The organism is Bradyrhizobium sp. UBA2491, assembly GCF_002341725.1.
Lineage (GTDB): Bacteria > Pseudomonadota > Alphaproteobacteria > Rhizobiales > Xanthobacteraceae > Bradyrhizobium.
This window is the reverse complement of the sequence record NZ_DDOP01000039.1, coordinates 1-56,514: the sequence shown is the minus strand read 5'-3', so window position 1 is coordinate 56,514 and position 56,514 is coordinate 1. Positions and strand designations below refer to the sequence as shown.

Sequence of the window (56,514 nt, the reverse complement as noted above, 5' to 3'; positions counted from 1 at the left end):
CGATTGTGACAGCGCGGCGATTGTGACAGTGAGCGGCGGCCCACTGTTTGTGACAATGGGGGGCCGCCAAACCCCGGTCTCGTCATTCCGGGATGCGCGAAGCGCAGGCCCGGAATCCATCATGCCGCCGTGTCGCTGTTGAATGGATTCCGGGCTCGCGCTCCGCGCGCCCCGGAATGACGAAGGGGCTTTGGCCCTCCAGCCTTCGCGATCGTGATCGAATGTGACGGCCGCGCCGGTAGGCAGGCCCGGCCCGATCCATTACAGAACGGCTTCCTTTTTCAGGCCGAACCCGCACGGGCTGGCTTCACGCGAAGGCGACCTGTGACGACGGATATGACGGCCAGCTACGACCCGCTGCTGCGCAGGATTCACTGGGCGACGGCAGTGCTGTTCATCGCGGCGATGCTGATCGGGCTCTATTGCGGGTTGCAGCCGGCGGGGACGTCGCCGCGGCGCGAACTGCTCGAGGTGCACAAGTCGCTCGGCGTCACCCTGTTCTTCCTGGCGATCCTGCGGCTGATGGTGCGCGCTGTCACCACGGTTCCGCCGGAGCCGGGCTCGTTTTCGCCGCTGGTCAGGATCGCGGCGAGGCTCAATCACTGGGCGCTCTATGCCATCCTGTTCGCGATGCCGGTGACGGGATACATGTTCTCATCGGCCGGCGGCTACTCGCTGCGCTACTTCTGGACCTTCAGCTGGCCGCGCCTGTTCGCCGACAACAAGGCGGTGGCGGAGGCCGGCGAGTTGGCCCACGGCGCGCTGGCTTATTTCGTCTATGCGGTGGTTGCGCTGCATATCGCCGCGACGCTCTGGCATGTTCTCGTCAAGAAGGACGAGACGCTGGCGCGGATGTGGCCGCGCGCGAGCCGCAATCCATCCTGAGTGCTAACCGCGCAACGCGGTCTCGGGAATGGTGCGGCGAACCACCTCGCGCATCGCGAAGCTGGAATGGATGCGGGCGACGCCCGGCATTCGCGACAGATGCTGCTTGTGGATACGCTCGAAGTCGGCGATGTCGCGGGCGATCACCTGTAGATGATAATCATCGCTGCCCGACATCAGATGGCAGGACACGACGTCTGGACAACGCGCGATCGCGGCCTCGAACGCCGCGAGATAATCCTCGCTCTGCTTCTCCAGCGTGATGGTGACGACGACCGTGGTCACCAGTCCGAGCGCTGATGGTTCGAGGTCGGCGCGGTAGCCGCGGATCACGCCGATCTCTTCGAGATGACGAATGCGCCGCGCGCAGGCGGTCGGCGACAGTCCGACCTTTTCGGCCAGCTCGATCTGGCTGGCGCGGGCGTCAGAGACCAACTCGGCGAGGATTCTGAGGTCAATGCGATCGAGACCGTCCACGCAGTTTTCCTTCAAGGATTGAGCTGGACGTGAAAGATATGAGCGTATTTGGCTGTGAGCAAGCCGGAATTCGCTGAGAAACGCCGTGTGGCGGAGCATAGCCTTCTGGTTGGCGGAAACCAATCTAGCAAGGAGCGGACCATGCGCATCGGCGTGCCCAAGGAGATCAAGGTCGAGGAATATCGGGTCGGGCTGACACCCGCCTCAGTGCGGGAATATGTGGCGCACGGGCACGAGGTCGTGGTGCAGCGCGGCGCGGGTGACGGCATCGGCGCCGGTGATGACGTCTACACCCAGGCCGGCGCACGGATCGCCGACACCGCCGAAGAGGTGTTCTCCGTCGCCGAGATGATCGTGAAGGTGAAGGAGCCGCAGCCGTCCGAATGGATCAGGCTGCGCGAGGGACAGATCCTCTTCACCTATCTGCATCTCGCGCCCGACGTTCCGCAAACCACGGGGCTGATTGCGTCCGGCTGCACCGCGGTCGCCTATGAGACCGTGACCGACGCGCATGGCGGGCTGCCGCTGCTGGCGCCCATGAGCGAAGTCGCAGGCCGGCTGGCGATCGAAGCCGCGGGCGCTGCGCTGCGCAAATCCGCCGACGGCATGGGCAAGCTGCTCGGCGGCGTGCCCGGCGTTCCGCCGGCGCGCGTGGCGATCATCGGCGGTGGCGTGGTCGGCACTCATGCAGCGCGGATGGCCGCAGGCCTCGGCAGCGACGTCACCATCCTCGACCGCTCGGTGCCGCGGCTCCGCGCGCTCGACGATCTGTTCCTCGGCCGGGTCCGCACTCGCTATGCGACGCTGGAGGCGATCGAGCAGGAGATCATCGCCGCCGATGTCGTGATCGGAGCGGTGCTGGTGCCTGGCGCCAGCGCACCGAAACTGGTCTCGCGCGCGCAACTCGCCAGCATGAAGCGCCGCGCGGTGCTGGTCGACGTCGCGATCGACCAGGGCGGCTGCTTCGAGACCTCGAAGGCGACCACGCATCAGGCGCCGACCTATCTGGTCGACGATATCGTGCATTATTGCGTCGCCAACATGCCGGGCGCCGTACCCGTCACCTCAAGCCACGCGCTCAATCATGCGACCTTGCCGTTCGGTCTGGCGCTGGCGTCGAAAGGGCTGCGCGCGCTGGTCGAGGATCCGCATCTGCGCGCCGGCCTCAACGTCCATCGCGGCCGCATCACCAACCGCGCCGTGGCCGAGAGCCAGCATCTGTCGGCCGTGATGCCAGAGGAAGCACTGGCGTCGTAACATTTGCGAGCCTTCGCAGCCTTTCCCGTCGTCCCGGCTCCCGTGCGCAACTGCGCACCAGGCCGGGACGACATAGGATCTCTTGTGCAGTCGCGTAGTCATCCGCACCACGCGCCAAGAGGTCATTTCTCGACGAACCTCGACCCGGCTTTATCCGTCAATTCCTTCAGCCGGCTTTGCATCACTGCAATGATGTGCTCGCGCTTTGCCGCGATCCGTTCGATCGGGCCGCCGATGCCGATAGCCAGCGGAGCGCGTCGCTTTGGCAGCGGAACAAGCATGCCTATCGTGTTTGCGCCCGGCGTCGTGCGGCCGCCCGACTCGGAAAAGCCGCGGCGGCGAATGCGCTCGATTTCTTCGAGGAACGCCGTTTCGCGAACGCGCGCCGACTGACTCGGCTCATCGGCATTGTTGCGACGGATGATGCCGCGAATCTTGGTGTTTGGCATTTGGCTCAGCAGTACGTGTCCGAGCGCGGTACGAACCATCGGTCGTATTTGACCAGCATGTGTGATGAACTGAAGTTGATAGCCGCTCGGCACGACGTGTAGATAGCGCATCCCGGCGGCGCCGGTCTGTTGTCCAAGCAGGATGGTTTCGCCGCCAGTCGCGCTCCAGAGTTCCTCCATCAGATCGGTGAGCTGTGTGTCACGGAACGGAGACCGACGGATCCAATCACCGAGCAGACCGACCCGGTAGCTGGGGATGAAGCGCCGGGTCTTTCGGTCGTATTCGAGGTAGTTCAACTCGACGAGACTGCTAAGCAGCACCGACGTGCTCGATTGGGGCATCTGCAACGCCGACGATATTTCAGTCACCGAAGCGGCCCGCTTCGTTTCCCGGAAGAACTCCAGAACCGCAAACGTCCGCATGGCCGATTTGACGATGGCCGTCTTGTTCGAGCTCGGCATGGCTGTCTCCGCGGCGCGGGGCAATGAGCGCCTCCATCACATATGTGATGTTAGGCCGAAACGGCTTCACTTGACGACAACTTTGGCACAGATTGGCGCCAATGAGATCAAACGCATGGAAACGCAGAGAGCAGGGGAAGGCGGATGCCCGGCCGAAGTTTGCTCGAGAAGATCTGGGATCAGCATGTCATTGCCCGCTTGAGCGAGGACACTGATCTCCTTCATATCGACCGTCATCTGCTGCACGATCTCGGCGGCTCGCGCGGCCTGCTCGATCTCAAGAGCCGTGGCCTCAAGGTCCACAATCCCGAGCTGACGTTTGCGACACCCGATCACGCGCTGTCGACGGCGCCCGGTCGTGCCGGGACCAGCAAGATCGGCATGGAATTGCTGGCCGCGTTGCGGGCCGAGACCGCGGCGAGCGGTATCACGCTGTTCGATGTCGATCAGCCTGGCCAGGGCATCGTCCATGTCATCGGGCCCGAACTCGGCTTGAGCCTGCCGGGCGCGACGATCGTCTGCGGCGACAGTCACACCTGCACCCATGGCGGCCTCGGCGCACTCGCCTTCGGCATCGGATCGAGCGAGCTCACCCATGTGCTGGCGACGCAGGCGCTGATCCAGAAGCGTCCGAAGACACTGCGTGCGCGCTTCGAGGGCAAGCTCCCGCTCGGCGTCACCGCCAAGGACATGATTCTGGCGCTGATCGGGCATATCGGCGCCGCCGGCGGCACCGGTTATGCGGTCGAATATGCCGGGAGTGCGATCCGCGCGCTGCCGATCGAGGGTCGGCTCACGATCTGCAACCTCTCGATCGAGCTCGGCGCCAAGATGGGGATGGTGGCGCCGGATGAGACAACCTTCGAATTCCTGCGCGGCCGTCCCTACGCGCCGCAAGGCGAGATGTGGGATCTCGCCGTGAAAGCGTGGCGCGAATTGCCGAGCGATCCCGACGCGGTGTTCGACCGCGAGGTCGTGATCGATGTCGAAAAGATCATCCCGCAGGTCACCTGGGGCATCAGCCCCGAGCATGTCGTCGGCGTCGACGGCGTCATTCCCGATCCGAAGGCGGTCGACGATCCGTTGCGGCGTGCGGCGATCGAAACCGCACTGGAGTATATGGGTCTGCAAGGCGGCGCACCGATCGCCGGCACGCCGGTCGATTGGGTGTTCATCGGTTCCTGCACCAACAGCCGCTTAAGCGATCTGCGTGCTGCGGCCGAGGTCGCGCGCGGCCGCAAGGTCGCGGCCGGGGTCCGCGCCTGGGTGGTACCGGGCTCGGAGAACGTCAAGCGCGAGGCGGTCGCCGAAGGGCTCGACAAGATTTTCATCGAGGCCGGCTTCGAATGGCGCGAGCCGGGCTGCTCGATGTGCCTGGCTGCCAATGGCGAGGTGGTGGCGCCGGGGCAGCGTTCGGTCTCGACCTCGAACCGCAACTTTGTCGGCCGGCAGGGGCCGCGCGCGCGGACGCATCTGGCGAGCCCCGCAAGCGCAGCCGCATCCGCCATCGCCGGTGCGATCGCCGACGTCAGGATGATGGGGCGCTAGACGATGCCGAAACCGTTCGACAGACTCACCGCGACTGCTGCGCCGATCATGCGCAGCAATATCGATACCGACGTGATCATCCGCATCGAGCGTCTGGTCGGCAACGGAATCCGCGGCACGCTCGGCAAATGGGCGTTCGGCTCACTGCGCTATCTTCCTGATGGCTCGGAGAATCCGGACTTCATCCTGAATCGCGAGCCGTACCGGGACGCGGAGATCCTGGTGACCGGGCCGAATTTCGGCTGCGGCTCGTCGCGCGAGGGTGCGGTGTGGTCGCTCCAGGAGCGCGGCATCCGCGCCATCATCGGCTCCGGTTTCGGCGATATTTTCTTCGCCAACTGCTTCCAGAACGGCATCCTGCCCGTCGTGGTCGACAAGGCGCTGGTCGATCAACTCGCCGCCGATATCGAGGCGACGCAGGGCGCCGGCAAGGTCTCGATCGACCTCGAGGCGCAGACCATCGTCTCGCCGTCGGGCGCCCGGCATACCTTCGAGATCGACCCCCGGCGGCGCGAAGGCCTCTTGAAAGGGCTCGACGAGGTGGCGCTGACGTTGCAGCGCGATAGCGAGATTCACGCCTTCCAGGCTTCCGACCGCACCGCACGGCCCTGGATTCATTCGACAAGGATATCTGCATGAGCACGCCATCCAACATGGTCAAGGTCGCCGTGGTCGGCGGCGAGGGCATCGGTCCCGAGGTCACCACGCAGTCGCGCCGCGTGCTCGACTGGTTTGCGGCCAAGCGTGGCGCGCCGATGACCTTGCGCGAGGCGCAGTACGGCCTGATCCCGTATCTGGCGACCGGCAAGGTGCTGCCGGAGGACACCGCCGAAGCAATGGACGAGGCCGACGCCATCCTGTGGGGCGCGACCGGCGGTCCGGAGACGACCGAGGTACCCGCGGCCGCGCGCAAGGCCGGCAGTCTTCTGGGGCTGCGCAGCAAATACGATCTCTACGCCAACCTGAGACCGATCATGGCGAGCCCGGCGCTGTCGGCGTCGGCGCCACTGAAGCCCGAGGTGCTTGACGGCGTCGACTTCGTCATCATCCGCGAATTGACCAGCGGCATCTATTTCGGCGAGCCGCGCGGCATCGAGACCTTGCCGGACGGCCAGCGCCGCGGCTTCAACACCGAGCAATACACGACGAACCAGATCCGCCGCGTGGCGCGCTCGGCGTTCGAGCTGGCGCGTACGAGGCGCAACAAGGTTTGCTCAGTCGACAAGGCCAATGTGCTGGAGACCAGCGTGGTGTGGCGTGAGGAGGTGATCAGGCTGCACAAGGAGGAATTCTCCGACGTCGAGCTGACCCATCTCTATGTCGACAACGCCGCGATGCAGATCGTGCGCGAGCCGCGGCAGTTCGACGTCATGGTGACCGGCAATATCTTCGGCGACATCCTGTCGGATTGTGCGGCGATGGCCTCGGGCTCGCTTGGCATGCTGCCGTCGGCCTCGCTCGGTCCGGTCGATCGCTTCGGCCGGCGCAAGGCACTGTACGAACCGGTGCATGGCAGCGCGCCCGACATCGCGGGCAAAGGCATCGCCAATCCGCTCGGCTCGATCCTCAGCGTGGCGATGCTGCTGCGGTTGACACTGAACCGGCCCGAGGATGCGGATTTGCTGGAGCAGGCGGTGCAGGCCGCGCTCGCGTCCGGTGCCCGAACGGCGGATATTGCTGAAGCCGGCGCGAAGAAGCTGTCGACCGTCCAGATGGGCGATGCGGTGCTCGGCGCGCTGGACAAGATATCGGCCAGGGAGCACGCGTGATGACGCGCCTGGCGATACCCTCCATTTCGCGGCGTTCGGCCCTGACGGTGATCGCCGCCGGCGGTGCGGCGCTGGCGAGCGGGCGGACATGGGCGCAGGCTATTCCGGGTCGTGCGATCTATCCGGTCGCGGTGCCGGTTTACCAGACGCAATTCGTCGCTGATCGTATCGGCTACTTCAAGGAGGCCGGGCTCGACTGCAAGCTGGTGCAGGGCGGCAGCGGCGTGAAGACCCGCGAGATCATCGCCTCATCGCAGGGCGATATCGGCATCGGCGACGTCACCCATCCGATGCAGCTCACCAACCACGGCCGAGCCGCGCGCGTGCTGCTGCCGGTCGACACAAGGTCGAACTCGGTGATGTTCATCTTGCGCAAAGACCTGAAGGACCAGGGCATCAACTCGCTGGAGGCCTTCACGCAATGGAAGCGGCCCGACGGCCGCAGGCCGATCGTCTCGGTGTCTTCGCTGGGCGGCACCAACCATGTCTGGGCGTCCTACTACATGGAAACCATGGGGCTCGACGACAAGGTGACCTGGATCGGCACCGGCAATGTCGACACCATGCTGGGCTCGCTGAAGTCGAAGCAGGTCGATATCCTCGTCAGCTCGCTGTCGCTGTTGAACGAGGCGAAGCAGCAGGGCTGGGGCGAATTGCTGTTCGACGGCACCGATGAGGCGATCTGGAACAAGCATATCGGCGGCAAGGTGCCGGTGACGGCGCATTTCACGTTGCAGGCGACCATCGACAAGGATCCGGCCAAGATGCAGGCCTACGTCACCGCGCTGTGGCGCGCGTCGCAATGGATCAAGGCGCACAAGCCGGTCGAGGTCTACGAGGCCATCGAGCCTTATGTCGGCAGCACCTCGCGCGACGCCAATTTGCTGGAGATCACGGCGATCCAGAAGGTCGCGGACTATGAAGGGTCGATCGACGCGGCGAGCTTCGCGCGCGGCGAGAAGGTCTGGTTCCGCGAGATGACCGGCATCAAGCCGCTCAAGATCGCCGACGTGGTCAACTCGAACCTCATCGACGCGGCGCGAAAGGCCTATCCGGGTTGAGCGCGCTGGAGACACGCGCAACCTTGTTGCCGCGCGCGTCGGCCGAGCGCCGCGTCGAGGTCAAGGGCCTGAGCAAGTCGTTCCAGCTCGCCAGGACCACGATCGAGGCCGTGCGCGACGTCACCTTCGACGTCCGCCGCGGCGAGTTCGTCGCGCTGCTGGGGCCGTCGGGCTCCGGCAAGAGCACGGTGCTCAACATGATCGCCTCGCTGATCCGTCCCACCGGCGGCGAGATCCTGATCGACGGCAAACGCGTCGTTGCCGGCAAGGCAACGCCCAATGTCGGTTACGTCTTCCAGCGCGACACGTTGTTTCCGTGGCGGACGGTCGGCGACAATATCGGCTATGGGCTGGAGCTATCGGGCGTGCCCGCGTCGGAACGGAAAGAGCGGATCGCGGAATGCGTCGCGCAGGCCGGGCTCAAGGGATTCGAGAATGCCTATCCGTCGGCGCTGTCGGGCGGCATGCGGCAGCGCGCGGCGCTGATGCGCACCCTGATCGTCGAGCCGCAAATCCTGTTGATGGACGAACCGTTCGGCGCGCTCGACACCCACACCAAAATCGACATGCATGAGGTGCTGCTGCGGATCTGGGAGCGCGAGCAGCAGACCGTGCTGTTCGTGACCCATGATCTCGGCGAGGCGCTGACCTTGGCCGACCGCATCATCCTGTTCTCGGCGCGGCCGGGCCGCATCAAGGACATGTTCGAGGTCGACTTCGCGCGCCCGCGCGATGCGGTGAAGGTGCGCGAGACTCCGCATTATGCCGAGCTGTTCCAGCACATCTGGCATTCGCTCGGCGAGGAGTTCGTCAAGGGCCGCAGCACATGAAGAGGTACAGGACGCTTGGCACGATCGGCTGGCAGGTCCTGATCTGCGCCGTCGTGCTGTCGGTCTGGCAATGGGGCTACGACCTGCGCGGAAAACTGCCGTGGCTGGTGCCCGATCTGCTCGATCCCTATTTCATCTCGAAGCCGTCGATGATCTTCGACAACTTCCTGATCCAGAGCTGCCTGACCTCCAAGCTCGGCGCCTTCAACGGCTGGTTCAATGGCGAGTTCGGCAAGTGCCTGGCGCGCAACGAGAACAATCTCTGGGCGGCGACGGCGATCACCCTGAAGAACACCTTCTTCGGCTTCGTCACCGGCGTGGTCTCTGGCTTCGTCGCCGGGCTGATCCTCGGGCGATCGGACCGGCTCAGCGCGATCTTTCAGCCCTTCATCACCGCGGTGAATTCGATCCCGCGGATCGCGCTGGCGCCGATCATCGTGCTGGCGTTCGGGATCGGCGACATGTCCAAGATCGTGACGTCCTGGATCGTCGTCGTGTTCCTCGTGTTCTTCAACACCTTCGAGGGCGCGCGCTCGATCGACGAGGGCTTCACCAACGCCGCGCGGCTGCTCGGCGCCAGCGAATGGCAGATCACCCGCACCGTGGTGATCCCCTCGACGATGGCCTGGGTGTTCGCCTCGCTGACGCCTGCGATCTCGTTTGCGCTGATCGGCGTCATCGTCGGTGAATTCATCGGCGCCGAGCGCGGCATCGGCCGCCTCATCATCGAATCGGAGGCACGCGGCGAGGCTTCGGGCATGATGGTCGCAGTGGTGGTGCTGATGCTGGTTGGCGTCGTGCTCTCGGCGATCATCTGGCGGCTACAGGCCTATTTGCTGCGCTGGCAGCGGCAGCGCAGCGCCGAATAGGCGAGGGCCGTGGCGGCGTCATTCCGGCCGCCACGGCCCCTTGGCTCATGCCGCGGTTTCCGACGGCGAGGTCTCGCCGTCGAGCCAATCCTGCTCCTTTGCCAGCGCGCGCCAGGCCGCTTCCATGCGCTTGAAGCGATTGTAGGCCGGCTCGTCGCCGGCGCGCTCGGCAAGCTGGGCGCAGTTCTCCGCATTGTCGAGAAAGTGCTGGGATTGCTTCATGGAACGTCCTCCTGTTGATGAGGACATGGTCCATCAAATCAGGCTATTCAACGCATGGAACATGAGCATTTCGCCACACTGGTGAATGTGTGTTCAGCGGAGTTCCTTGTGCAAGATTTCGCGCTTATGCGTGAGTGGATCTGCATGATGCTCTAGGTCGCGGCAAGGCAGGCCGGCCGCCGGAGCGTCGCGGCGTTCGGTCGCGATCCGGCTGCGGCATTCCGCGGCGAATGCGCGCAACCGTTCCACCGTCAGTGGATCCATGCCGGTGCGCGCCAGACGCTCGGCGCGGTCGGCTTCATCCTTGAGATGATCAATTGTCCGGCTCATGATTGCCTCCATGCCCAGACAATTTGAATCGAATTGCGACGTTCCCTCGCGCTTGGAGGCGTGGCTAACCGGCGGTTAATCGGCCGTCAGAGGGGTGCCTCAGGTCACCGGCGCAGGGTTGAACAGCGTCAGGTCGTTGTGGATGCCCCACTTGTCCGACCAAGGCTTGGTGCGGCCGCTGGCGACGTCGAGGATCAGGCGGAACAGGTCCCAGCCGGTTTCCTCGATCGTCTTCTCCCCGGTTGCGATGCAGCCGGCGTCGAAATCGATCAGGTCCTTCCAGCGCCGCGCCAACTCGCTGCGGGTCGCGACCTTGATGACGGGCGCGGCGGCAAGGCCATAGGGCGTGCCGCGGCCGGTGGTGAACACCTGCAAGGTCATGCCGGAGGCGAGCTGCAAGGTGCCGCAGATGAAGTCGCTGGCCGGTGTCGCGGCGAACAGCATGCCCTTCTGCCGCGCCTTCTCGCCCGGCGACAGCACGCCCGCGATCGGGCCGGAGCCCGACTTGACGATCGAGCCCAACGACTTTTCGACGATGTTGGCAAGCCCGCCCTTCTTGTTGCCCGGCGTGGTGTTGGCGCTGCGATCGGCGCCGCCGCGGGCAAGATAGGCGTCGTACCACGCCATCTCGCGGATCAGCGCGCGGCCGACATCCTCGTTGACGGCGCGGCGGGTCAGCAGCTGGATCGCGTCGCGTACCTCGGTGACCTCCGAGAACATCACGGTCGCGCCTGATCGCACCAGCAAATCGGCCGCGAAGCCGACCGCGGGATTCGCGGTGACGCCGGAGAATGCATCGCTGCCACCGCATTGCAGGCCGATGACGAGATCGGCGGCCGGGCAGGTCTCGCGCTGGCGGGCGTTGAGCACCTTCAGCCGGGCCTCGGCCTGGGTCATGATCGCATCGACGATCGCGCCGAAGCCGTCGAACGCTTCGTCCTGCATCCGCACGATGGCATCATTGACGCCGTCCGGCACCAGCCGCTCCGGCGCAAGTTTCTCGCAGCCGAGGCCGACCACGAGGATCTCGCCGCCGAAATTCGGATTGAGCGCGAGGTTTTGCAACGTGCGGATCGGTACCACGGCGTCCGGCGCAGTGATAGCGACGCCGCAGCCATAGGCATGGGTCAGCGGCACGACGTCGTCGACATTGGGATATTTCGGCAGCAGCTCGGCGCGGATGCGCTTCACCGCATATTCCATCGTGCCCTTGACGCATTGCACGGATGAGGAGATGCCGAGGATGTTCTTGGTGCCGACCGAGCCGTCGGCATTGCGATAGCCTTCGAAAGTGAAGCCTTCAAGCGGCGGCAATACGGGCGGCACCGCGGTTGATATCTCGAGCCGGTCGAGCGGCGGCGCGTCGGGCGTCCGGATGCGGGCCTCGTCGACCCATTCGCCGGCGAGGATCGGCGACAGAGCATGGCCGATCACCTCGCCATAGCGGATAATCGGCGCGCCCTCGGCGATGTCCGTGAGCGCGGTCTTGTGGCCCTGCGGGACGAAAGCCTGCAAGGTCAGGCCGCAAGCGAAGCGAGAGCCTTTGGGCAGGCCGAAATCATTCACCACGATCGCGACATTGTCGCGCGCATTGAGCTTGATGTAGCGGGGCTGCTCCTGCGCGCCGATCGACTGGTCCATGAAGCTTCCTCGAATTGTAGGGTGGGTTAGCCGAAGGCGTAACCCACCATGCCTGTTCGGTGGTCGTAATGGTGGGTTACGCCTTCGGCTAACCCACCCTACGCATCTACGCTTCTCAACCCGGGAACGTGTAAGCCGTCTTCACCGTGGTGTAGAACTCGCGGGCATAGGCGCCCTGTTCGCGCGCGCCGTAGCTCGAGCCTTTGCGGCCGCCGAACGGCACGTGATAGTCGACGCCGGCGGTCGGCAGATTGACCATCACCATGCCGGCCTCGCTGTTGCGCTTGTAGTGCGAGGCGTATTTCAGGCTCGTGGTGCAGATGCCCGACGCGAGGCCGAACTCGGTGTCGTTGGAGATCGCCAGCGCTTCCTCATAATCCTTGGCACGGATCACGCAGGCGACCGGACCGAAGATCTCCTCGCGGGCGATGCGCATCTGGTTGGTTGCGCCGGTGAACAGCGCCGGTTGCAGATAGAAGCCTGGCGTCTCGCGGTTCAACAGCTCGCCGCCCCAATGCAGCCGGGCGCCTTCGTCCTGACCGATCTTGATGTAGCGGAGGTCCTGGTCGAGCTGGCTCTGGTCGACGACCGGGCCGACATGCACGCCGCTCTTCAACGCGTCATCAACGGAAAGTCCCTTCATGCGCTCGGTCATCGCATCGACGAAGCGGTCATGAATACCCGCGGTGACGATCAGGCGCGAGGACGCCGTGCAGCGCTGGCCGGTCGAGAAATAAGCGCCGTTGACGGCGACCTCGACCGCGACCTTGACGTCGGCGTCGTCGAGCACCACCAGCGGGTTCTTGCCGCCCATCTCGAGCTGGAACTTCTTCATCGGATTGGAGAGCACGCAAGCCTGCGCGATCTTGCGGCCGGTCTGCACCGATCCCGTGAAGGAGATCGCGGCGACGTCGGGATGATCCAGCAGCGTCTGGCCGACCACCGAGCCCGAACCGACCACGAGGTTGAAGACCCCAGCCGGAATGCCGGAGCGCGCAATGATCTCGGACAATGCGTGGGCCGAGCCCGGCACCAGCTCGGCCGGCTTGAACACGACCGTGTTGCCGTAGCAGAGCGCGGGGGCGATCTTCCACGCCGGGATCGCGATCGGGAAATTCCACGGCGTGATCATGCCGACGACGCCGACCGGCTCGCGGGTGATCTCGACATCGAGACCTGGACGCACCGATGCGCCTTTCTCGCCCATCAGCCGCAGCGCTTCGCCGGCGAAGAACGCGAAGATCTGCCCGGCGCGCGCCACCTCGCCGATGCCCTCGGGGAGCGTCTTGCCTTCCTCGCGCGCAAGCAGGCGGCCGAGCTCTTCCTTGCGGGCGAGGATCTCGACCGAGATCCTGGTCAGCGCGTCAACGCGCTCCTGCGGTGTCGATCGCGACCACGCCGGGAACGCGGCCTTCGCGGCGGCGATCGCCCGTTCGGTCTGCGCCTTGTCGGCCTTGGCGTATTCGCCGACCACGTCCTTGGTGTTGGAGGGGTTGATGTCGCGCGTGATGCTGGTTCCGTCGACCCATTCGCCGGCGATGAAGTTCTTCTGGTGAGCGGTCATGTGTCTCTCCAACTTTCTTGTTAGCGCACGAGGCAGGGACGCTTGTCGTCGAAAGTCCAGCCGGGGATCAGGAACTGCATGGCCAGCGCGTCGTCGCGGGCGCCGAGCCCATGCTGCTTGTATAGCGCGTTCGCAGCCTCGATGGCACCGCGATCGATCTCGATGCCGAGGCCCGGCCGATCCGGGATCGCGATCCTGCCGCCCTTGATCTGCAATGGCTCCCTGGTCAACGCCTGGCCGTCCTGCCAGATCCAGTGGGTATCGATCGCGGTGACCTTGCCGGGCGCTGCGGCGCCGACATGGGTGAACATCGCCAGCGAAATGTCGAAATGGTTGTTGGAGTGCGAGCCCCAGGTCAGGCCGTTGTCGCGGCAGGTCTGCGCCACCCGCACCGAACCCTGCATGGTCCAGAAATGCGGATCGGCGAGTGGAATGTCGACGGCGCCGAGCCGCAGCGCGTGTGAGAGCTGGCGCCAGTCAGTCGCGATCATGTTGGTCGCGGTCGGCAGCCCGGTGGCGCGGCGGAATTCGGCCATGATCTCGCGGCCGGAGAAGCCGGCCTCGGCGCCACAGGGATCCTCGGCGTAAGCCAGCACGCCATGCATGTTGCTGCAAAGCCGGATCGCTTCATCAAGCGACCAGGCGCCGTTCGGGTCGAGCGTGACGCGCGCCTTGGGGAAACGTTTTGCAATCGCGGTGACGGCCTCGATCTCGTCCTCGCCCTTGAGCACGCCGCCCTTGAGCCTGAAATCGGCGAAGCCGTAATGCGCCTGCGTCGCCTCGGCGAGCCGCACGATCGCCTCCGGCGTCATCGCAACCTGATGGCGCAGGTTGAACCAGTCGGGTTTGCCGGTCTCGCCCTCGACGTAAGGCAGGCTGGTCTTGCTGCGATCGCCGACGAAGAAGAGATAGCCGAGCGTCTCGACATCGGCGCGCTGCTGGCCTTCGCCGAGCAGCGCCGCGACCGGCAGATTGAGATGCTGGCCGAGCAGATCGAGCAACGCCGACTCCACCGCGGTGACCGCGTGGATGGTGACGCGCAGGTCGAAGGTCTGCTTGCCGCGGCCGCCGGCGTCGCGGTCGGCGAAGGTCTGGCGCATCGAGGCCAGGATGTTATTGCAGGCGCCGATGGTCTGGCCGACGACGAGGTCGCGGGCATCCTCCAGCGTCTTCCTGATCTTCTCGCCGCCCGGCACCTCGCCGACGCCGGTGTGGCCGGAGTTGTCGGTGAGGATGACGAGGTTGCGGGTGAAGAATGGCGCATGCGCGCCGCTCAAATTGAGGAGCATGCCGTCGCGGCCGGCGACCGGGATCACCTCCATCGCCGTGACGACGGGGGCGCCGGCAAAACCGCTGCGGATCGTGTCTTGAATCATCTGCTCCTCCCTTCGTTGTTCGCCGTTCGGCTTATTCCGCTGCCTGCTGGGTCGCGGCTTGCGGCAGCTTTGCCACCAGTGCCGCGAGCTCGGCGATCTCCTGCTCGGTGAGATCGGTGAGCGGCGGCCGCACCGGGCCGGAATCGCGGCCGATCACCTTCATGCCGGCCTTGATGATCGACACCGCGTAGCCCTTCTTGCGGTTGCGTATCGCGATCAGCGGCAGGATGAAATCCTTCAGCCCTGCATGGATGGTCTGATGATCGCGCCGGCGCACCGCGGCGTAGAACTGGGTAGCGAATTCCGGCACGAAGTTGAACACCGCCGACGAATACGTCGTCACGCCCATGTCGAGATAGGGCAGCGCGAAGGTTTCCGCGGTCGGCAGGCCGCCGATATAGGTCAAGCGATCACCGAGCTTGGTGTGAACGCGGGTCATCAGCTCGATGTCGCCGATGCCGTCCTTGTAGCCGACCAGGTTCGGGCAGCGCTCGCAGAGACGCGCCAGCGTGTCGGGCTGCAAGATCGCATTGTCGCGGTTGTAGACGATGACGCCGATCTTGACCGACGAACACACCGCCTCGACGTGCGCGGCGAGGCCATCCTGTTCGGCATGGGTGAGATAGGGCGGCAGCAGCAGCAGGCCGTCGGCGCCGGCTTTCTCTGCACCAACGGCAATCTCGCGCGCGATCGCGGTGCCGTAGCCGGTGCCCGCGAGCACCGGAACGCGGCCCTTGGTCTCCTCGACCGCGATTTTCACGACGTGCGGAACTTCAGCGGGAGTCAGCGAGAAGAACTCGCCGGTGCCGCCGGCGGCGAACAGGCCGGCGACGTCATAGCCGCACAGCCAGTCCATGTTGGCGCGATAGGTCGCCTCGTCGAACGAATAGTCCGGCTTGAACGGGGTCACGGGAAAAGACAGGAGGCCGCCACCGATCTTCGCGGCCATCTCCCGAGGGGTCATCTTGCTCATGGCGCCACTCCTTGAATGATGTTGGGAAGGATGCGCGAGCAGCGCGCGTCCATGGCGTTGTTTCTAGGAAATGCGTCGATGCGCGTCCAAGCCAAACGCGGTATCGAGCGATGCCAACTCTGCATCAATCGCCGTGCGACTGCGGCGCTGCGATTTCGGTCGCGATCTCGATCAATGACGGCAGCAACTGGTTCTCGTGATCGCGCCGCCACACCATGAACAGCTCGACCGGCACCGGCGTGCGCAGCTTCAGCGGCTTCAGCCGGACATCCGCGATCTTCAGGCTGGCGGCGGCCTCCGGCACGATCGCGACGCCGAGCCCGGCGCGCACCATCGCGAGGATCGAATGGATCTGGCTGAGATGCTGCACATAGCGCGGCAGCACGTCGGCGCGGGTGAACATCGACACCAGCAGATCGTGGAAATAGCGCGCCTCGTAGGGCGAATACATCACGAAGGGCTGGTCGTCGAAATCCTTGATGCTGACGGTCTCCGCGGCGGCGAGCGGATGCTTCTTCGGGATCGCGGCGAGCAGCGGCTCGGCTACGACGCGCCGGCTGGCGAATTCCGGCCGCGCGATCGGCGGCCGCAGCAGGCCGGCATCGATCTGGCCTGTCGTGAGTGCCTCGAACTGATCGCCGGAGACCATCTCCTTCAGGGAAAAATCGACCTCGGGCAGGCGCGACCGTGCTGCCGCAATCAGGTCGGGCAGGAAGCCGTAGGCGGCTGCCGCGGTGAAGCCGATCTTGAGCGAGCCGGTCTTGCCGAGCGCGATGCGGCGCGCGACCTGCGAGGCGGATTCCGCGAGTTTGAGGATGCGCCGCGCCTCGGGCAGGAAGCTGCGTCCCGCAGGCGTCAGCCGCACCGAACGGCTGGTGCGTTCCAAGAGCGGTGCGTCGATGATGTGCTCGAGCACCTGGATCTGCCGGCTCAGCGGTGGCTGCGTCATGTTGAGCCGCGCCGCGGCGCGGCCGAAGTGCAATTCCTCGGCCACCGTGACGAAACAGCGGAGCTGGCTCAGGTCGAACATCGATGCAAGCCCGGAATGGATCGCGCGGGGATTTGTACGTTCTAGCATCGATGCCTCCCACTGGCCAAGAAGACAAAAGGCAGACAAAGGCGGCGGCCGGAGCCGCCGTTGATATGTTGTTGCGGCGGTGGCGGCCTCGCTCAGGCCGCCTTCAGTTGCACCCGCTTGATCTCGCCGACGATGAAGAGATAGGCGATTGCGGCGACCAGCGCGTTGGCGCCGACGAACACCAGCGCGCCGTTGAACGAACCGGTGGCAGCGAGGATGTAGCCGATGATGATCGGCGTGGTGATCGAGGACAGATTGCCGAAAGTATTGAACAACCCGCCGGAAACGCCCCCGGCTTCCTTCGGCGAGGTGTCGGAGACCACGGCCCAGCCGAGCGCGCCGATGCCCTTGCCGAAGAAGGCGAGCGCCATGAAGCCGATCACCAGCGCCTGGCTGTCGACATAGTTGCAGCCGATGATCACCATCGACAGCAGCATGCCGCCGACGATCGGGATCTTGCGCGCCATGGTCAGCGAGCCGGTGCGGCGCAGCAGGTAGTCCGAGATCACGCCGCCGAGCACGCCGCCGATGAAGCCGCACAGCGCCGGCAATGTCGCGACGAAGCCGGCCTGCAGGATCGAGAGCCCGCGCTCCTTCACCAGGTAGACCGGGAACCAGGTCAGGAAAAAGTAGGTCAGGGTGTTGATGCAGTACTGGCCGATATAGACGCCGAGCATCATGCGGTTGGCGAGCAACTGGCGGATGTGGTCCCAGCGCGGGCCGCTGTCCTGCGCTTTGCCGTCCTTGGCCGCGTCCATGTCGACCAGGGCACCGCCCTGCTTGATGTAGTCGAACTCGGCCTCGTTGATCGAAGGATGGTCCTTCGGCTCGTAGATCGTCTTGATCCAGACGATCCCCATGATGATACCGAGCCCGCCCATCACGTAGAACACATGGCTCCAGCCATGCTCATGCGCGATCCAGCCCATCAGCGGCGCGAAGATCACGGTCGCGAAATACTGCCCCGAATTGAAAAAGGCCGACGCGGTGCCGCGCTCATTGCTCGGGAACCAGGAGGCGACGATCCGGGCATTGGCCGGGAACGACGGCGCTTCGGCGATACCCACCAGGAAGCGCAGCACGAACAGCAGCACCACGGCCGCACCCGCGGAGAGGAACCCGACCAGGCCCTGCATCGCGGTGAAGATCGACCAGACGATGATGCTGATCGCGTAGACCCATTTGGAACCGAAGCGGTCGAGCAGCCAGCCACACGGCACCTGCGCGATCACGTAGGACCAGCCGAAGGCCGAGAACACGTAGCCCATCGCGACGGGGTCGAGATGCAGTTCCTTGGAGAGGGCGGGGCCGGCGATCGAGAGCGTGGCGCGATCGGCGTAGTTCACGGTGGTGACGAGAAACAGCATCGTCACGATCAGCAGCCGGACGCGGGATCGCCGCGCGTCGGCGGCGGACACAATTGCGCTCATTCGCGCCTCCTTGGAAATTTCCTCGGGGTCTGTCCTAGAGAGATGACGACAATGGGTCCAAGCCGAAACGGGTATCGATTGATACCGATTTTGGATCGATTATGCTGGGAACCGCATCGAACAGGAGTGTCCCGTGAAGGCCGTCTATAGCGATCTGCACCGCAGCCATGATCCGCAATTCTTCCTGGTCCGCGGCGTGGTCCAGCGCACCACCGAGCAGCCCGAGCGCGCCGATCGCCTGCTGGCGGGCCTGAAGGCCGGCAGCCACAGGCTGATCGAGCCGACCAAGTTCGGGCAGGGGCCGCGGGCGCGCGTGCACAGTCCGGAATATCTTGGCTTCCTCGAGGGCGCCTGGGACGAATGGTTGGCGCTCGGCAATGCCGGACCCGAGATGATCGCGAACATCCACCCGGTGCGTAATGCCGGCACCTATCCGGCCCATATCGTCGGCAAGCTCGGCTGGCACACCGTCGACACCGCGGCCCCGATCGGTCCCGGCACCTGGGCCGGCGCCTGCGCCTCGAGCGACGTCGCGGTCACCGCCGCGCAGATGGTGCTCGACGGCGAGGACGCCGTCTACGCGCTGTGCCGTCCGCCCGGCCACCATGCCTATCGCGACCTCGCCGGCGGCTTCTGTTTCCTCAACAACAGCGCGATCGCGGCCGAGCATCTGCGCCAGAAGCATGAGCGCGTCGCGATCCTCGACGTCGATGTGCATCACGGCAACGGCACGCAGGGCATCTTCTACGAGCGGGGCGACGTCTTCACCGTCTCGATCCACGCCGATCCGTCGTTCTTCTATCCCTTCGTCTGGGGCTATGCACATGAGCGCGGCGCTGGGCCTGGCCTTGGCACCAATCTCAACATTCCCCTGGCCAAGGGCACCGGCGACGACGACTACATGAAGGCGCTCGCGGCGGCCGAGAAGGCGATCCGGTCGTTCGCGCCGACTGCGCTGGTGGTTGCGCTCGGCCTCGATGCCTCCGAGAAGGACCCGCTCGCGGGCCTCGCCGTCACCACCGACGGTTTTCGCCGGATCGGCGAGGCGCTGGCCCGGTTCGGCCTGCCGACGGTGCTGGTGCAGGAGGGCGGCTATCTCTCCGATATCCTTGGCGCCAATCTGACCGCGGTGTTGGGCGGCTTCGAAGCCGCCCGTTAACCGCAATCTTGCAAACGGGGTGCGACGAGATTGCCAGACTGCAACCAGACTAGAGCCGTGCGGTTGGTGTCCGGCGCTGACCGATGGTCTCGCCTTGACGGCGTCAGCCGGTCGAGGCGGTCGACAATGCGAGGACGGCCATGAGCGACCTGCTTCGCATTGCCATCGTCGGTTTCGGCGAGATCGCTCACAGGCAGCATGTGCCCGCGATTGCCAAGACCTCCGGCGCGGCATTGGTCGCGGTGGTGGATCCCGAAAAGATGCCGCCCGGCCTGCCGCATTTCCGTGATTTGCAGGAGCTGCTGCGCGACGGCCCTGACGTCGATGCCGTCGCGCTATGTACGCCGCCGCAGGTGCGTCATGCGCAGGCGGCTGCCGCACTCGCCGCCGGCAAGCATGTGCTGCTGGAGAAGCCGCCGGGCGCCACCGTTGCCGAACTCACGCCACTGATCGCAGCGGCGCGTCAGGCAGGCCGGACCTTGTTTGCGAGCTGGCATTCGCGCTTTGCGCCCGCGATCGGGGCGGCGCGACAACTGCTCGCAGGCCGCACCATCAGCAAGGTCTCCATCATCTGGAAAGAAGACGTCCGGGTCTGGCATCCGGGCCAGGCCTGGATCTTCGAGGCGGGTGGCTTCGGCGTGTTCGATCCCGGCATCAACGCGCTGTCGATCCTCACCGAGATCCTGCCGCGACCGCTCTTCGTCAGGAGCGCGGTGCTGGACTTCCCTTCCAATCGGGCCGCGCCGATTGCAGCCGAGATCGAACTTGCCGATGCGAGCGGCCTGGCGATTCATGCGGAATTCGACTTCCGCCAGACCGGCTCGCCGAGCTGGGACATCCTGTGCGAGACCGAGGCCGGGCCCGTCAAACTGTCGAAGGGTGGCAGGCAACTGCGCGATGGCAACACGCCGGTCGTCGACGCCACCGACGAGGAGTATCCCGCGCTCTACCGCCGCTTTGTCACGCTGACGGCGGAAGGCAAATCCGATGTCGACCTCACGCCCTTGCAGCTCGTTGCCGATAGCTTCATGCTGGGGCGGCGACGCCTCGTCGAGGCGTTCGAGGACTGAGCATGACATCAGGTGGAATTGAGCGCGGGTCCTTCGGCAGATTGTCCGACGGCACCGTGGTCGAGCGCGTGACGCTGCGCGGCGCGCATGGCTTCGAAGCCACCATCATCCCCTTCGGTGCGGCGCTGCAAGCGCTGGTGACGCCCGATCGCGACGGGCATTGCGACGACATCGTGCTTGGCCACGACGATCTCGATGGCTATCTCGCGCAGCGCAAGTTCTTTGGCGCGACCATCGGACGCTATGCCAACCGGATCGCCGGCGCGCGCTTCGTGCTCGATGGCGAGACGGTGAGGCTCGACGCCAATAACGGTCCGAACGCGCTGCATGGCGGGCTACAGGGTTTTGACCGCAAGCTGTGGCGGATCGTCGAACTATCGGATGATCCGGGGCCCGCGCTGGTGCTGGAGCGCGAAAGCCCGCATGGCGAGGAGGGCTATCCCGGCAATCTCGCGGCCCGCGTGACCTATCGCGTGCGCAACCCGATGGAGCTTTCGATCACGTATGAGGCAACGACCGATCGGCCGACCTGCCTCAACCTCACCAATCACAGCTTCTTCAATCTCGACGGCGCGCGCGCCGAACGGCAGATCCTCGATCACCGGCTGACCATCGCCTCGGATCATTTCCTCGCTGTTGACGCCACGGCGATCCCGCTCACCGGGCCGCCGCGGCCGGTCGACGGCACGCCGTTCGACTTCCGCGAGCCCACCGCCATCGGCGCACGGATCAGAGCCGATGACGAGCAGCTCCGGCTCGGGCGCGGCTATGACCACAATTTCTGTCTCGCCTCGGGGATGAGCCTGCGCTTCGCCGCGCGCCTCGAGGCGCCACGTAGCGGCCGCGTGATGGAGCTGCTCACCGATCAGCCGGGATTGCAGTTCTATTCCGGCAATTTCCTCGATGGCTCGACCGCCGGCAAGGGCGAGCGGCTGTACCGGCAATCCGATGCGCTCTGCCTCGAGCCGCAGGCCTGGCCCGACACGCCGAACCGGGCTGATTTTCCGTCCGCTCGGCTCGATCCCGGGCAGACCTACCGGCGCAGCATCGTCTATCGTTTCTCGACGATTGGAGCACCGCCATGACCGATCACGCCGCTGCTGTGCTGATGGATGAGGTGCCGACCTCGGTGTTGTCGGCCGAGCGCTGCCATCTCGGCGAGGGGCCGACCTATGATGCTGCGACCGACACCGCCTGGTGGTTCGACATCCGCGAGCGACGGCTGTTCGAGCATCGCTTCGCCGACGGACGCACTGAAATCCACGCCCTGCCGAACATGGCGAGCGCGTTGGCGCGGATCGACGATGACCGGCAACTGATCGTCACCGATGCCGGGCTCTATGTGCGACGGGTCGCCGATGGCCGCCTGGAATTGTTCGCCGCGCTGGAAGCCGACAACCCGGCGACGCGTTCCAACGATTCGCGCGTGCATCCGTCGGGTACATTCTGGATCGGCACCATGGGCCGCCAGGCCGAGCAGGGAGCGGGCGCGATCTATGCCTTGCATCGCGGCCGCATCACCAGGCTTTATCCCGACATCACGATCCCGAACGCGATCTGCTTTTCGCCGGGCGGCGACGTCGGCTACTTCGCCGACACCGCGACCAATGTGCTGTATCGGGTGCCGCTCGACGCCGCGACCGGACTGCCGGTCGGCGAACCCGCCGTCCTGATCCGGCATCGCGGCGCTGGCGGGATCGACGGCGCGGTCGTCGATGCCGATGGGCTGATCTGGAACGCGCGCTGGGGCGGCGGCTGCATCGATGTCTACGATCCTTCAGGCAAGCATCTGCGCTCGCTACGCGTGCCGGCGAGCCAGTCGAGCTGCCCGGCCTTTGTCGGCCGCGATTTCTCGCGCGTGCTGGTCACCTCGGCCTGGCAGGACATGGACGAAGCGCAGCGCGCCGCCGATCCCGGGCATGGCAAGACTTTCCTGCTCGATGCCGCTGCGCGCGGCCGCGCGGAGCCCGATGTCAGGCTTTCCTGACCGCAGGCTCGCCTTGTTGACGTGACCTGATTATTTGGACGATAGTGCAAATATGGTCCGCAAGCCCGCCAAATCCAACATCAAGTCCGACCTGAAGGCCGCCAGCACCCGCAAGCCGAACATGCGCGAGGCGATCCTCGCCGCGGCGGAAGAGTTGTTCTCGACCTATGGCTTCAACGCCGTCTCGGTGCGCGACATCGCGCAGGCCGCCGGCGCCAATCCCGGCAGCGTGACCTATCATTTCAAGACCAAGGACGGCCTGCTGCTGGAGATCTACCGGCGGCATTGCGGACCGATGAACCGGCGCCGCTCCGAACTGCTGGCGGCGGCACGGCGGGTGCGCGACTTGCAGGACCGGCTGGAAGCGATCGTACGCGCCTATGTGTTGCCGGCCTTCACCTCGGGCAGCGACCTTGCCGGCGGCGGGACGCGGTTCACGCGGTTGCGCGCGATCATGTCGGCCGAGGGCAACGAGGTGGTGCGCAAGATCATCGCGCAGACCTTCGACGACACCAGCCACGCCTTCATCGACGCGATCCACGACAGCCTGCCGCATATTCCGCGCACCGACCTGGTCTGGCGCGGCCACTTCCTGCTCGGCGCGCTGTACTACACGCTGGTGACGCCGGAGCGCGTCTCGCGCCTATCACGCGGCCGCGCCGACGGCACCGATGCCGGCCACGCCATCGAGGAACTGGTGCGCGCGACCGTCGCCGCGTTCCAGGCCGCGCCGCTCGATCCGGCGCCGCCGCGCAAGGTGCCGGGCGCAACGCCGGGACGAGCGCTGACCTGACCCCGCGGAGTTCGTCGCCATGGAAAAACTTCGGCTGCGCACGGTGCTTGGCAATCACCCGCACATCGAGGCGGTGAAACGGGGTGAGCTGCGCTCCGACCTGTTCGATCTCGACTTCGTCGAGTTCACGCCCACCAACGCCGCGTTCAAGCCGATGGTGCGCGAGCAGGCCTTCGACGTCTGCGAGATGGCGATCGTGACCTATCTGATGGCAAGGGCGCACGGCAAGCCGCTGGTGCTGTTGCCGGCGGCGATGGTCGGCCGCTTCCAGCACGGCCATGCGCTTTGCCGCGCCGATCGTGGTGCGATCACGCCGGCCGATCTCGAAGGCAAGCGGGTCGGCATCCGTTCGTTCACGACCACGACCGGGGCCTGGATGCGCGGCATCCTCGCCAATGACCATGGCGTCAACCTCGACAGCATCGATTGGGTCACCTTCGAGGATCCGCATGTCGCCGAATATGTCGACCACACCGAACGTGCGCCGAAGGGCAGCACCATCATCCAAATGCTGAAGGACGGCGAGCTCGACGCCGTGCTGGGCGAGACCTCGAACGATCCGGCGCTCAAGCCATTGTTCGCCGATCCGGCCGCGGAGGCGGCGCGGTGGTACGCGCGGCACGGCGTCGTGCCGGTCAATCATCTGGTGGTGGTGACGAAGCAACTCGCGACAGCGCGGCCGGATGTGGTGCGCGGCCTCTACGATCTCCTCAAGCGCGCCAAAACGGAGGCTGGTCCGACGGGTGCGCCGGATATGCTGCCGTTCGGCGTCGCGGCAAACCGCAGACCGCTCGAAATGATGATCGACTATTGCGCGCAACAGGCGCTGATCCCCCGGCACGTCGCGGTCGACGAGCTGTTCGACGCCACAACACGGGACTTCAACTGATGACAATCTCCGGCGATCCCAGACAATGGCAGATCGGCATGCTCGGCTATGGCGAGGTCGGCCGCATCCTGGCCGAAGATCTGCGCAAGCAGGGCCTAAACGTGTCCGCCTACGACATCAAGCTCGACCGCGAGCAAGGTGCGCCGCTCCGGGCGCACGCGGCCGAGATCGGCGTCGAGCTCGCCCGATCCCATGCCGATCTCGCGGCGCGGGCCGATCTCATCATCTCGGCGGTGACTGCGAGCCAGGCGGTTGCCGTTGCCGAGGCTTCGGCGCCTGCGATCGCGAAAGGGGCCTGGTTTCTCGATTTCAATTCAGCGTCGCCCGGCGCCAAGCAGCGCGCGGCGGCCCATATCGATGGCGCGGGCGGCCGCTATGTCGAGGGCGCGGTGATGACGTCGCTGCCGCCCTACCGAATCAAGGTGCCGTTGCTGCTCGGCGGCCAGGACGCGCGGGAGCTGGCGCCGCTTCTGGTTGCGCTCGGCTTCGCGGCGAAGGTCGCGAGCGACGAGCTCGGCGTGTCCTCGGCGGTCAAGATGTGCCGCAGCATCATGATCAAGGGCCTGGAGGCGATGGTGATCGAGAGTTTCACCACCGCGCGTGCTTACGGCGTCGAGGACGCGGTGCTCGCCTCGCTCAAGGAGACGTTTCCGGGCATCGATTGGGAGAAGCAGGGCGCCTATTTCTTCCAGCGCGTGATCGAGCACGGCCGCCGGCGCGCCGAGGAGGTGCGCGAGGTGGCGGAGACCGTGCGCGAGGCCGGGCTGACGCCATGGTCCGCGTCGGGGACCGCCGAGCGGCAGGGCTGGGTCGCCGATCTTGCCGACGAGGGCGTGTTCGGCAGCAAGGGAACGGCGGAATTTGCCCGCAGTGCCGATTGGCGCACCGAGGCCGACCGGATTCTCGCGCGCATCAAATCCTGACGCCGCCTGCGGAGAATCCGCCGCGTTCCCTGCCGCCGCGCAATGCGCTATTGCTCCGTGAACGGTTTGGTCTGGAGACACTCCCATGAAGAATTCCGGCAAGGTCGTCGCCATCACCGGCGCGGCGCGCGGCATCGGCAAGGCCTGCGCCGTACGCTTCCTGTCCGACGGCGCCAGCGTCGTGATCTCTGATGTCGACGGTGCGGCGCTCGCCGAAACGGCCCGCGAGCTCGGGCATGCCGATCGGTTGCGCACCGTCGAAGCCGATGTCAGCAAGCGCGCCGACGTCGATCGGATCGTCGCGCACACAGTGAAGGAGTTCGGCCGGCTCGACGTCATGGTCAACAATGCCGGCGTCGCGCGCAACCGCGACTTCCTCGAGATCAGCGAGGCCGAGTTCGACGACGTGATGGGGATCAACCTCAAGGGCGCGTTCTTCGGCGTCCAGGCCGCGGCCCGCCAGATGATCGCGCAGGGCGGTGGCGGCGTCGTCGTCAACATGTCTTCGGTCAACGCGCTGCTCGCGATCCCCTCGCTTGCGACCTACGCGATGTCGAAGGGCGCGATGAAGCAGCTCACCTCGGTGGCAGCGGTTGCGCTCGCGCCGCACGGCATTCGCGTCGTGGCGGTCGGGCCGGGCACGATCCTGACCGAGATGGTGGCGACGGCGATCTTCTCGTCCGACGAGGCCCGGCGCAGCGTGCTGTCGCGCACCCCGGCCGGCCGCTGCGGCGAGCCGAGCGAGGTCGCCTCCGTCGTGGCGTTCCTCGCCAGCGACGACGCGTCCTATGTCACCGGCCAGACCATCTATCCCGACGGCGGACGGTTGATCCTCAACTACACGGTGCCGGTCAACGAGAAGAAGTAGTCGGCAAGGGTCGCGCTAGCGGCCCTTGAACTGCGGCTTGCGCTTTTCCATGAAGGCGTTGCGGCCTTCGCGGAAATCGGCGCTGTCCATGCAGTCGATGCCGATCTGCTTGATTGCGGCCATGTCGCGCTCGGCGGGGTCCTTCTGCACCTGCGCGATGGTGATCTTGGCCGCCTTGATCGCCAGCGGCGCGTTGCCGGAAATGGTGCGGGCGATTTCCATGGTCGCGTCCCACAGTTCGGCATCCGGCAGCACCCGATCGACCAGGCCGATCCTGAGTGCTTCGGCGGAGTCGATCCGCATGCCGGTGTACATGATCAGCCGCGCCCAGGATGGCCCGACCAGCGACACCAGATGGCGCAGCCCGTCATAGCCGTAGGCGATGCCGAGCTTGGCGGCGGGAATGCCGAACTGGCCGCTGGCGCCGGAGATACGGATGTCGGTCAGCATCGCGACCTGCATGCCGCCGCCGAGACAGAAGCCGCGGATGCAGGCGATGGTCGGTTTCGGATAGTCGGCGAGCAGGGCGCGCTGGGCGGCGCTGCGCCGTGAATATTCCTCGGAGGCTGCCGCGTTATGGCGGGTCTTCTCGAACTGGCTGATGTCGGCGCCCGACACGAAGGCCTTGTCGCCGGTGCCGACCAGGATCACGACCCGGACGGCCGGATCATCGCGCAAGGCGACCAGCGCCTCGCCGAGTCCCTCCCACATCTCCAGCGACATCGCATTGCGCTTGTCGGGATTGTTGAAGGTGATGACGCCGACGCCATCGACCACGCTTTGCAGGATCTTGCCGTCGGCGAGCGATTTATCTGACATGTCTGGCCTATGCGGGTTCGGTGTGAATTCGACCGAACCTAGCATCCGGCCCAAAGCCGCGGCAGGCGGCTTTGGGCACGGCGCTGTTGCGTCGGCGTACGGCAACGCTGCCCGTGCTTCATCCCGGCTTGGCCTTGTTCGGCTTTCGATGGTACGATTGTAGGTATTGCGGGCGCCAGGCCTTTCGCCTGACGTCAGTTGTCCTGCGTCAGCGCCTCCGGATCTTCGGCCGCGCGCAGGCGTGCGAGGCTGTCTTCGGTCGCCGTCGCGCCGGCCGCCGCGATCGCGATCTCCCGCGCCAGGTTGGTGCATTCGGCCCACAGCAGGAAGAACACCAGCGGCGGCCGCTCGCGCGCCTCCAGCATCTGCCGGCAGCGGTCCGTGGCGCCGTCGAGTGCCCACCACTGCCGGGCGACGACCATCACCTTGCGGAAGCTTCGCAGCGTGCCGGAGAACTTTTGCGGATCGGCGTTGACGATGGAGCCGCAATGGTTGAGCCAGTTCAGCGCGGCGTAGATCGCAATCCCGTAATCCTCGATCGCGGTGCCGGTGAAATCGACGATGGTCTTGTCGTGCGCGCGCTGGCGCAGGAAAGCGTCGATCATCTCGGCCTGGCGGGATGGATCGGCGAGCAGCGCGGCGTCCTTCCGCGGCACCATCGGGACATAGCGCATCGCTTCGAGCCGCGTGTGCTCCCAGATCGCCCTGGTATCGCCGAGCAGGTCGCCGGGCTTGCGTTTGCAGGCCGGATAGACCAGCACGCCATTGTCGGCCAGATCGAGATAACGCGGCACCACCTTGTCGAGCGCTGCGAGAAACGCCAATGGATCGGTCAGGCCGCGCAAATCGCTGGCGGCGTCGTCCGCTTGTGCAGGCCTGTTGACGCGTGTCCAGCCGAAATTGGCCATCCCGGGCGCCCCGATCTCAACCTCTGCGTCAGGTTAGATGGAAAATACCGCGATGCAAATGCGGCATTTGCGGTTGCGCGCCCGGTGCCGGTTGACGCGGGAAACCGTCGCGCCTAGCTCATGGTTAATCTTTCGGGTTCGATCGCCATGACTGCTTCTGAACGCCAATCGCATTGGCAGACCGTTTACCTGACCAAGGGCGAGCAGCAGGTGAGCTGGTCGCAGGCCGATCCGCAGCCATCGCTGCGCCTGATCGAATCCGTCGCGGCTGGCCACGACGCGGCGATCGTCGATGTCGGCGGCGGGGCGTCACGCCTGGTCGACGCGCTGCTGGCGAACGGCTTTCACGATGTTGCCGTGCTCGATCTGTCCGACGCCGCGCTGGCGAACGCACGGCAGCGGATCGGCGCGGCAGGCGATGCGGTGCGTTGGATCGCAGGCGATGTAACGGTCTGGCAGCCGCGACAGGCCTTCGACGTCTGGCACGACCGCGCGGCGTTTCATTTCCTCGTCGAGGAAGACGATCGCGCAGCCTATCTCGACAGGTTGCATCGCGGTGTCCGGGCAGGCGGCCACGCCGTGATCGGCACCTTCGCGCTGGACGGTCCGGAGCAGTGCAGCGGACTTCCGGTGCGCCGCTATGATCCGGCATCGCTCAGTCGGACCATCGGTCCGGAATTCGAACTGATCGCCGCGGAGCCGCATCGGCACGCGACGCCGTGGGGCGCAGCACAGTCGTTTCAGTTCAGCGTTCTGCGACGGAAATGATCGGTTGCGAAGCTGCATGGGACGAGCGATATGCGAGCCGGCCTGAACCAGGAGAAGCGAGATGACGGATGCGCCAAGGACGATCGGCGAGATCGCGAGCTATCACGCCCATGTCTACTACGATCCAACGTCCAGCCGGGGCGAGGCCGAGCAGCTCCGCACCTGGATCGGCGAGCGCTTCCTGGTCACGCTCGGACGCTGGCATGACGTCAAGGTCGGTCCGCACGACCAGGCGATGTATCAGGTGGCGTTTGCCGCCGAGCTGTTTCCGACCCTGGTGCCGTGGCTGATGCTGAACCATGGCCGGCTGAGCATCCTGGTCCATCCCAACACGACGAACCCGCGCCGCGATCACCGTGACGATCCGCTGTGGATCGGCACACCGCTTGCCGTCCATGCCGACAAGCTGCCTGAAGAGGCCGAAATGGAGCTGGCTCTGGCGCCGAACACGTCGCCGACATTGCGCCCATGAGCGTCGTTGGCCTGCCGCCGGGATGCGTAAAGTTTGACGCAATTCTATTCCGGCCAAGTCGTTTCAAACTCATTGCGTTTTGCAACGTGAGGTTAAGTCACGGTTCCTAGGCTTACCCGACGTCTATTCCGTCGGAGCGCATTGGACATGTTCTTTTCGTTTCGAAGCTGGTCACTGTGGCGGGTGGTAGGGCCGCTGCTCGCGATCGTGTTGCTGCTTGCCGGCCTGTCGGCGGGAAGCCTGCAAGTGATGTCGGCGGTACGGGCCTATGTGGCCGGCGAGAGCCTTTTTTCCAAGGGCCAGAAGGACGCCATCTATGACCTTCAGATCTATGTCAGCACCGGCGCGCCGCTCTATCTGACGAAATTCGATGCCGCGATCGCGGTGCCGCTGGCCGATCGCACGGCGCGGCGCGCGTTGGAAGCGCCGGGCAACAATGACGCCGTGGCGAGGGACGGCTTCGCCAAGGCCGGCAATCATGATGACGATATCAGCGGCCTGATCTGGCTGTTCAAATACTTCCGCAAGTTGCACCACGTCGCCGGCGCGGTGACGGCATGGCGCAACTCGGATGCGCTGCTCGATCAGCTGATCGAGATCCGGAACGAAGCCGCGAACGACAGCGCGCTGCATGATCCGTCGGCCGCGACGATCAGGCACTGGGCCGAGCGGATCGGCGCGGTCGATGCCGCCCTGAGTACGCTCGCGGTCGACTTCTCCGACCATCTGGGCAAGGCATCGCGTCAAGTCTCCGCGCTGCTGCTGCTGGTCAATGTCGTGATCGCGGTCTGTCTCGCCGGCATCGTCCTGTTTCATACACGACGGATGCTGTGGCGGCGCTGGCTTGCCGAGACCGCGCTCGCAGTCGAGAAGGAGCGTGCCCAACTCACCCTGGCGTCGATCGGCGATGCGGTGATCGTGACGACCGAGGACGATCGCGTCGGCTACATGAACGCTGCGGCGCAACGGCTGATCGCGTCGGGACACGATGTGACCGGCTGGCCGCTTGCATCATTGTTCAGCATCGCGGAACAGCCCGTAGGAGGACCGTTCCAGGCGGCCAATGCCGACGATGACGGCCATTCGCAGCAGCGGCTCCTGGTGCGGTCGGATCGTTCCAGCGTGCCGGTCTCGGTGGTCGAGACCCCGATCGTGCATGCCGGCGAACCCGCCGGCCGCGTCATGGTCATTCACGACATGACCGCGGAGCGGCGGCTGGTCGAGGAACTGGCTTGGGCCGCTTCCCATGATGCGCTCACCGGGCTCGCGAACCGGCGGCAGTTCGAGTTCGAATTGCACCGGGCGATGTCGGTCTCGCCGGCAACGGGGGCGGACCTGATGCTGATCGACCTCGACCAGTTCAAGATCGTCAACGACACCTGTGGCCACATGGCGGGTGACCGGCTGCTGAAGCAGGTGGCCAGGCTGCTGGAAGGCGAAGTCGGCGGCAGCGGGCTGGTCGCGCGTCTCGGCGGCGACGAGTTCGGGATCCTGCTGCGCGATGACGGCTCTGCTGCCCACGATGTCGCCGCCGACGTCGCGGAGCGGATCAGGGCGGTGGTCGAGCAGTCGAACTTCGTCCATGACGCCTCGAGTTTCCGGATCAGCGCGAGCATCGGGCTGGTCAGGCTGGCCGATAGTGCCGGCGTGCAGGACGCATTGCGGCTTGCCGACGTTGCCTGCTTCCTCGCCAAGGACAAGGGACGCAACCGGGTTCAGGAGCATCGCCCGTCCGACACCGGCATGGCGGTGCGCGTCGCCGAGATGAGCTGGGTCAATCGGATTCGCAAGGGATTGGACGAGGAGCGGTTCTGCCTCTACGAGCAGGAAATCCGTCCCGTGAGCGGCGTGCTGAAAGGCAATGAGCGGCGCGAACTGCTGCTGCGGCTGCGCGACGAGAGCGGCGCCGTGGTGCCGCCCGGCAGCTTCCTGCCCGCCGCCGAACGCTACGGATTGATGCCGCTGATCGACCGCTGGGTGGTTCGCCGCGCCTTCGAGGTCATCGCCGAGCGCAAGCGCTCGCCGCGCAAGGTGGCGAGCTATGCCATCAATCTTTCCGGCGCCACCATCGGCGACAGCGACTTCGTCGACTTCGTCGCCGAGTTGTTCGCGCTGCACGACGTTTCGCCGGCATCGGTGTGCTTCGAGATTACCGAGACCAGCGCCATCTCGAACCTGGACGAGGCGCAGAAATTCATCGCAAGGCTGCGCGAGATCGGTTGCAGCTTCTCGCTCGACGATTTCGGCACCGGCATGTCCTCGATCGCCTATCTGAAGCATCTGCCGGTCGATATCATCAAGATCGACGGCTCGTTCGTGAAGGAGATCCTGAACAGCAAGGTCGATCGCGCGATGGTCGAGATGATCACCAAGACCGCGAAGATCATGCAGAAGCAGGTGGTCGCCGAATTCGTCGAGAGCGCCGCCATCCTGGACGAACTGCGCCAGATCGGTGTCGACTACGCCCAGGGTTATGCGATCGGGAAGCCGGTTCCGGTGCTGACCCTCTGGGAAGAAAAGATCGCCTGAGTCGCCCAGGATTGTCCCGAATTGGGACTTTTTCGGGCATTTCAGCCCGCCCGGGGCTGATTCCCGGCAGTTTCCATCCGAAAAGCGTTTAAAAATCCTGTCGTTGCCCGCTCCGTCTCGATTATGCCTTACTCTAATTCCCTGATATAATGAGCGATCGGTGAATCCCGCGTGGGCCGGGCAACAGGCCCCAGAGCACCGTACTTGGGGACGGATGGGTCAACGTACGACGAAAGCTGCCGGGCGTAAGCCAAGCCGCGGCATGTCTCTGGTGGGCAGCACGGCGTTTGCCGTGAGCGCGCTCGTCCTGTCGTCCGGCCTTGCCGCCTGGGTGGTCGGCATCGATCCGACGTCGTGGCTGCATGGGTCCGCGCTCGCCAACACCACCGCATCGCTGAGCTTCGACGACCGGTTCGGCTCTCGCTCCACGATCAATACGTCCTCGCTCTATTATCCGCTGCGCCGCGGGTTCCGCTCGAGCCGCGGCGATTTCAATTCCGAGTTCGGTCAGATCGAAGACGCGCTCGCCGGTCAGCTGCGTGACACGCAGACCGAATTGCCGACCAGCCAGCCGGCGACGGCGTCCGTCGCTGCCACGGCTGCGCCGGCGACATCCACAGTGCCGATGCCGCGCTCGCGGCCGGCCGAGGCCAATCTGCTCGCGCGGAACGATCAGGCGCCAGTGCCGCAGCCGGCGCCGGTGCAGCAGGGCGACAACCGCACCTTCCTCCAGAAGATCGCCGACATGATGCCGGGCAAGCTGCAACTCGCCTCGCTCGATCCGAATGACGGATTGCTGTCCGGCCCGAGCCCTGATCTCGGCGCGCTCGGCTATGACAGCACCACGGCGGTCTACGACATCACCGGCCGCATCGTGTACATGCCCGACGGCACCAAGTTCGAGGCGCATTCTGGTCTCGGCAATCTGCTCGACGATCCGGCGCATGTGAATGCCCGCAACGCCGGTGCGACCCCGCCCGGCATCTACGAGATGAAGCCGCGCGAAAAGCTGTTCCATGGCGTCCCCGCGCTGCGCATGACCCCGGTCGACGGCAGCGAGACCTTCGGACGCGTCGGCTTGTTGGTGCACAGCTACATGCTCGGCCCGAACGGCGACTCCAACGGCTGTATCTCAGTCAAGCACTACGACAAGTTCCTGCAAGCTTACCGCAGCGGCACGATCAAGCGCATCGCCGTGGTGATCAGCATCAAGGACACGCAGTCGGCCTCGAGCCGCTCGCCGTCGAACTCGTAAGCGTCGCCGGGCCGCTGGCGGCCCCTCAATTTCCCTCCCCGTTGACCTCACCGTGTCCAGGCCACGCCTGGCCGCGCACTTTGGCGCGTCATGAGGTTTTGAGATATTTATGTATACCGCTATGTCTCGATATCGACGATTTTCGATGGAATTTGCTATCGATCGGGAGTTAATGTATACATAGAGTATCCAGAATGGGAGCGATCGATGCCCAACTCCTTCCCGATGAACGCGTGGTACGCAGCCGGCTGGGATGCCGAGATCAAACAGGCACTGTTGCCGCGCACGATCTGCGGCAAGCACGTCGTGATGTACCGGAAGGGTGACGGCGAGGTGGTGGCGCTCGAGGATGCCTGCTGGCATCGCCTGGTGCCGCTCTCCAAGGGCCGCCTCGACGGCGATACCGTGGTCTGCGGCTATCACGGCCTGAAATACAATGCGCAGGGCCGCTGCACCTTCATGCCGTCGCAGGAGACGATCAATCCGTCGGCCTGCGTGCGCGCCTATCCCGTGGTCGAGCGCCATCGCTTCATCTGGCTCTGGATGGGTGATCCTGCACTGGCCGATCCTGCCTTGGTGCCGGACATGCACTGGAACCACGATCCGGCCTGGGCCGGCGACGGCAAGACCATTCATGTCAAATGCGACTACCGCCTCGTCGTCGACAATCTGATGGACCTGACCCACGAGACCTTCGTGCACGGTTCGAGCATCGGCAATGACGCGGTCGCCGAAGCGCCGTTCGACGTCACCCATGGCGAGAAGATCGTCACCGTGACGCGCTGGATGAAGGGCATCCAGGCGCCGCCGTTCTTCGTCAAGCTGTTGCAGAAGCCGGGGCCGGTCGATCGCTGGCAGATCATCCGGTTCGAGGCGCCATGCACCGTCACCATCGATGTCGGCGTCGCGCCGGCCGGATCGGGCGCGCCGGAGGGCGACCGCTCGCAGGGCGTCAACGGCTATGTGCTCAACACCATCACGCCGGAGACCGAGAAGACCTGCCATTACTTCTGGGCCTTCGTCCGCAACCACCGCCTCACCGAGCAACGCCTGACCTCGGAGATCCGCGACGGCGTCGCCGGCATCTTCCACGAGGACGAGATCATCCTGGAAGCACAGCAGCGTGCGATCGACGAGAATCCCGACCGCGTGTTCTACAATCTCAACATCGATGCCGGTGCGATGTGGGCGCGGCGCGTGATTGACCGCATGGTGGCGAAGGAAAATCCACCGCCGCAGCGCATGCAGGCGGCCGAGTAGGCGGGAGCAAGCCATGGCGGAGCGCGAAGCGGATCGCTCAGTGTCGCAGACCGTGCGGGCGCAGCTCGCGCTGCGCGACTTGGTATTGGCGGGCCGGCTGCGGCCGGGCGAGCGTATCTCGGAATTGCAGGCGGTCGAGATCACCGGAGTGTCGCGCACGCCGGTGCGGATGGCGCTGGTCCGGCTGGAGGAGGAGGGACTGCTGGAGGTGATCCCGTCCGGCGGTTTCATGGTCAAGGCGTTTTCCGAGCGCGACATTCTCGATTCGATCGAGCTGCGCGGCACGCTGGAGGGGCTGGCCGCGCGCTTCGCCGCCGAGCGTGGCGTCTCGTCGCGCGACCTCGAGCCGTTGAAGCAGTGTCTCAACGAGATCGACGACCTGGTGCGGCAGGATCCGATCTCGATGGATGCATTTTCATCCTTTGTCGCGCTCAACGCGCGATTTCACGCGCTGCTCACCGAGCTGTCGCGCAGTCCGCCGTTGATCCGGCAGATCGACCGCGCCTCGGCGCTGCCATTCGCCTCGCCGAGCAGCTTCGTGATGGCGCAATCGGCCTTGCCGGAGGCGCGCCGGATCCTGCTGATCGGGCAGGAACATCATTGCGTGGTGGTCGACGCCATCGAGAACCGCGAGGGCGCGCGCGCCGAGGCGGTGATGCGCGAGCATGCCCGGCTTGCGTCCCGCAACCTGCGGCTGGCGCTGCGCAATCGAACCCATCTCGATCTGCTGCCGGCGCTGGCGCTGGTCACGGCCGGCTGAACGGAGCGTCCCATGCGATTCATTGCAACCTGGACGTCCGCCACGCTGCTCGCGACGCGCGACCTCACGCCCGGCATCCGTGAATTCCTGCTGCGGCCGGACGGCTTTTCGGGCTCGCCTTACCCGATCGGCAGCCACATCGATGTCGGCGTCACCATCGATGGCCAGCCGCAGACCCGCTCCTATTCGCTGATCGGCGAAATCGATCCGCAGGGCTATCGGATCGCCGTTCGGCGCGCTCCGGATTCCCGCGGCGGCTCGCACTATATGTGGTCGCTGGCGCCGGGAGCGCGGCTCAACATCACGCTGCCCGCCTCGCTGGTGCAACTCGACTGGACGCGGCGGCAGTTCTGCCTGATCGCAGGCGGCATCGGCGTCACGCCGATCGTCGGCGCGGCACAGGCGCTGGCGCGCCGCGGCGCCGGCATCACGCTGCACTATGCCGTGCGCACGCGCAGCGACGCCGCCTATCTCGACATGCTCGAAGGTCTGCTCGGCGACCGGCTCGTGGTTCATGCCGGCGACGAGGGCAGGCGGCTCGACCTCGACGGTGTGTTGGCCGCCCTGCCGCGCGATACCATGACCTTGTTCTGCGGTCCGATGCGGATGCTCGATGCGGCACGGCGCGCCTGGGAAGCGGCTGGTCGTCCGATGACGGATCTGCGCTACGAGACGTTCGGATCGAGCGGGCTGCTGCCGACCGAAGCGTTCCGCGTGCGGGTCAGGGACCAGGGGACGGGAGCGTTGACCGAGTTCGTGATCCCGCGCGACCGATCGATGCTGGATGTGCTCGACGAGGCCGGCCACGAAGTGATGAGCGACTGCCGGCGCGGCGAATGCGGCGTCTGCGCGCTCGACGTCGTCGGCGTCGATGGCGAAATCGATCATCGCGACGTCTTCTTCAGCACGCACCAGAAGCAGGAGAGCCGCAAGATCTGCGCCTGCGTCTCCCGCGCCCGCGGCACCATCACGGTGGATACCCTGCATCGCGCCGACGCGCTCTGACGCGCCCGGCCGGCAAGGCGCGCCTGAACAAGGCTGTGCCAGAGATCAGGTTGAGGTCGAACGGCGTCGAGAGTTCACCTCTCCCCAACGGGGAGAGGTGTATCGAGACCGCGGCAAGCCGATCAACCAAAACTTATTCCGCTTTACGCCGCGTGCACCGACCGCCGCGGATTGTGATCGAGCAGGGCGGAAATCTCGCCGCCCGACATCGGGCGGCCGATCAGATAGCCCTGCACCTCGTCGCAACTGGTCTGGCGCAGATATTCGAGCTGATCCGCGGTCTCGACGCCTTCGGCCACGACGCCGATCTGCAAATCCTGCGCGAGAGAGATCACCGATTTGACGATCGCGGCGCAGTCCGGTTGGGTCAGCATGTCCCGGATGAAGGATTGATCGATCTTGATGCGGCTGAACGGCAGCTTGCGCAGATAGGTCAGCGAAGAGAAGCCGGTGCCGAAATCGTCGAGCGCGACCGTCACGCCGAGCTCGAGCAGCGCGTTCAGGATCGCGGGCGCCGATCCATATTTCGAGATCAGCATCGATTCGGTGATCTCGACCTCGAGCCGGTTCGGGGCGACGTTCGCCGCGGCGAGCGCGTCGACGATGGTCTGCAGGATGCCGACGTTCTGGAACTGGACCGCGGAGAAATTGACCGCGATCCTGATGTCCTGCGGCCAGCGCGCCAGCATCGCGCAGGCGTTGCGGATCACCCACTCGCCGAGCTGGTGGATCAGCCCGCTCTCCTCGGCGATCGGAATGAAGACGCTCGGCGGGATCAGGCCGCGCACCGGATGCTGCCAGCGCAACAATGCCTCGAAGCCGGTGACACGGCCTTTGCGGATGTCGAGGAACGGCTGGTAGACCAGAAACAGCTGGTCGGCCTCGATGGCGTGTTCCAGATCCCGTTGCAAGGCGCGGCGGTCGCGCGCGGCCTGGTCGTCGCTCGCCTCGAAGAAGCAGATGGGACCCGGACCGGATTTCTTCGCCCGATAGAGCGCGATGTCGGCGTGCTTGAGCAGATCGTGGGACGTGCTGCCGTCACGGGGCGCGAGCACGATGCCGATGCTGATGGCGCTTGATATCTCGAATCCGTCGATCGGGAACGGATCGGCAATGGCCGCGACGAACTGCTCGGCGATCGCGAGCGCATCCTCCGGCCGCGTCAGATTGGACATGATCAGCGCGAACTCGTCGCCGCCGATCCGCGCGACGTGCTCGGCCGCGCGCGTGCAGCGCTGCAACCGGGCCGCAACCTGCACCAGGAATTCGTCACCGGCCGGATGACCGAACCTGTCGTTGACTTCCTTGAAGCGGTCGAGGTCGAGCAGCAGCACCGCGAATTCCTCGCCCGAGCGTGCCAGCCGGCCGAGCGCGCCGTTGAGCGCCTCGTTGAAGGCGACGCGGTTCGGCAGATGCGTCAGCGGATCCTGCCGCACCGTTCGTTCGGCCTCATGCTGGGCGATGATCCGCCGCCTGAACTCGAACGCGTTGACGAAGACGCCGCGCAGCAGCACGGAGCCGTAGACCACGACCAGCACGGCCAACAGCAGATAGACGAAGTCGCCGTCGCGGCCGAGGCAGATCGCGATGCCGGCGAAGATCGGCCCGGTGAAGGCGATCGCGGCGACCGGGATGGTCGAGAAGGCGAAGGCGCCACCCGCCAGCATTCCGGCGCACAGGCAGGTGATCACCAATTGCCCGCCGCTCGATGCGCTCGCGAAGAAGGCGACCGGGACGACGCCCCAGGCAGCGCCGAGCGCCAGCGCGTTGCGCACCAGCCGGTACATGGTCCGGCGCGAGACGAATTGCGGCTTGGCGATGCGGCGTGCCGCGCGCGCCTGCAAGCCGAAGAGCAGTGCGCCGCAGCTCACGGCGGCGGCCCATATCAGCGCGAAGACCCAATCGGGCGATAGCCAGAGTGCGACCGCGAGCACCATCGCGTTGCAGGCATTGGCGAGCATGATGCCGAAGGAATAGCCGAGCACGAGCGAGATCTGCTCGGCGCGGATGTGGCCGGCAAGCGCTTCATCCGTCGGTGGTGCGCCGAACGCCGCAAGGTCTCCCGCGAACAAGGCCGCGAAATATGATCTGAGATCGCTACGCATCTCACTACATTGCCTGCGTGGTCTGGCCATGACGCAGTGCCGAAGAATTCTCTGCAAACCTTTGACAAACTATGAATTCTTGGGATGAACCAAGCCGCGTTGGGGGAGCGGATCGGTTCCACTGGTGGGCATTGCTAACAAATCGATACAAATGCGTGACGCGAGGTCACGGACCGGCAGGGATTGCCCAACGCCGCGCGGCTTGATCGGCCGCCGGTTTTTCGCAATGAGTTGAGCTCCGGCGACGGCAAATCAGAAGGTGCGCATGAGCCTCCCGACCACGAACCACGATCCCGGGTTTCGTATCACGCGGGCCAGCCACGTCGTCCTGACCGTCCGCGATCTCGCCGCCAGCCGGCGGTTCTACGAAAAGGTGATCGGGCTGATCCTCACCGCGGAGGAGGGCGATGCGCTCTATTTCCGCGGCGTCGAGGAGGCCTGCCATCACAGCCTTGTGTTGCGCAAGGGTGGCGGCGCCGCCTGCGCGCGGCTCGGCCTGCGGGTGTTCCAGGAGGATGACCTCGACCGGCTCAAGGGCTTTTTCGAAGCGCATGGCTGCCGCGTCGCCTGGGCCGAGGTGCCGCATCAGGGCCGCACGCTGCATGCGACCGATCCGGCCGGTACGCCGCTGGAGTTCTGCGCGACCATGCCGATCGAGCCGCGCATGATCACCCAATTCACCCGCCATGCCGGCGGCTCGGCGCTGCGGCTCGACCATTACCAGGTGCTGACGCCTGAGCTGCGCAAGGCCTGCGAGTTCTACACCGCGGCGGGTTTTCGGCTCAGCGAGTATATCGCCCCCGCGGGCACGTTCGATCTGCGCGGCGTGTTCTTGCAGCGCAAGGGCAATCCGCACGACATCGTGTTCTTCAACGGTGCCGGACCGCGGCTGCATCATTTCGCGTTCCTGGCGCCCGAGGTGCATCATCTGCTCAACGCCTGCGACATCGCTGGCGAGCTCGGCTATGGCGCCGCCGTCGAACGCGGCCCGGGGCGGCACGGGCCGGGACACGCGATGTATGTCTACATGCGCGACCCCGACGGGCACCGCGTCGAGCTGTTCAACACGCATTACCAGATCATGGACATCGAGAACGAGCCGATCGGCTGGGACCCGTCCGACCACAAGATCTCGTTTCCCTGGGGGCTGCCGGCGCGGCAGGCCTGGTTCGAGGAGGCGACGCCGTTCGCCGATGTCGCGATCCGCGAGCCGCAGGTGAAGCCGAAGCCGTTGACGCTCGAGAGCTACCTCGCGAAGTAGCATGTCGATGCCGGTCGCGAACCCCCTTTATGACGCGGCGATCGTCGGCCTCGGGCCGGTCGGCGCCATCTTCGCCAATCTGCTCGCGAAAGCCGGACTGAGCGTCGCTGTCGTCGAGCGTGTCGCCGAGATCTACGACAAGCCGCGCGCGATCACGCTCGACCACGAGGCGCTGCGGGTGTTGCAGGCGATCGGGCTCGGCGATTTCATGGAGCAGGCGATCGCCCCGCATAATGGCTCGCACTATCTCGGCGTCGACGGCGAGATCATCAAGATCTTCGACCCGATGCCGCCGCCGTTTCCGCTCGGCTGGATTCCGAATGTCACCTTCGTGCAGCCGGAGCTCGAGCAGGCGCTGCGCGACCAGCTCGCGGACGATCCGCATGTCGACATTTTCCTCGCGGCCGCCGGCGTGTCGTTGCAGCAGGACGACGGCGCGGTGACCCTGACCGCGCGGCGCGAGTCCGGCGCGGAGTTCGTGATCCGCGCGCGCTATCTGGTCGGCTGCGACGGCGCCAACAGCTTTGTCCGCAAGCGGCTCGGCATCGGTCTGGACGATCTCGCCTTCGATGAATGCTGGATGGTGGTGGACACGCTGACCAGCGATCCCGCCAAGCGGCCGGCCAAGAGTTTTCAGTATTGCTGGCCGTCGCGTCCGGGCACCTTCGTGCCGGGGCCGCGAAACTTGCGACGCTGGGAGATCAAGCTGCTGCCCGGCGAGGATCCGGAGGCCGCTGGCGCGCCTGACAATGTTGTCCGCCTGCTCAAGGGCTTCACCGATATCTCCGATCTCACGATCTGGCGCTCGGCGGTCTATCGCTTCCATGCCCTGCTCGGGCAGCGCTGGCGCGATCGCCGGGTGCTGCTGATGGGCGACGCCGTGCACCAGACGCCGCCGTTCCTCGGGCAGGGCCTCTGCGCCGGCATCCGCGATGCCGTCAATCTGGCCTGGAAGCTCCGCCTGGTGCTGCGCGGCGACGCCGACGCGGCGCTGCTCGACAGTTACGAGATCGAGCGCAAGCCGCACGTTCGCGCCGTCGTCGCCAGCGCCAAGGAGTTCGGCAAGATCATCGGCGAGCTCGATCCCGTGGCCGCCGCCGAACGCGACCTGCGGCTGCGCGCCGAGTTGAAGGCCGGCAAGGCCGAGACCATCAGGCAGAAATTCATCCCGGACCTCGAGTCCGGCCTCATCGCGCCCGGCGCTGAACTTGCCGGGCGGCTGTTCGTGCAGCCGCATGTGCGCGCGCCCGACGGACGGACGTGCCGGCTCGACGACCTGTTGAAGCCGGAGTTTGCGATCGTGACGCTGGCCGCACAGCAGATGGCGTGGCTGTCGGAAACATCACGCGCCGGCTGGCAGCGCCTGTCCGGCGAACGCGTCGTCATCACCGCGTCGGGTGAGAGCTGCGACGCCAACGGCATTCTGAGCGTGGTCGAGCGCGACCGGCTGTTTGCCGACTGGATGCGGCAGCACGGCGTAGCGGCGGCCATCGTGCGGCCTGATCGCTACGTGTTCGGCGCCGCGCGCAGCGCCGAACAGCTCAACATGCTGGTCGAGCGATTGATCGACGCGCTCGGCGCAAGAAAGTCGCCCGTCATTTCTTGATGTCGGCCGCGACCAGGACGCGATGGCCGCGCAATAGCTCCTGCAAGGCCAACAGCGCAGCGAGGCCGCATTGGGTGTCCTGCTCGCCATTGCCGCCGCTCAGCCCGATGCCGCCGACCACCTCGTCGTCGACGACGATCGGAAAGCCGCCGACGAACACCGCGAACTTGCCGTCGAAGCTCCACTGGATGCCGAACGCCTCGTTGCCGGGCAAAGCGGGGCCGTTCGGCGGCTGATTGAACAGATGCGTCGAACGCTTGTGGCCGGCCGCGGTGAACGCCTTGTTCCAGGCGATCTGCGGGCCGGTCACCCGCGCGCCGTCCATCCGTTCCAGGGCCAGCGGGTAACCACCATCGTCGGTCACGCAGACCGTCTCGGCGACGCCGATCTCGGCCGATTTCCGGATGGCGGCGGCGATCATGTGGCGGGCTTCGGCAAGCTCGAGTTTGAATGTCTGTCTCATCGCTCTCTTTCGATATTGAGGGGCGTCGATCGCGGCTCAAACGCCGCGATAGACCGTCTTGATCTGGGTGTAGAATTCGAGACCGGTGCGGCCGGACTCGCGGAATGTCGAGGTGCTCGATCGTTTCAGGCCGCCGAACGGCGCGTTGATCAGATTGCCGGTCGTGGTGCGGTTGATCTTCACCGTGCCGGACTGGATGTCGTTGGCGAAATCGTGCATCACGCGCGGGTTGCGCGTCACGATCGCAGCCGACAGGCCGTATTCGCTGGCATTGGCCTTGGCGATCGCGTCGGCATAGCTCTCGACCTCGATGATCGCGATCACGGGACCGAAGATCTCCTCGCGCGCGATCGTCATCTCCTGGGTCACGTCGGTGAAGATCGCGGGCGAAACGAAGTACCCGCCATCGTAACCTGCGCCGGTGAGCCGATCGCCGCCGTGGAGATGCATCGCCTCCGCCTTGCCGATCGCGACATAGCGCAGCACGGTCTCGAGTTGCCGCGCGGTGGCGAGCGGCCCCATCTCCATGCCGCTCGTGAGACCGCTGCCGATCTTGATCGCCTGCACCCTGGCGAGCAGCCGGGCGGTGAATTCGGACCGCACCTGTTTCATGACCAGCACCCGGCTGGTGCCGGTGCAGGCCTGTCCCGCCAGCGACAGACCGCCCTTGATGGCGAGGTCGACGGCCTGGTCGAGATCGGCATCGTCCATCACGATCAGCGGGTTCTTGCCGCCGAGCTCCATCTGCGTGCGGGTGATGAAGCCGACCGCGCGGCAGATCTGTTCGCCGGCAGTGGTCGATCCCGTGAAGGAGATCGCCCGGATCACCGGCGGTTCGGTGATGGCGGGCCCGATCTCGCCGGCCCTGCCGGTGATGAAGTTGAGCACGCCCTTCGGCAGCCCCGCCGCGATCAGCGCTTCCGCCAACCGGTAGCCGCTGAGCGGCGCATCCGATGAGGGCTTGAACACCACGGTGTTGCCGGTGACGAGGGCCGGCGCGATCTTGCGCGCCGGAATCGAAATCGGAAAATTCCAAGGCGTGATGACCGAAACGACACCGAGCGGCTCGCGCAGCGTGTAGACGGTCATGTCGGCATCGTCGTTCGGGAACACTTCGCCCGTCCACGACTGCCCTTCGACCGCGTAGAAGCGCAAGGTCTGAGCCGAGCGCACCACCTCGTCGCGGGCGAGGCCGAGCGACTTGCCCATTTCGCGCGTCATCTCGCGCGCAATCCGATCGGCGTGCGACTCGAGGTGATCAGCCGCGCGATTCAGGACGGCGGCGCGTTTGGAGATCGGCGTCCGCCTCCAGCCTTCGAATGCAGCGGCGGCGGCATCGACGGCGGCCCGCGCCTCCGTGGCGCTGGATTCCTGGAAGCGCCCGACAATGTCGGCATTGTCGGCGGGGTTGATGTTCGCGGTCAGCCTTCCCGATGCGCTGCGGACGCGCTCGCCGGCGATCAGGTTGGGGAACTCCTCGATCTCGGTCGGCGTGGAGGGGTGGGTGTTGCGCATAGCCGCTTCAGTCATCGTCAAAAGGCCTCTTCAATGAAAGATCAGAACCGCTGCGATCGTCGACGCCGCGAGCCCGGTCAGCACCGGAAGCATCGCGGTTCGCACGATCGTGAACACCGGCACGCGCGCGAAGCCGGCCACTGCGATCAGCGACGACCATGCCACGAGCGTGCCGCCACCGGTCCACACCGCGCCCATCTGGCCGATCGCGGCGAGCGTCGCGGGCTCCAGCCCGACCGAAGGTGCCAGCGCGCCCGACAGCGAGCCGGTCAGCGGCAGCCCGGCGAAGCCGGAGCCGTCGATGCCGGTGATCATGCCGGCGATCAGGACGCCGAAGGCGACGAAGAACTCGTTGCCCGGTATCCAGGCCTGCGCGGTCTGGATCAGTTCGAACAGCAGGCTTGGCGCCTGGGCCGCGGGCACGCCGAGGATCGGCGAGGACAGGCCGGGTTCGGCGCCGAGGAAGAAAAAGCCTGCGATCGGCAGCACCGAGCCCATCGCCTTGAAGGCGAAGACGAAGCCTTCGGTGACGTGATCGGCGCTGGTGTCGAGGAATTTTCGCAGATCGTCAGTGACAAAGGACGCGCAGATCATCAGCATCGCCGCGACGCCGCCGACCAGTGCCGCGGCGTCGCCGCCCTTGAGATCGTGACCGATGCCGAGCTTGGCCAGCACCATCACGGCGATCACGCAGAGAAAGGCGAGCGGGGTCGCGACCGCGAAGAACTTCGACCAACGCTCGCGGCGGGTCGGCACTTTCGCCAGTTCCGTGTCGATCTGCGCCTGGGTTGCGAACGGGCATTGGCCCTCGGCGGTGCCGCGCGCGATCTCGGCCTTGTCGAAAGTTCCTTCCTGCTCGAGCCGGGCCAGCTCTCCATTGCTCGACTTCGCCTGCCAGCGTTCCAGCAAGCGGTCGTCGGGCTTGGTGATCGACTTGCGGATCGAGAGATAGGCGAGCGTCAGCGCAACGCCGCCGGTGATCAGCGAGAGCACCAGCGCGCGGTCGGCAACCATCGCGGCGCTGACCGCGGCGCCGGCCGCCTTGGCGCTGATCCCGGGGGCGACGCCGATCACGTAATCCGACGACAATGCCATGCCTTGTCCGGCGATCGCGATGGCGATGGCGCCGCCGAGCGGCGGCAGCCCGGCCGCGATCGCCGCCGGCAACAGCACCGCGGAGACCAGCGGCACCGCAGGCGTCGGCCAGAAGAACAGCGAGATCACATAGGTGATCGCGGCGAGCACGAAGTAGGCGGTGTGGCCGGTCTTCATCACGGCGCGGAACGGCTCGACCATGCGGATGTCGGAGCGGAGCACCTTGAGCGCATTCAGCAGCGCGGTCATCAGCGCGATCACCAGGAAGATGTTGAAGAGCTCCTTTGCGGCGGTGAAGCTCGCATTGAACACGCTGGCAAGCGCTGCGACCGGACTGTGAGTCCAGGCCAGTGCGACCAGGAATGTCGCGATCACCGACGGCACCACGACGTTGGCGCGCCAGATCATGGTCAGGACGATGACGGCGACGCCGAGCAGATAGACCCAATGCGCGGCAACGATCGGAACGTGCTGCATGCTTATTGCTTCCCCCTGTTTGCCCAATAATGTATACTGTATTCAAGAATGACAAGCCCAAATTGAAGGCCGAACGTTCGGATATTTGTCGGGCAAAGGGGCGGCCGACTGCATTATGAGGCATAAAATGCCTATGATCGGAGCGGTCGTGCATCGCGCGTGGGCAGGGTGATCCAGCGGTCTGCGCCATGCGCTTTGATGTTGACATGCCCAAAAACAGTATACAATATACATCAAAGATGTCGCCGCGACCGGCGGCCCGATGCCCGGACGGCAGTTCTTCACGGCACAGGAGCGCAACGATGCAGAAGCTGATGGATCATGTGGAATTTCGAACCGCCCTCGAGAACGCCATCAAGGGAAAGAGCGCCAACAAGGCTCCGTTCAGCGTGGCCTGGGCCAGTGGCAAGCTGAGCCGTGCGCATCTCGCGCGCTGGGCCGAGAACCACTACCACTATGTCGGTCCGTTCGCCGACTATCTCGGCTACATCTACGCGCGGATGCCGGAGCAGTATCAGGAGGCCAAGGACTTCCTGCTTGCCAACATGTATGAGGAGGAGATCGGCGGCGATCGTCACACCGATCTTTTGATCCGCTTTGCCGAGGCCTGCGGTACGACCGCGGCGCGGGTCAAGGACCCCGACAACATGACCCCGACCACCCGGGGCTTGCAGAGCTGGTGCTATTCGGTCGCGATGCGCGAGGATCCGATCGTCGCGGTCGCGGGCCTCGTGGTCGGCCTGGAATCGCAGGTGCCGTCGATCTACCGCAAGCAGACCCCGACCTTGCGTGAGAAGTACAAGTTCACCGACGAGGAGGTCGAGTTCTTCGATCTCCACATCGTCTCCGACGAAATCCACGGCGAACGCGGCTACCAGATCGTGCTGGAGCACGCCGACACGGTCGAATTGCAGCAGCGTTGCCTGAAGATTTGCGAGATCGGCGCGCAGATGCGGTTGCTCTACACCACGGCGCTGTATCACGACTACGTCGCGGGCGAGATTCCGCTGGCCGAGCTCGATCTCGCCACCGGGGTCACTGCCGAGGAGCGCGTGCTGTTGCAGGCCTGACCGGTCAGGGAACGGAGAACGGCGCGATGCCCAAGGTGGTTTTTCACCGCAACGGCGAGACCTTCACCGGCGAGGTCAAGGAGAACACCAATCTCGTCGTGCGCGCGGGCATCCGCCAGTTTCCCTATCCGAACTTCCTCTATGGCTGCGGCATGGGGAAGTGCGGGAAATGCGCGTCGCGGATCATCGCGGGCGGCGAGCATCTGCCGGAGCCGAACTGGAAAGAGAAGAAGCGTCTCGGCGCCAGGATCGAGCAAGGCTACCGTCTCGCCTGCCAGCTCTGGCTCACGCACGACGTTGAACTATCGCAAGAGGCCATGCCGCTCGCCGACGTCGTCGCGCCGGCCGGCGCAGCGGTTGGGAGGCCGTGACCGATGTATGTGATACTGACGAGCAAGCCGGGACAGTTTCGCACCGAGATCGTCGAGGGGCTGCGGCCGCTCGCGGCCTACGACTATTTGTTCTACGGCACCAGGAAGGCGACATTCGTGATCGCCGAGCTGATCAAGGAGACCAAGGTCAAGGTCGTCGACGAGGCCTGGTCGCCGCCGATCGTGAACGAGGTGCCCTCGAAGTTTCTCGAGAAGTTCGAAACCCCGGAACGGGCGCTGAGCGAGCTCGAGCATCTCATCACCTTCGGCCACATGGACACCAAGCTGCGCAAGCGCTGACGGATATTGCGATGATCGAAGTCACGTTTCTGACCAATGGTGGGAAAACCGTGACCGCGCCGGAGAACAGCAACCTGCTGCGCGTCTCGCTGCGCGAGCAGGGCGGCATTCCGTTCAAATGCGGCGGCGGCCTCTGCGGAACCTGCAAGTGCCTGATCGAGAGCGGCATCGAGAACACCGATGCGATCAAGCCGAAGGAGCGCAAGCACCTCACCGAAGAGCAGTTCGCGGCGGGCTACCGGATGGCGTGCCAGACCTTTCTCAACGGCAGCGTCAGCGTATCGTGGACGCCGCGAAGCGCCGTGCCGCCGGCGCGGCCGGTAGCTGTTGACGGCGAATGAGCGCGGCTTGATGGCACGCAGCCGGCGGTCTAAATACCGATTTGCCGCCGTTCGGCCGGGAGTCTGGCAGCTCGTTGGACCTCGTCACGTGGTCCATCAAACGAATGAAGCGGGGCCGGACAGGTCACCTCATGGCAGGCAGTCTCGGAAATTCCAAACGCCTTGGCGACGATTACCTTTCCCTGCATGGCAAGGTGATCCAGGAGTTGCGCCAGGCGATCCTGAGCCGGCGGCTCAAGCCCGGCGAGCGGCTGGTGGAAGGCCGGCTTGCCGAAGAGCTCGGGGTCTCCCGCAATCCGGTGCGCGAGGCGATCCGGGTGCTGGAGTCGGAGGGGCTGGTCGAGGTGACCGCACGCCGCGGCGCCTCGGTCATCACGATGAGTGATGAGGAGGCGCGCGAGACCATCGAGGTCCGCGCCCTGCTCGAGGGGCAGAATGCACGTCTTGCGGCGCGTCGCCGCGAAGAGAGCATCATCAAGCGGATTGCCGCGGTGCTGAAGCAGGGCAACGAAGCGGTTGCGGCCCGGCACTACGATCTATTGTCCGACCTCAACCAGCAGTTCCACCACGAGCTGGCCGCGGCCGGCCGCAATCGCGTGCTGGCCGATCTGCTGAAGCGGTTGCGCGAACGCACCGCGATGCTGTTCTCGCCGACCGACCCGGTGCGCCAGGCCCGCACCTGGGACGAGCATGCCGCGATCCTGCGTGCGATCATCGCCGGCGACGAGCGCGCCGCGGCCACGCTTGCCGCGGAGCACGTGATGCGCGCCGGCGCGGATTTTCTCTCCAGCCTGCATGTGCCCGACGAGGACGCTTCGCTGGAGGCGGTATCGGCGAAATACGGCGCGCCGCCCGCCGCCGGCGCGGACCGGGCCACGCCGGCCAAGCCGGCACGCCGAAGCCAGCAACGCGCCGGCTCGCGTCGAACAAAGGCCGGCAGCTGACGCGACCGTCGCGTTGCTGCGTTCGCGGCTGCCGGTCCGACAATCGAAGGTCCGGTGGTACCGTTCGGGAACGTCAGCTATCTTTCTTGACCGCATCTGCCACGCTCGCTACGTCTTTTCCCAATGCTTGGCAGGGGCGCAACTCTGCCGGCCGCGCCGATTGGCCGGGGGAAACCAATGAACAACAATCATGGCACGTCGCCGAACGACGTCGCCGAGTTCGACTATGTCATCGTCGGCGCCGGCTCGGCCGGTTGCGTGCTCGCCAACCGCCTGAGCGCCGACGGCAAGCACTCGGTGCTGCTGCTCGAGGCCGGGCCGAAGGACACCAACATCTGGATCCATGTCCCGCTCGGCTACGGCAAGCTGTTCAAGGAAAAATCCGTCAACTGGATGTACCAGACCGAGCCTGAGCCCGGGCTGAACGGACGGCAGGTGTTCCAGCCGCGCGGCAAGGTGCTCGGCGGCTCCAGCTCGATCAACGGACTGCTCTATGTGCGCGGCCAGCACGAGGACTACGATCGCTGGCGCCAGCGCGGCAATGCCGGCTGGGGCTATGACGACGTATTGCCTTATTTCCGCAAGGCGGAGGATCAGCAGCGCGGCGGCAACAAATATCACGGCGCCGGCGGCCCGCTGCCGGTGTCGGACTGGCGGCATCACGATCCGCTGTCGGAAGCCTTCGTGCATGCCGCGGCCGAGGTCGGCATTCCGACCAATCCGGATTTCAACGGCGCGACCCAGGAGGGTGCGGGCTTCTTCCAGACCACGACGCGGCGCGGCCGGCGCGCCTCGACGGCGCGGTCCTATCTGCGGCCGGCGCTGACCCGCGGCAATCTGCATGTCGAAACCTCGGCGCTGGCGCAGCGCATCTTGTTCGACGGCAAGCGCGCGAGCGGCGTCGCCTACAGGCAGAACGGGCTGTTGCGCACCGCCAAGGCACGCAAGGAGGTGCTGGTGTCGAGCGGCGCGTATAATTCGCCGCAATTGCTACAGCTCTCCGGCGTCGGCCCGGCCGACCTGCTGAAGCAGCACGGCATCGACATCGTGCTCGATGCGCAAGGCGTCGGCAACGATTTGCAGGATCACATGCAGGTGCGCATCGTCACGCGCTGCGCGCAGAACGTGACGCTGAACGATGTCGTCAACAATCCGGTGCGCCGCGTCATGGCCGGGCTGCGCTACGCGGCGCTGCGCAAGGGGCCGTTGACCATCGCGGCCGGCACGTCGGGTGCGTTCTTCAAGACCAGCCCGCGGCTGGCGTCACCCGACATCCAGATCCATTTCCTGCCGTTCTCGACCGACAAGATGGGCGAGAAGCTGCATCCGTTCTCGGGCTTCACCGCCTCGGTCTGCCAGCTGCGCCCGGAGAGCCGCGGCTCGCTGAAGATCAGGAGCGCGGATCCGAGCGTGCCGCCGGAAATCCGCATCAACTATCTCGCAACCGAAACCGATCGCCGCGCCTTCATCGACGGCATCCGCATCCTGCGCAAGATCCTGGCGGCGCCGGCGCTGAAGTCCTATTCGGTCGGAGAGGTCGATCCCGGCGCCAAGGTGGTCGGCGACGACGACCTGCTGGATTTCTGCCGCCGCACCGGCAGCACGGTCTATCATCCGACCTCGACCTGCCGGATGGGCAACGATCCGCTCGCGGTCGTCGACAACAGGCTCAAGGTGCGTGGTGTCGACGGATTGCGCGTGGTCGATGCGTCCGTGATGCCGGACCTGATGTCGGGCAATACCAACGCGCCCACGATCATGATCGCGGAAAAGGCCTCGGACATGATCCTGGAGGAGGCGCGGTAGTCTGGTCAGCGAAGCGGTGGTCCGACGGGCCGCCGCCGGCTTCGTCTTCCGTCACCCCGGGATCGAGGAGCAATTGCCGAGCGCCTTGTGGCTTCGGATGTGCTGCGGCATCACCAGTTCGCTGGGCTGCCGTGGAATCGATCAATCAGGCGGGCAACCGTGAACGTCAGCGCGCATCGCTGCGGAGCTTGGCTTGCTCGGCGTTCAACAGATGGGCGTTGAGCTTGGTCAGATAGCGGTGCATCGTCTCACACGCGCCCTTGGTGTCCTTCGCCTTGATCTGCTCGATCAGCTTCAGGCGTGAGGCGATCACCGGGTCATGGGCCGGCGGTCCGGCAATCAGGACAAAGTGGCGGATCACGGATGCCATCGCTTCCAGAATCGCCGACATGACCTGGTTTCCGGTCGAGTTTGCGAGCAAGGTGCTGAACTCCACCGCCTTCAGCGTACGTTCCTCATAGCGTCCCTGCCGGGTCAACTCGATCGTTTCGGTCACGTTCCTGCTCAACTCCTCGATGTCCGCGCCACTGGCGCGCTCGCATGCTGCGCGTACCACTGCGTCCATCACCAGCAACCGAGCCTCCAGCAGCGTGGCGAGGGAAACGTGGCCGAAGTCGAGCATATCGCGGAACGTGCGGGTGACCTGTCCGGCGCCGCTTTTGGTGATGAACGCACCGCCCTTGCTTCCCTTTCTCAATTCGACGATGCCGGCTATCTCGAGGCTTCGGATGGCTTCGCGCAGCGCGGTGCGGCTGACAGTGAGCATTTCCGAAAGCTCGCGTTCGGACGGCAAGCGGTCACCGGCCTTCAGTTCTCCGGTGACCAGCTTGTCGCGAATGGCGTCGCTGATCTCTTCGAAGATACGGCGCGTCTTGACGGGGCGAAACGGCCCGCCGGCTGCCCGTGTCCCGATGCGGTCGGCCGCTTCTGATGCCGATGGACTTGCCGCGCGCCTGCCGGCAGCGCGCTGCGTCGATCTGGATCGCTGTTGCGGCATGAGTCGTCCCTGATGGTAGGTCTTCTTCAGCCTCCGCCGAGTGCTTTGCAAGGGTTTCCGCCGGTTGATCAGATGGAAATGTGGAAACCCCCGTTCACCGCCAAGTGCTGGCCGGTGATGTAGGAGGCCGCATCCGAGAGCAGGAAGCACACCGGCTGTACGACCTCTTCAGGCTGGGCCCAGCGACCCATGGGAATGCGAGCCAGTATTCCCTCACGAAACTTGTCGCCCCGGATTGTTTCGGTCATCGGCGTTTCGACCACGCCAAAGCAGACGGAATTGGTTCGGATGCCGAACTTCGACCACTCCTTGGCCGATGTCATCGTCATGCCCAGCATGCCGCTTTTGGCGGCGGCATAGTTGATCTGGCCCATCGAGCCGGCACGGCCCGCGTCAGAGGAGATGTTGACGATGGAGCCGACATTGGTTTCGCCGCCCTTTGCACGCTTCAGCATGGTGCGCCCCACGGCTTGGGTCCAGAGAAACGCGCCGGTCAGATGCACCTCGATGACGGCATTCCATTGCGCAAGCGTCATCTTCTCCGACATCGCCGGCCGGGTGATGCCGGCGTTGTTGACGAGGCCGTGGATCGCACCGAACCGCTGGACGATCTTCTCGACCGCGTCGGTTGCGAAGGCCTCATCGGTCACGCTGCCGGTGATCGTCATCAACTGGCGGTCGGACGCGTCGTAGGTCGACAGAGTGTCGCGGTTGAGGTCGATGGCAACCGCGTTGGCGCCGAGCTCCCTTGCCAGTTTGATCGTCGCGCGACCGATGCCTTGGCCGGCGCCGGTCACGACGACAGTCTTTCCTTCCAGAGAAACGATGTTGCGCATGGCGTGCTTCCTTCGCGTCTTGCCGGCCAATCATTGATCAATTGGACTATTGATTTAATGGTAAGACCATTATATCGAAGTCGATGTCAAGCCGGACGTAGAACCTGCTGGCGGGGGGAAGATGGAAAACGACACTGCGACCGTCATTGTTGGCGAACGCGTCCGTTCGAAAGCCGAGCTTCTGGCGCGTGCACGCCGGGCGGCCTGCGGACTTGCCGGGCTCGGGGTGCGCGAAAATGACGCCGTCGCCCTGTTGCTGCGAAACGACTTTGCCTTCCTCGAAGCTACGCATGCAGCCAATATCATCGGCGCCTATGCCGTACCGCTGAACTGGCACGCAAGCCCGGACGAAATCAGTTACATGCTGGGCGACTCGAAGCCGAAGGTGCTTGTCGTCCATTCCCATTTGCTCGATCCGGTGCGTCACGTCATTCCCGCGGGATGCGCGGTACTTGTCGTGCAGGCTCCAGACGCTCCAGACGTCAACCCGCTTGTCGCCGCGCCGCACACGGATATCGACTGGGACCGGTGGCTGGCCGCGCATGCCGAGTGGGACAAGCCGGCGCAACCCCCGAGAACGTCGTGGATCTACACGTCAGGGACCACGGGTCGCCCAAAAGGCGTTCGGCGAGCGCCGGCAACGCCCGAGCAGGCCAAGGCGATGCGCGATCTGTTTCGGATCGTCTATGGCTGTCGCGACGGCATGCGTTCATATGTCGGCGGACCGCTCTATCACGCCTCGCCCAACGCGTTTGCACGGCAAGGCCTGGCGATGGCTGACGTCGTCGTGCTGTCGTCGCGCTTCGACCCCGAAGAGTTGCTTCGGCAGATCGATCGCCATCGTTTGACGACACTCGTGATGGTGCCGACATTCTTTGTGCGGCTGCTCAAGCTTCCGGAAGACGTCCGCCGCAAATACGACGTGTCTTCGCTCGAACTGGTGTTGCACACGGGTGCGCCGTGCCCGCCCGACATCAAGCGCGCCATGATCGCGTGGTGGGGGCCGGTCCTGATCGAGACCTATGGCGGGTCCGAGACCGGCATCGCCACTGTCTGCACGTCGCACGACTGGCTTTCGCGACCCGGCACCGTGGGGCGCGTCGCTCCCGGCGGCACAATCAAGATATTTGACGAGAACGGTCGCGAGCAGCCGCCGGGCGTCAGCGGCGAAATCTACGCGCGTTCACCGGCCTATCCTGATTTCAACTATCACGGCCGTGACGATGATCGTCGCTCCGTCGAAATCGACGGGCTGATCACGTGCGGTGACGTCGGATACCTCGATACCGACGGCTATCTGTTCCTCAACGATCGCAAGCGGGACATGATCATCTCGGGCGGGGTGAACATCTATCCTGCCGAAATCGAAGGGGTGCTTCAGAGTTGTCCGGGCGTCCACGACTGCGCGGTCTTCGGCATTCCCGACGATGAGTTCGGTGAGCGCATCTATGCTGCCGTTCAGCGCGACGCGGGCGCAGCACTGAGCGAGGACGAGGTCAGGAATTTTGTTCGCGAGCGCCTCGCAGGGTTCAAGGTGCCGCGCGAAGTTGTTTTCCACGACACGCTGCCGCGCGAAGAGAGCGGAAAGATCTTCAAACGAAAGCTGCGCGAACCGTTCTGGACCGGGCGGTCGACGCAGATCTGAGAGGGACCATGATCACGCGACGGGCACTTATGAAGGGCGCAGCCGGCATTGCAGCCCTTGTTTCGACCCCTGCGCTGGCTGAGACGCCCGCCTGGCCCAGCCGGCTGATCAAGATCGTGGTGCCGCTGCCACCCGGCGGCGTGATGGACGGCTTGACGCGGGTGGTCGCCGATCGCATGGCCCAGCGGTTGGGCCAGTCCGTCATCGTGGAAAACAAGCCGGGTGCCAACGGCATGATCGCGGCAAGCGCTGTGGCGGGGGCGGAGCCGGACGGTTACACCGTTCTCTCCACGATGAGCTCGATCGTGCAGAACGTCTCGCTGCACAAATTACCGTCCTACAAGATGTCCGATCTGCTGCCATTGGCGCCTCTCGGCCGCCTGCCGATCGCGTTCATCGTGCCCAGGACCCTCGGCGTCGCGACTTTGCGGGACTTCGTCGAGAAGGCGCGCAGCAGCGCGAAACCACTGAGTTATGGAACCTACGGCCTCGGCTCGAGCGCGCATATCATCGGCGAGGTGCTGATGAAGAACACGGGCATCAAGCTCTTGCAGGTGCCCTATCGCGGCGAGGCCCCGGCACTGACCGCGATCCTTTCCGGCGAAGTGGATAGCGCCTTTGTTTCGGTCGGCGGTGCGTTGGCTCAAGACGAAAAGGCACAAACGCTAGCAATCGCCAACCCGTCGCGGATGAAGCGGTATCCGGCTATCCCGACATTCGACGAGGCGGGATTTCCCGTGCTGGGGCTGACCGGCTTCAGCGGCTTCTTTGCCCCCGCAGCCACGCCAAAGGCCGTCGCGGCTCGATTGAGCAAGGAACTGCGGGAGATTGTCGCGCTTCCAGACGTGAATTCCAAGCTGCTCGACCTCGGGTTCGAGGATATGAGCGACGTCACCGATTTTGCCGGATTTGTCGACGACGAAGTCAAGCGCTGGGCGTCCGTGATCCGCGAATTCAATATCAGCATATAGGACGGTAGCCGCCCGGCTCCTTTGCATGGGGTTGTTTTCGATGTTTGGCGGCGCGCACTCGGCGAGGCGTGAAGGAGGTGGCTTCACCCCTTATACGCGCGCACCCGCGCGACCATCTGCTCGACATGGGCGATCGGCGTTTCCGGCAGGATGCCGTGACCGAGATTGAAGATCATCCGCCCCTTGCCGAAATTCTCCAGCACGTCGTCCACCGCGCGGTCGAGCGCGGCGCCGCCGGTGATCAGCGCCAGCGGATCGAGATTGCCCTGCACGGCGACACGGCCCTGGACGCGCTCGCGGATCATCGACGGCTCGGTTGCCCAATCGATCGAGACGGCATCGACGCCGGTCTGCTCGATGTAGGCCGGCAGCATGCCGCCGGCGCCGCGCGGGAAGCCGATGATCCTGGCACCGGGGACCTGCTGGCGTACCCCGGCAACGATGCGCCGGGTCGGCTCGATCGACCAGCGGGCGAATTCGCGGGGCGGCAGCACGCCGGCCCAGGTGTCGAAGATCTGCAAGCAATCGGCGCCGGCCTTGAGCTGGCCGACGAGATAGTCGATCGAGTTCTCGACCAGCACGTCGATGATCCCAGCGAAGGCGTCCGGATGGCGATAGGCGAGCAGGCGGGCGGGCGCCTGATCCGGCGTGCCCTGTCCGGCCACCATGTAGGTCGCAACCGTCCATGGCGCGCCGCAGAAGCCGATCAGCGCGATGTCGGGCGCAAGCTCGCGGCGTACGCGGCGCAGGGCTTCGAACACCGGCTCGAGCTTGTCGAAATTGGCCCGCGTGGCCAGCGTTGCGATCTCGCCAGGCGTCGCCAGCGGATCGAGCCGCGGCCCTTCGCCGGCCTCGAAGCGGACCGAGCGGCCGAGCGCGTAGGGGATCACCAGGATGTCGGAGAAGATGATGGCGGCGTCGAAGTTGAACCGGCGGATCGGCTGCAACGTGACCTCGGCCGCGAATTCGGGCGTGAAGCAGAGATCCAGAAAACCGCCGGCCCTGGCGCGCAGCTCGCGATATTCCGGCAGGTAGCGGCCGGCCTGCCGCATCATCCAGAGCGGCGGCACGTCCTGCCGGCGGCCGGACAGGACCTCGATGAGCGGCTTCTTGGTGGCATCCTGGGGCACGCGGCAAGTTCCTGGTCACGGTCAGATTTGCGCCCCTGATACACGCTGCGACGCAATGGGCCAAGGCGGTTCTGGAACCCCGTTCGCATGGAGGCGTTGTCTGGGCGCGTTGTCCGCGGGCAACGGACCGAAACGGAGGGATGGATGGCCGAGAAATTCGACCCAGCCGCGCATGACAAGCATGCCAACACGCCGCGCGAGGCACAGGTCGCCGACCGCAAGGCGCATTCCCGCCTCAAGGAGGGGCTGGAGGGCACTTTCCCGGCCTCCGATCCGGTCAGCGTCACGCAGCCGGCACCGACGAAGCACGACGGCGGTCGGGACAAATAGCGGGCCAATTCCGGTTGGGGCTTCGCGGCGCGATCGTTCCGCCAAAACGAGATGAGATCAGGTCGAATCGTCAGCTCGCTTTAGCTTCTTGCTTGCGCATGATCTTTTCGGAAAGCCGCTTCGCACTTTTCCGGATCATGCTCTAGCTCACCAGCACCGCACCGTCGCAGCGAATGCCCATCACCGACGTGTCGACCTGGCCGATCCCGATGCCGAGCGTGGAGAGCAGATTGGACAGCACCTGATCGAGTGGGGCCGTGACACCGATCAGGATGCCCTTGACGAGATTCAGAACGCCCGAGAGGACCGTGTCCAGCAGCGTCAGCGGGACCTCGAGCAGATAGATCTTGAGATCGAGGTCACCAAGCAGGTTCCCGACCAGTGACGACAGGAAGTTGCTCGTCGTCACCGTTTTCTTGGTTCCCGCCTGAATGTCGCTGTAGCTGAAATTGACGCTGGTCGGCGTGGTGTTGCCAATGCCGACATGTGCGAGCGCTCTGATCGTGAGGAGGTTGCCGAGATCGACCAGCTTCACCGGCGGCGGATTCGGCTTGCGTGTGAAGTCGTTCATTTCGGCAACGCCGACATCGCCGATCCATGCATCGACGATCCCAGGTGTCACCCCGAGCGTGACCTGCGACGTGCTGATGTCCGGACGGCCGCAGGACACCGCGTTGAGTGTCGCGGTGGCCGATGCCACTTCGACATAGATCGGCAGCTTGATCAGCGAGACGCTGCCGGTGCCGAGAACCTTGACCAATACCAGCAGCCTGGTCTGGGCGGTGTGGAGGCTGACGCCCTGGGTACCGAACTGCACCCAGCTCGAGCCGACCGGCCGTTCGCCGATGGTGACGTACACCGCTACTTGCGCGAGGCCAGGCAAATTGAGGTCGATGTTGGTTGCGACTTGATGGGTGCCGTTGGAGATCTGCGCGACCGCGTTGATCAGGTCGAAGATCGACACGTTGGCGCCGATCTGCGGTTTCTGCCCCACCGTGAGATTGGCAAAGGGGCCGAGATCGATCAGCTTGCCGGTCACAAGCTTGGCCGGGCTGCTGGCGACGGCCTGCGAGATCGATGACAGCGCCGTGGTCGCTGCGCTCGCGCCGTTGGTGGACTGCTGCGTCGACAAGGCGGCCGCGATGATGTCGCCGACCTTGATGTTGGCCTTCAGCAGGGTGTCATAGGTTCCCACGGTCAGATTGACCCGCGTCGCGAGCGCCTGCAGGAAATCCAGCGCGTCGATCTTGGTGCTGATCAGGGAGTTATAGTCCATCACCGAGAGCGATATCGAGGTGCCGAGCAGCGAGCTGAGTAGCGCATTGAGCGCACCGCCATTGACTGAAAGCAGCCTCGATCCGATCGAGAACGACGCCGCCGCCGTCGTGCTGGCGACGGCGGTTGCCTTGATGGTGAAACTGCGCTGGCCGGTCAGATACCGCGCGAAAAAGAGCGGGGTCTGGGTGTTCAGCGTGACGCGCACTGCGTTGGCGGTGCCGACAGCCGGGGTCACGAAACGGGCCTGTGGCGCAATCGCGCCGTCGGCTGTCATTCGGCCTGCAATA

Annotated in this window: 54 protein-coding genes; 34 read left to right on the top strand and 20 right to left on the bottom strand. The window is 65.3% G+C overall.

Annotated features, from left to right (window positions below):
- Nucleotides 1-336 precede the first annotated feature (336 nt).
- A complete protein-coding gene (locus B2W55_RS11580; protein WP_024580296.1) occupies nt 337-885 on the top strand; it encodes a cytochrome b in 549 nt (182 codons plus the stop codon).
- A gap of 3 nt (nt 886-888) precedes the next feature.
- On the opposite strand, the gene B2W55_RS11575 is transcribed toward B2W55_RS11580, so the two are convergent.
- Nucleotides 889-1,377 carry an Lrp/AsnC family transcriptional regulator gene (locus B2W55_RS11575; RefSeq protein ID WP_029878956.1) on the bottom strand — a complete coding sequence of 163 codons (489 nt, stop codon included), beginning with the start codon at nt 1,375-1,377 and terminating at the stop codon, nt 889-891.
- Nucleotides 1,378-1,503: 126 nt separating this feature from the next.
- Between B2W55_RS11575 and ald the strand changes: the two genes are divergently transcribed.
- Nucleotides 1,504-2,619 carry an alanine dehydrogenase gene (gene ald, locus B2W55_RS11570; protein WP_024580298.1) on the top strand — a complete coding sequence of 372 codons (1,116 nt, stop codon included), beginning with the start codon at nt 1,504-1,506 and terminating at the stop codon, nt 2,617-2,619.
- Nucleotides 2,620-2,741: 122 nt separating this feature from the next.
- On the opposite strand, the gene B2W55_RS11565 is transcribed toward ald, so the two are convergent.
- Nucleotides 2,742-3,530 carry an IclR family transcriptional regulator gene (locus B2W55_RS11565; RefSeq protein ID WP_024580299.1) on the bottom strand — a complete coding sequence of 263 codons (789 nt, stop codon included), beginning with the start codon at nt 3,528-3,530 and terminating at the stop codon, nt 2,742-2,744.
- A 144-nt stretch (nt 3,531-3,674) separates the two neighbouring features.
- Here B2W55_RS11565 and leuC point away from each other — a divergent pair, with 144 nt between their 5' ends.
- Genes leuC through B2W55_RS11535 form a run of 6 tightly spaced genes read left to right on the top strand, consistent with a single transcriptional unit; the run spans nt 3,675 to nt 9,607 of the window.
- Nucleotides 3,675-5,078, top strand: coding sequence for a 3-isopropylmalate dehydratase large subunit (leuC, locus tag B2W55_RS11560; RefSeq protein ID WP_024580300.1), 1,404 nt, complete (start codon nt 3,675-3,677; stop codon nt 5,076-5,078).
- Nucleotides 5,079-5,081: 3 nt separating this feature from the next.
- Entirely contained in the window at nt 5,082-5,717 is a 636-nt protein-coding gene (gene leuD, locus B2W55_RS11555; protein ID WP_024580301.1) for a 3-isopropylmalate dehydratase small subunit, read from the top strand.
- Entirely contained in the window at nt 5,714-6,847 is a 1,134-nt protein-coding gene (gene leuB / locus B2W55_RS11550) for a 3-isopropylmalate dehydrogenase (protein ID WP_024580302.1), read from the top strand. The genes leuD and leuB overlap by 4 nt, the downstream gene beginning before the upstream one ends.
- Nucleotides 6,847-7,908, top strand: a complete 1,062-nt coding sequence (locus B2W55_RS11545; protein WP_024580303.1) for an ABC transporter substrate-binding protein — start codon at nt 6,847-6,849, stop codon at nt 7,906-7,908. Before leuB ends, B2W55_RS11545 begins: the two co-directional genes overlap by 1 nt.
- Entirely contained in the window at nt 7,905-8,738 is an 834-nt protein-coding gene (locus B2W55_RS11540) for an ABC transporter ATP-binding protein (protein ID WP_024580304.1), read from the top strand. Before B2W55_RS11545 ends, B2W55_RS11540 begins: the two co-directional genes overlap by 4 nt.
- Nucleotides 8,735-9,607: an ABC transporter permease gene (locus B2W55_RS11535; RefSeq protein ID WP_024580305.1), complete on the top strand. Its 873-nt coding sequence runs from the start codon at nt 8,735-8,737 to the stop codon at nt 9,605-9,607. The genes B2W55_RS11540 and B2W55_RS11535 overlap by 4 nt, the downstream gene beginning before the upstream one ends.
- 45 nt (nt 9,608-9,652) lie before the next feature.
- Here B2W55_RS11535 and B2W55_RS11530 read toward each other — a convergent pair whose 3' ends face one another.
- The 8 genes from B2W55_RS11530 to B2W55_RS11495 all read right to left on the bottom strand — a co-directional run bounded on the left by B2W55_RS11530 (nt 9,653) and on the right by B2W55_RS11495 (nt 18,221).
- Entirely contained in the window at nt 9,653-9,829 is a 177-nt protein-coding gene (locus B2W55_RS11530) for a hypothetical protein (protein ID WP_168200260.1), read from the bottom strand.
- A 93-nt stretch (nt 9,830-9,922) separates the two neighbouring features.
- Nucleotides 9,923-10,159: a hypothetical protein gene (locus B2W55_RS11525; protein WP_024580306.1), complete on the bottom strand. Its 237-nt coding sequence runs from the start codon at nt 10,157-10,159 to the stop codon at nt 9,923-9,925.
- Nucleotides 10,160-10,258: 99 nt separating this feature from the next.
- Nucleotides 10,259-11,800 carry a galactarate dehydratase gene (gene garD, locus B2W55_RS11520; RefSeq protein ID WP_024580307.1) on the bottom strand — a complete coding sequence of 514 codons (1,542 nt, stop codon included), beginning with the start codon at nt 11,798-11,800 and terminating at the stop codon, nt 10,259-10,261.
- Nucleotides 11,801-11,915: 115 nt separating this feature from the next.
- A complete protein-coding gene (locus B2W55_RS11515; protein ID WP_024580308.1) occupies nt 11,916-13,364 on the bottom strand; it encodes an aldehyde dehydrogenase family protein in 1,449 nt (482 codons plus the stop codon).
- A 20-nt stretch (nt 13,365-13,384) separates the two neighbouring features.
- Nucleotides 13,385-14,740 (bottom strand): glucarate dehydratase, encoded by a 1,356-nt coding sequence (gene gudD, locus B2W55_RS11510; RefSeq protein WP_024580309.1) that lies wholly within the window; start codon nt 14,738-14,740, stop codon nt 13,385-13,387.
- 31 nt (nt 14,741-14,771) lie between these two features.
- Nucleotides 14,772-15,713 (bottom strand): 5-dehydro-4-deoxyglucarate dehydratase, encoded by a 942-nt coding sequence (kdgD, locus tag B2W55_RS11505; protein ID WP_024580310.1) that lies wholly within the window; start codon nt 15,711-15,713, stop codon nt 14,772-14,774.
- 124 nt (nt 15,714-15,837) lie between these two features.
- On the bottom strand, nt 15,838-16,743 hold the full coding sequence (locus B2W55_RS11500; protein ID WP_024580311.1) for a LysR substrate-binding domain-containing protein: 906 nt from the start codon (nt 16,741-16,743) through the stop codon (nt 15,838-15,840).
- Between the two features lie 140 nt (nt 16,744-16,883).
- Nucleotides 16,884-18,221, bottom strand: a complete 1,338-nt coding sequence (locus B2W55_RS11495) for an MFS transporter (protein ID WP_024580312.1) — start codon at nt 18,219-18,221, stop codon at nt 16,884-16,886.
- 133 nt (nt 18,222-18,354) lie between these two features.
- On the opposite strand from B2W55_RS11495, the gene B2W55_RS11490 reads away from it, so the two are divergent.
- The 8 genes from B2W55_RS11490 (at nt 18,355) to B2W55_RS11455 (ending at nt 25,910) form a co-directional block, all read left to right on the top strand.
- A complete protein-coding gene (locus B2W55_RS11490; protein ID WP_024580313.1) occupies nt 18,355-19,380 on the top strand; it encodes a histone deacetylase family protein in 1,026 nt (341 codons plus the stop codon).
- Between the two features lie 140 nt (nt 19,381-19,520).
- A complete protein-coding gene (locus tag B2W55_RS11485) occupies nt 19,521-20,450 on the top strand; it encodes a Gfo/Idh/MocA family protein (protein WP_024580314.1) in 930 nt (309 codons plus the stop codon).
- A 2-nt stretch (nt 20,451-20,452) separates the two neighbouring features.
- A complete protein-coding gene (locus tag B2W55_RS11480; protein ID WP_024580315.1) occupies nt 20,453-21,535 on the top strand; it encodes an aldose epimerase family protein in 1,083 nt (360 codons plus the stop codon).
- Nucleotides 21,536-21,558: 23 nt separating this feature from the next.
- Nucleotides 21,559-22,437, top strand: coding sequence for an SMP-30/gluconolactonase/LRE family protein (locus tag B2W55_RS11475; protein WP_024580316.1), 879 nt, complete (start codon nt 21,559-21,561; stop codon nt 22,435-22,437).
- Nucleotides 22,438-22,489: 52 nt separating this feature from the next.
- Nucleotides 22,490-23,230 carry a TetR/AcrR family transcriptional regulator gene (locus tag B2W55_RS11470; RefSeq protein ID WP_024580317.1) on the top strand — a complete coding sequence of 247 codons (741 nt, stop codon included), beginning with the start codon at nt 22,490-22,492 and terminating at the stop codon, nt 23,228-23,230.
- Between the two features lie 19 nt (nt 23,231-23,249).
- Nucleotides 23,250-24,119 carry an ABC transporter substrate-binding protein gene (locus B2W55_RS11465; protein WP_024580318.1) on the top strand — a complete coding sequence of 290 codons (870 nt, stop codon included), beginning with the start codon at nt 23,250-23,252 and terminating at the stop codon, nt 24,117-24,119.
- Entirely contained in the window at nt 24,119-25,042 is a 924-nt protein-coding gene (locus B2W55_RS11460; RefSeq protein ID WP_029878958.1) for a DUF1932 domain-containing protein, read from the top strand. Before B2W55_RS11465 ends, B2W55_RS11460 begins: the two co-directional genes overlap by 1 nt.
- An 85-nt stretch (nt 25,043-25,127) precedes the next feature.
- The gene (locus B2W55_RS11455) at nt 25,128-25,910 is read left to right on the top strand and encodes an SDR family NAD(P)-dependent oxidoreductase (protein WP_024580320.1); all 783 of its coding nucleotides are present in this window, start codon (nt 25,128-25,130) and stop codon (nt 25,908-25,910) included.
- Between the two features lie 15 nt (nt 25,911-25,925).
- Here the strand turns inward: B2W55_RS11455 and B2W55_RS11450 are convergent, their stop codons facing one another.
- Nucleotides 25,926-26,729 carry an enoyl-CoA hydratase gene (locus tag B2W55_RS11450; RefSeq protein WP_024580321.1) on the bottom strand — a complete coding sequence of 268 codons (804 nt, stop codon included), beginning with the start codon at nt 26,727-26,729 and terminating at the stop codon, nt 25,926-25,928.
- A 194-nt stretch (nt 26,730-26,923) separates the two neighbouring features.
- Nucleotides 26,924-27,637 (bottom strand): hypothetical protein, encoded by a 714-nt coding sequence (locus B2W55_RS11445; protein WP_024580322.1) that lies wholly within the window; start codon nt 27,635-27,637, stop codon nt 26,924-26,926.
- 147 nt (nt 27,638-27,784) lie between these two features.
- Between B2W55_RS11445 and B2W55_RS11440 the strand changes: the two genes are divergently transcribed.
- The 7 genes from B2W55_RS11440 to B2W55_RS11410 all read left to right on the top strand — a co-directional run bounded on the left by B2W55_RS11440 (nt 27,785) and on the right by B2W55_RS11410 (nt 35,686).
- Nucleotides 27,785-28,405 carry a class I SAM-dependent methyltransferase gene (locus B2W55_RS11440; RefSeq protein WP_024580323.1) on the top strand — a complete coding sequence of 207 codons (621 nt, stop codon included), beginning with the start codon at nt 27,785-27,787 and terminating at the stop codon, nt 28,403-28,405.
- Between the two features lie 61 nt (nt 28,406-28,466).
- Nucleotides 28,467-28,877, top strand: coding sequence for a DOPA 4,5-dioxygenase family protein (locus B2W55_RS11435; RefSeq protein WP_024580324.1), 411 nt, complete (start codon nt 28,467-28,469; stop codon nt 28,875-28,877).
- Between the two features lie 147 nt (nt 28,878-29,024).
- Nucleotides 29,025-31,406, top strand: coding sequence for a putative bifunctional diguanylate cyclase/phosphodiesterase (locus B2W55_RS11430; protein WP_024580325.1), 2,382 nt, complete (start codon nt 29,025-29,027; stop codon nt 31,404-31,406).
- Between the two features lie 292 nt (nt 31,407-31,698).
- Entirely contained in the window at nt 31,699-32,661 is a 963-nt protein-coding gene (locus B2W55_RS11425) for a DUF2778 domain-containing protein (RefSeq protein WP_244442172.1), read from the top strand.
- A gap of 207 nt (nt 32,662-32,868) precedes the next feature.
- Nucleotides 32,869-33,921 carry an aromatic ring-hydroxylating dioxygenase subunit alpha gene (locus B2W55_RS11420; RefSeq protein ID WP_024580327.1) on the top strand — a complete coding sequence of 351 codons (1,053 nt, stop codon included), beginning with the start codon at nt 32,869-32,871 and terminating at the stop codon, nt 33,919-33,921.
- A gap of 13 nt (nt 33,922-33,934) precedes the next feature.
- Nucleotides 33,935-34,681, top strand: coding sequence for a GntR family transcriptional regulator (locus tag B2W55_RS11415; protein WP_024580328.1), 747 nt, complete (start codon nt 33,935-33,937; stop codon nt 34,679-34,681).
- 12 nt (nt 34,682-34,693) lie between these two features.
- Nucleotides 34,694-35,686, top strand: a complete 993-nt coding sequence (locus B2W55_RS11410) for a PDR/VanB family oxidoreductase (RefSeq protein WP_024580329.1) — start codon at nt 34,694-34,696, stop codon at nt 35,684-35,686.
- Nucleotides 35,687-35,829: 143 nt separating this feature from the next.
- Here B2W55_RS11410 and B2W55_RS11405 read toward each other — a convergent pair whose 3' ends face one another.
- A complete protein-coding gene (locus tag B2W55_RS11405) occupies nt 35,830-37,791 on the bottom strand; it encodes a putative bifunctional diguanylate cyclase/phosphodiesterase (RefSeq protein ID WP_024580330.1) in 1,962 nt (653 codons plus the stop codon).
- A 265-nt stretch (nt 37,792-38,056) separates the two neighbouring features.
- On the opposite strand from B2W55_RS11405, the gene B2W55_RS11400 reads away from it, so the two are divergent.
- Nucleotides 38,057-39,052: a VOC family protein gene (locus B2W55_RS11400; RefSeq protein ID WP_024580331.1), complete on the top strand. Its 996-nt coding sequence runs from the start codon at nt 38,057-38,059 to the stop codon at nt 39,050-39,052.
- A 1-nt stretch (nt 39,053) separates the two neighbouring features.
- Entirely contained in the window at nt 39,054-40,658 is a 1,605-nt protein-coding gene (locus B2W55_RS11395) for a bifunctional 3-(3-hydroxy-phenyl)propionate/3-hydroxycinnamic acid hydroxylase (protein WP_024580332.1), read from the top strand.
- Here the strand turns inward: B2W55_RS11395 and B2W55_RS11390 are convergent.
- From B2W55_RS11390 to B2W55_RS11380, 3 genes are read right to left on the bottom strand one after another with little or no spacing between them, the layout of a single operon-like run.
- Complete coding sequence (locus tag B2W55_RS11390) at nt 40,648-41,121, bottom strand: GlcG/HbpS family heme-binding protein (protein WP_024580333.1); 474 nt, start codon at nt 41,119-41,121, stop codon at nt 40,648-40,650. The two genes, B2W55_RS11395 and B2W55_RS11390, sit on opposite strands and share 11 nt — an antisense overlap.
- 36 nt (nt 41,122-41,157) lie before the next feature.
- Nucleotides 41,158-42,651, bottom strand: coding sequence for an aldehyde dehydrogenase family protein (locus B2W55_RS11385; RefSeq protein WP_200894412.1), 1,494 nt, complete (start codon nt 42,649-42,651; stop codon nt 41,158-41,160).
- Between the two features lie 15 nt (nt 42,652-42,666).
- The gene (locus tag B2W55_RS11380) at nt 42,667-44,208 is read right to left on the bottom strand and encodes a hypothetical protein (RefSeq protein WP_024580335.1); all 1,542 of its coding nucleotides are present in this window, start codon (nt 44,206-44,208) and stop codon (nt 42,667-42,669) included.
- A 302-nt stretch (nt 44,209-44,510) separates the two neighbouring features.
- Here B2W55_RS11380 and B2W55_RS11375 point away from each other — a divergent pair, with 302 nt between their 5' ends.
- The 6 genes from B2W55_RS11375 to B2W55_RS11350 all read left to right on the top strand — a co-directional run bounded on the left by B2W55_RS11375 (nt 44,511) and on the right by B2W55_RS11350 (nt 49,040).
- Nucleotides 44,511-45,278, top strand: coding sequence for a TenA family transcriptional regulator (locus B2W55_RS11375; protein WP_024580336.1), 768 nt, complete (start codon nt 44,511-44,513; stop codon nt 45,276-45,278).
- Nucleotides 45,279-45,304: 26 nt separating this feature from the next.
- Entirely contained in the window at nt 45,305-45,649 is a 345-nt protein-coding gene (locus B2W55_RS11370; RefSeq protein ID WP_024580337.1) for a 2Fe-2S iron-sulfur cluster-binding protein, read from the top strand.
- A gap of 3 nt (nt 45,650-45,652) precedes the next feature.
- The gene (locus tag B2W55_RS11365; RefSeq protein WP_024580338.1) at nt 45,653-45,949 is read left to right on the top strand and encodes a hypothetical protein; all 297 of its coding nucleotides are present in this window, start codon (nt 45,653-45,655) and stop codon (nt 45,947-45,949) included.
- An 11-nt stretch (nt 45,950-45,960) separates the two neighbouring features.
- A complete protein-coding gene (locus tag B2W55_RS11360; protein WP_043855635.1) occupies nt 45,961-46,290 on the top strand; it encodes a 2Fe-2S iron-sulfur cluster-binding protein in 330 nt (109 codons plus the stop codon).
- Nucleotides 46,291-46,331: 41 nt separating this feature from the next.
- Entirely contained in the window at nt 46,332-47,234 is a 903-nt protein-coding gene (locus B2W55_RS11355; RefSeq protein WP_200894411.1) for a GntR family transcriptional regulator, read from the top strand.
- Nucleotides 47,235-47,411: 177 nt separating this feature from the next.
- Nucleotides 47,412-49,040, top strand: a complete 1,629-nt coding sequence (locus tag B2W55_RS11350; RefSeq protein ID WP_024580340.1) for a GMC family oxidoreductase — start codon at nt 47,412-47,414, stop codon at nt 49,038-49,040.
- A 166-nt stretch (nt 49,041-49,206) separates the two neighbouring features.
- Here B2W55_RS11350 and B2W55_RS11345 read toward each other — a convergent pair whose 3' ends face one another.
- Nucleotides 49,207-50,037 (bottom strand): FadR/GntR family transcriptional regulator, encoded by an 831-nt coding sequence (locus B2W55_RS11345; protein ID WP_024580341.1) that lies wholly within the window; start codon nt 50,035-50,037, stop codon nt 49,207-49,209.
- A gap of 68 nt (nt 50,038-50,105) precedes the next feature.
- Nucleotides 50,106-50,873, bottom strand: a complete 768-nt coding sequence (locus tag B2W55_RS11340; protein WP_024580342.1) for an SDR family NAD(P)-dependent oxidoreductase — start codon at nt 50,871-50,873, stop codon at nt 50,106-50,108.
- A gap of 121 nt (nt 50,874-50,994) precedes the next feature.
- Between B2W55_RS11340 and B2W55_RS11335 the strand changes: the two genes are divergently transcribed.
- Nucleotides 50,995-52,518, top strand: a complete 1,524-nt coding sequence (locus B2W55_RS11335) for an acyl-CoA synthetase (RefSeq protein WP_024580343.1) — start codon at nt 50,995-50,997, stop codon at nt 52,516-52,518.
- An 8-nt stretch (nt 52,519-52,526) separates the two neighbouring features.
- Complete coding sequence (locus tag B2W55_RS11330; RefSeq protein WP_024580344.1) at nt 52,527-53,489, top strand: Bug family tripartite tricarboxylate transporter substrate binding protein; 963 nt, start codon at nt 52,527-52,529, stop codon at nt 53,487-53,489.
- 83 nt (nt 53,490-53,572) lie between these two features.
- Here B2W55_RS11330 and hemE read toward each other — a convergent pair whose 3' ends face one another.
- Complete coding sequence (gene hemE / locus B2W55_RS11325; RefSeq protein ID WP_024580345.1) at nt 53,573-54,619, bottom strand: uroporphyrinogen decarboxylase; 1,047 nt, start codon at nt 54,617-54,619, stop codon at nt 53,573-53,575.
- Nucleotides 54,620-54,763: 144 nt separating this feature from the next.
- On the opposite strand from hemE, the gene B2W55_RS11320 reads away from it, so the two are divergent.
- Nucleotides 54,764-54,949 (top strand): hypothetical protein, encoded by a 186-nt coding sequence (locus B2W55_RS11320; protein ID WP_024580346.1) that lies wholly within the window; start codon nt 54,764-54,766, stop codon nt 54,947-54,949.
- 142 nt (nt 54,950-55,091) lie between these two features.
- On the opposite strand, the gene B2W55_RS11315 is transcribed toward B2W55_RS11320, so the two are convergent.
- A partial coding sequence (locus B2W55_RS11315) for a TadG family pilus assembly protein (RefSeq protein ID WP_291532223.1) occupies nt 55,092-56,514 on the bottom strand: 1,423 nt, incomplete at its 5' end.

Coding starts and splice junctions, on each gene's coding strand:
- kdgD (WP_024580310.1), bottom strand. CDS start 15,713: ATGAGCAAGATGACCCCTCGGGAGATGGCCGCGAAGATCGGTGGCGGC.
- B2W55_RS11465 (WP_024580318.1), top strand. CDS start 23,250: ATGGAAAAACTTCGGCTGCGCACGGTGCTTGGCAATCACCCGCACATC.
- ald (WP_024580298.1), top strand. CDS start 1,504: ATGCGCATCGGCGTGCCCAAGGAGATCAAGGTCGAGGAATATCGGGTC.
- B2W55_RS11430 (WP_024580325.1), top strand. CDS start 29,025: ATGTTCTTTTCGTTTCGAAGCTGGTCACTGTGGCGGGTGGTAGGGCCG.
- B2W55_RS11480 (WP_024580315.1), top strand. CDS start 20,453: ATGACATCAGGTGGAATTGAGCGCGGGTCCTTCGGCAGATTGTCCGAC.
- leuC (WP_024580300.1), top strand. CDS start 3,675: ATGCCCGGCCGAAGTTTGCTCGAGAAGATCTGGGATCAGCATGTCATT.
- B2W55_RS11320 (WP_024580346.1), top strand. CDS start 54,764: ATGGCCGAGAAATTCGACCCAGCCGCGCATGACAAGCATGCCAACACG.
- B2W55_RS11420 (WP_024580327.1), top strand. CDS start 32,869: ATGCCCAACTCCTTCCCGATGAACGCGTGGTACGCAGCCGGCTGGGAT.
- B2W55_RS11415 (WP_024580328.1), top strand. CDS start 33,935: ATGGCGGAGCGCGAAGCGGATCGCTCAGTGTCGCAGACCGTGCGGGCG.
- B2W55_RS11340 (WP_024580342.1), bottom strand. CDS start 50,873: ATGCGCAACATCGTTTCTCTGGAAGGAAAGACTGTCGTCGTGACCGGC.
- garD (WP_024580307.1), bottom strand. CDS start 11,800: ATGGACCAGTCGATCGGCGCGCAGGAGCAGCCCCGCTACATCAAGCTC.
- B2W55_RS11450 (WP_024580321.1), bottom strand. CDS start 26,729: ATGTCAGATAAATCGCTCGCCGACGGCAAGATCCTGCAAAGCGTGGTC.
- B2W55_RS11385 (WP_200894412.1), bottom strand. CDS start 42,651: ATGACTGAAGCGGCTATGCGCAACACCCACCCCTCCACGCCGACCGAG.
- B2W55_RS11475 (WP_024580316.1), top strand. CDS start 21,559: ATGGATGAGGTGCCGACCTCGGTGTTGTCGGCCGAGCGCTGCCATCTC.
- B2W55_RS11380 (WP_024580335.1), bottom strand. CDS start 44,208: ATGCAGCACGTTCCGATCGTTGCCGCGCATTGGGTCTATCTGCTCGGC.
- B2W55_RS11345 (WP_024580341.1), bottom strand. CDS start 50,037: ATGCCGCAACAGCGATCCAGATCGACGCAGCGCGCTGCCGGCAGGCGC.
- B2W55_RS11335 (WP_024580343.1), top strand. CDS start 50,995: ATGGAAAACGACACTGCGACCGTCATTGTTGGCGAACGCGTCCGTTCG.
- leuD (WP_024580301.1), top strand. CDS start 5,082: ATGCCGAAACCGTTCGACAGACTCACCGCGACTGCTGCGCCGATCATG.
- B2W55_RS11330 (WP_024580344.1), top strand. CDS start 52,527: ATGATCACGCGACGGGCACTTATGAAGGGCGCAGCCGGCATTGCAGCC.
- B2W55_RS11455 (WP_024580320.1), top strand. CDS start 25,128: ATGAAGAATTCCGGCAAGGTCGTCGCCATCACCGGCGCGGCGCGCGGC.
- B2W55_RS11405 (WP_024580330.1), bottom strand. CDS start 37,791: ATGCGTAGCGATCTCAGATCATATTTCGCGGCCTTGTTCGCGGGAGAC.
- B2W55_RS11395 (WP_024580332.1), top strand. CDS start 39,054: ATGTCGATGCCGGTCGCGAACCCCCTTTATGACGCGGCGATCGTCGGC.
- B2W55_RS11485 (WP_024580314.1), top strand. CDS start 19,521: ATGAGCGACCTGCTTCGCATTGCCATCGTCGGTTTCGGCGAGATCGCT.
- leuB (WP_024580302.1), top strand. CDS start 5,714: ATGAGCACGCCATCCAACATGGTCAAGGTCGCCGTGGTCGGCGGCGAG.
- B2W55_RS11515 (WP_024580308.1), bottom strand. CDS start 13,364: ATGACCGCTCACCAGAAGAACTTCATCGCCGGCGAATGGGTCGACGGA.
- B2W55_RS11500 (WP_024580311.1), bottom strand. CDS start 16,743: ATGTTCGACCTGAGCCAGCTCCGCTGTTTCGTCACGGTGGCCGAGGAA.
- B2W55_RS11445 (WP_024580322.1), bottom strand. CDS start 27,637: ATGGCCAATTTCGGCTGGACACGCGTCAACAGGCCTGCACAAGCGGAC.
- B2W55_RS11375 (WP_024580336.1), top strand. CDS start 44,511: ATGCAGAAGCTGATGGATCATGTGGAATTTCGAACCGCCCTCGAGAAC.
- B2W55_RS11410 (WP_024580329.1), top strand. CDS start 34,694: ATGCGATTCATTGCAACCTGGACGTCCGCCACGCTGCTCGCGACGCGC.
- B2W55_RS11580 (WP_024580296.1), top strand. CDS start 337: ATGACGGCCAGCTACGACCCGCTGCTGCGCAGGATTCACTGGGCGACG.
- gudD (WP_024580309.1), bottom strand. CDS start 14,740: ATGATTCAAGACACGATCCGCAGCGGTTTTGCCGGCGCCCCCGTCGTC.
- B2W55_RS11545 (WP_024580303.1), top strand. CDS start 6,847: ATGACGCGCCTGGCGATACCCTCCATTTCGCGGCGTTCGGCCCTGACG.
- B2W55_RS11535 (WP_024580305.1), top strand. CDS start 8,735: ATGAAGAGGTACAGGACGCTTGGCACGATCGGCTGGCAGGTCCTGATC.
- B2W55_RS11565 (WP_024580299.1), bottom strand. CDS start 3,530: ATGCCGAGCTCGAACAAGACGGCCATCGTCAAATCGGCCATGCGGACG.
- B2W55_RS11360 (WP_043855635.1), top strand. CDS start 45,961: ATGATCGAAGTCACGTTTCTGACCAATGGTGGGAAAACCGTGACCGCG.
- B2W55_RS11470 (WP_024580317.1), top strand. CDS start 22,490: ATGGTCCGCAAGCCCGCCAAATCCAACATCAAGTCCGACCTGAAGGCC.
- B2W55_RS11525 (WP_024580306.1), bottom strand. CDS start 10,159: ATGAGCCGGACAATTGATCATCTCAAGGATGAAGCCGACCGCGCCGAG.
- B2W55_RS11400 (WP_024580331.1), top strand. CDS start 38,057: ATGAGCCTCCCGACCACGAACCACGATCCCGGGTTTCGTATCACGCGG.
- B2W55_RS11390 (WP_024580333.1), bottom strand. CDS start 41,121: ATGAGACAGACATTCAAACTCGAGCTTGCCGAAGCCCGCCACATGATC.
- B2W55_RS11370 (WP_024580337.1), top strand. CDS start 45,305: ATGCCCAAGGTGGTTTTTCACCGCAACGGCGAGACCTTCACCGGCGAG.
- B2W55_RS11530 (WP_168200260.1), bottom strand. CDS start 9,829: ATGAAGCAATCCCAGCACTTTCTCGACAATGCGGAGAACTGCGCCCAG.
- B2W55_RS11440 (WP_024580323.1), top strand. CDS start 27,785: ATGACTGCTTCTGAACGCCAATCGCATTGGCAGACCGTTTACCTGACC.
- B2W55_RS11350 (WP_024580340.1), top strand. CDS start 47,412: ATGAACAACAATCATGGCACGTCGCCGAACGACGTCGCCGAGTTCGAC.
- B2W55_RS11365 (WP_024580338.1), top strand. CDS start 45,653: ATGTATGTGATACTGACGAGCAAGCCGGGACAGTTTCGCACCGAGATC.
- B2W55_RS11495 (WP_024580312.1), bottom strand. CDS start 18,221: ATGAGCGCAATTGTGTCCGCCGCCGACGCGCGGCGATCCCGCGTCCGG.
- B2W55_RS11460 (WP_029878958.1), top strand. CDS start 24,119: ATGACAATCTCCGGCGATCCCAGACAATGGCAGATCGGCATGCTCGGC.
- B2W55_RS11435 (WP_024580324.1), top strand. CDS start 28,467: ATGACGGATGCGCCAAGGACGATCGGCGAGATCGCGAGCTATCACGCC.